The organism is Cupriavidus neocaledonicus, from assembly GCF_000372525.1.
GTDB lineage: Bacteria > Pseudomonadota > Gammaproteobacteria > Burkholderiales > Burkholderiaceae > Cupriavidus > Cupriavidus neocaledonicus.
The window spans coordinates 53,554-109,452 of sequence record NZ_AQUR01000100.1 but is presented as its reverse complement, the minus strand read 5'-3'; the positions used below and the strand labels follow the sequence as shown (position 1 = coordinate 109,452).

51 protein-coding genes and 1 tRNA gene (2 of these 52 cut by a window edge) are annotated in these 55,899 nt (G+C 68.8%); 30 read left to right on the top strand and 22 right to left on the bottom strand.

The features are described 5' to 3' along the window. Both A3AG_RS34570 and A3AG_RS0118555 read right to left on the bottom strand, forming a co-directional pair. Positions 1-205: the 5' portion of a hypothetical protein gene (locus A3AG_RS34570; protein ID WP_012352476.1), read on the bottom strand. It extends 38 nt beyond the left edge of the window; only the first 205 of its 243 coding nucleotides appear in the window; its start codon is at positions 203-205; the stop codon falls past the left edge of the window. A 198-nt stretch (positions 206-403) separates the two neighbouring features. Then, positions 404-1,609: a cupin domain-containing protein gene (locus tag A3AG_RS0118555; RefSeq protein WP_026164300.1), complete on the bottom strand. Its 1,206-nt coding sequence runs from the start codon at positions 1,607-1,609 to the stop codon at positions 404-406. 11 nt (positions 1,610-1,620) lie between these two features. Between A3AG_RS0118555 and A3AG_RS0118550 the strand changes: the two genes are divergently transcribed. Further along, complete coding sequence (locus A3AG_RS0118550; RefSeq protein WP_025582242.1) at positions 1,621-2,148, top strand: FKBP-type peptidyl-prolyl cis-trans isomerase; 528 nt, start codon at positions 1,621-1,623, stop codon at positions 2,146-2,148. 66 nt (positions 2,149-2,214) lie between these two features. Here the strand turns inward: A3AG_RS0118550 and A3AG_RS0118545 are convergent, their stop codons facing one another. The 6 genes from A3AG_RS0118545 to A3AG_RS0118520 form a co-directional block, all read right to left on the bottom strand. Next, positions 2,215-3,255, bottom strand: coding sequence for a hypothetical protein (locus A3AG_RS0118545; RefSeq protein WP_018006869.1), 1,041 nt, complete (start codon positions 3,253-3,255; stop codon positions 2,215-2,217). Further along, the gene (gene mutS / locus A3AG_RS0118540) at positions 3,252-5,876 is read right to left on the bottom strand and encodes a DNA mismatch repair protein MutS (protein WP_018006868.1); all 2,625 of its coding nucleotides are present in this window, start codon (positions 5,874-5,876) and stop codon (positions 3,252-3,254) included. Before mutS ends, A3AG_RS0118545 begins: the two co-directional genes overlap by 4 nt. 286 nt (positions 5,877-6,162) lie before the next feature. Continuing rightward, positions 6,163-6,597: a universal stress protein gene (locus A3AG_RS0118535; protein ID WP_018006867.1), complete on the bottom strand. Its 435-nt coding sequence runs from the start codon at positions 6,595-6,597 to the stop codon at positions 6,163-6,165. 69 nt (positions 6,598-6,666) lie between these two features. Beyond that, positions 6,667-7,776 (bottom strand): polyphosphate kinase 2, encoded by a 1,110-nt coding sequence (gene ppk2, locus A3AG_RS0118530; RefSeq protein ID WP_018006866.1) that lies wholly within the window; start codon positions 7,774-7,776, stop codon positions 6,667-6,669. 14 nt (positions 7,777-7,790) lie between these two features. Beyond that, positions 7,791-8,006 (bottom strand): HP1242/YdcH family protein, encoded by a 216-nt coding sequence (locus A3AG_RS0118525; RefSeq protein ID WP_018006865.1) that lies wholly within the window; start codon positions 8,004-8,006, stop codon positions 7,791-7,793. Between the two features lie 220 nt (positions 8,007-8,226). Continuing rightward, complete coding sequence (locus A3AG_RS0118520) at positions 8,227-9,048, bottom strand: inositol monophosphatase family protein (protein WP_018006864.1); 822 nt, start codon at positions 9,046-9,048, stop codon at positions 8,227-8,229. A gap of 212 nt (positions 9,049-9,260) precedes the next feature. Here A3AG_RS0118520 and A3AG_RS0118515 point away from each other — a divergent pair, with 212 nt between their 5' ends. Both A3AG_RS0118515 and cysE read left to right on the top strand, forming a co-directional pair. After that, entirely contained in the window at positions 9,261-10,079 is an 819-nt protein-coding gene (locus A3AG_RS0118515; RefSeq protein ID WP_026164298.1) for an RNA methyltransferase, read from the top strand. A gap of 303 nt (positions 10,080-10,382) precedes the next feature. After that, positions 10,383-11,126, top strand: a complete 744-nt coding sequence (gene cysE / locus A3AG_RS0118510; RefSeq protein ID WP_026164297.1) for a serine O-acetyltransferase — start codon at positions 10,383-10,385, stop codon at positions 11,124-11,126. Between the two features lie 26 nt (positions 11,127-11,152). On the opposite strand, the gene A3AG_RS0118505 is transcribed toward cysE, so the two are convergent. From A3AG_RS0118505 to A3AG_RS0118490, 4 genes are all read right to left on the bottom strand, one after another. Beyond that, entirely contained in the window at positions 11,153-11,950 is a 798-nt protein-coding gene (locus tag A3AG_RS0118505) for a UDP-2,3-diacylglucosamine diphosphatase (RefSeq protein WP_018006861.1), read from the bottom strand. 78 nt (positions 11,951-12,028) lie between these two features. Beyond that, positions 12,029-12,529, bottom strand: a complete 501-nt coding sequence (locus A3AG_RS0118500) for a peptidylprolyl isomerase (protein WP_012352488.1) — start codon at positions 12,527-12,529, stop codon at positions 12,029-12,031. Between the two features lie 22 nt (positions 12,530-12,551). Beyond that, positions 12,552-13,136, bottom strand: a complete 585-nt coding sequence (locus A3AG_RS0118495; RefSeq protein WP_018006860.1) for a peptidylprolyl isomerase — start codon at positions 13,134-13,136, stop codon at positions 12,552-12,554. Between the two features lie 70 nt (positions 13,137-13,206). Beyond that, on the bottom strand, positions 13,207-13,932 hold the full coding sequence (locus tag A3AG_RS0118490) for a tetratricopeptide repeat protein (protein ID WP_018006859.1): 726 nt from the start codon (positions 13,930-13,932) through the stop codon (positions 13,207-13,209). Positions 13,933-14,189: 257 nt separating this feature from the next. Between A3AG_RS0118490 and cysS the strand changes: the two genes are divergently transcribed. The 10 genes from cysS to A3AG_RS0118440 all read left to right on the top strand — a co-directional run bounded on the left by cysS (position 14,190) and on the right by A3AG_RS0118440 (position 27,341). Further along, positions 14,190-15,581 carry a cysteine--tRNA ligase gene (gene cysS, locus A3AG_RS0118485; protein ID WP_018006858.1) on the top strand — a complete coding sequence of 464 codons (1,392 nt, stop codon included), beginning with the start codon at positions 14,190-14,192 and terminating at the stop codon, positions 15,579-15,581. After that, positions 15,578-16,426 (top strand): DNA-3-methyladenine glycosylase family protein, encoded by an 849-nt coding sequence (locus tag A3AG_RS0118480; protein WP_018006857.1) that lies wholly within the window; start codon positions 15,578-15,580, stop codon positions 16,424-16,426. Before cysS ends, A3AG_RS0118480 begins: the two co-directional genes overlap by 4 nt. Before the next feature lie 115 nt (positions 16,427-16,541). Next, positions 16,542-17,513, top strand: a complete 972-nt coding sequence (locus A3AG_RS0118475; RefSeq protein ID WP_018006856.1) for an acetyl-CoA carboxylase carboxyltransferase subunit alpha — start codon at positions 16,542-16,544, stop codon at positions 17,511-17,513. After that, entirely contained in the window at positions 17,479-18,927 is a 1,449-nt protein-coding gene (tilS, locus tag A3AG_RS0118470) for a tRNA lysidine(34) synthetase TilS (RefSeq protein WP_370866947.1), read from the top strand. Before A3AG_RS0118475 ends, tilS begins: the two co-directional genes overlap by 35 nt. A 153-nt stretch (positions 18,928-19,080) precedes the next feature. Further along, positions 19,081-20,334: an aspartate kinase gene (locus tag A3AG_RS0118465; RefSeq protein WP_018006854.1), complete on the top strand. Its 1,254-nt coding sequence runs from the start codon at positions 19,081-19,083 to the stop codon at positions 20,332-20,334. 129 nt (positions 20,335-20,463) lie between these two features. Continuing rightward, positions 20,464-20,557, top strand: a tRNA-Ser gene (locus tag A3AG_RS0118460). Between the two features lie 280 nt (positions 20,558-20,837). Continuing rightward, positions 20,838-21,767, top strand: coding sequence for an adenylate/guanylate cyclase domain-containing protein (locus A3AG_RS0118455; protein ID WP_018006853.1), 930 nt, complete (start codon positions 20,838-20,840; stop codon positions 21,765-21,767). Between the two features lie 217 nt (positions 21,768-21,984). Further along, positions 21,985-25,488 carry a pyruvate carboxylase gene (locus tag A3AG_RS0118450; RefSeq protein ID WP_018006852.1) on the top strand — a complete coding sequence of 1,168 codons (3,504 nt, stop codon included), beginning with the start codon at positions 21,985-21,987 and terminating at the stop codon, positions 25,486-25,488. Between the two features lie 268 nt (positions 25,489-25,756). After that, positions 25,757-26,332, top strand: a complete 576-nt coding sequence (locus tag A3AG_RS0118445) for an acyloxyacyl hydrolase (protein ID WP_026164295.1) — start codon at positions 25,757-25,759, stop codon at positions 26,330-26,332. Positions 26,333-26,465: 133 nt separating this feature from the next. Further along, positions 26,466-27,341, top strand: a complete 876-nt coding sequence (locus A3AG_RS0118440; protein WP_018006850.1) for a pirin family protein — start codon at positions 26,466-26,468, stop codon at positions 27,339-27,341. An 18-nt stretch (positions 27,342-27,359) separates the two neighbouring features. Here A3AG_RS0118440 and A3AG_RS0118435 read toward each other — a convergent pair whose 3' ends face one another. Then, positions 27,360-27,758: a Zn-ribbon domain-containing OB-fold protein gene (locus A3AG_RS0118435; RefSeq protein ID WP_018006849.1), complete on the bottom strand. Its 399-nt coding sequence runs from the start codon at positions 27,756-27,758 to the stop codon at positions 27,360-27,362. 17 nt (positions 27,759-27,775) lie between these two features. Next, the gene (locus tag A3AG_RS0118430; protein WP_018006848.1) at positions 27,776-28,942 is read right to left on the bottom strand and encodes a thiolase domain-containing protein; all 1,167 of its coding nucleotides are present in this window, start codon (positions 28,940-28,942) and stop codon (positions 27,776-27,778) included. A gap of 240 nt (positions 28,943-29,182) precedes the next feature. On the opposite strand from A3AG_RS0118430, the gene A3AG_RS0118425 reads away from it, so the two are divergent. The 8 genes from A3AG_RS0118425 (at position 29,183) to A3AG_RS0118390 (ending at position 37,797) form a co-directional block, all read left to right on the top strand. Beyond that, positions 29,183-29,941: an IclR family transcriptional regulator gene (locus tag A3AG_RS0118425; RefSeq protein WP_018006847.1), complete on the top strand. Its 759-nt coding sequence runs from the start codon at positions 29,183-29,185 to the stop codon at positions 29,939-29,941. 182 nt (positions 29,942-30,123) lie between these two features. Beyond that, positions 30,124-31,752: an ABC transporter substrate-binding protein gene (locus A3AG_RS0118420; protein WP_020384469.1), complete on the top strand. Its 1,629-nt coding sequence runs from the start codon at positions 30,124-30,126 to the stop codon at positions 31,750-31,752. 39 nt (positions 31,753-31,791) lie between these two features. Further along, complete coding sequence (locus A3AG_RS0118415; protein ID WP_018006845.1) at positions 31,792-32,763, top strand: ABC transporter permease; 972 nt, start codon at positions 31,792-31,794, stop codon at positions 32,761-32,763. 65 nt (positions 32,764-32,828) lie between these two features. Then, on the top strand, positions 32,829-33,776 hold the full coding sequence (locus A3AG_RS0118410; RefSeq protein ID WP_018006844.1) for an ABC transporter permease: 948 nt from the start codon (positions 32,829-32,831) through the stop codon (positions 33,774-33,776). 10 nt (positions 33,777-33,786) lie between these two features. Beyond that, entirely contained in the window at positions 33,787-34,749 is a 963-nt protein-coding gene (locus A3AG_RS0118405) for an ABC transporter ATP-binding protein (RefSeq protein ID WP_026164294.1), read from the top strand. Then, the gene (locus A3AG_RS0118400) at positions 34,746-35,705 is read left to right on the top strand and encodes an ABC transporter ATP-binding protein (RefSeq protein WP_035849173.1); all 960 of its coding nucleotides are present in this window, start codon (positions 34,746-34,748) and stop codon (positions 35,703-35,705) included. Before A3AG_RS0118405 ends, A3AG_RS0118400 begins: the two co-directional genes overlap by 4 nt. A 173-nt stretch (positions 35,706-35,878) precedes the next feature. Continuing rightward, complete coding sequence (locus tag A3AG_RS0118395) at positions 35,879-36,916, top strand: porin (protein ID WP_018006843.1); 1,038 nt, start codon at positions 35,879-35,881, stop codon at positions 36,914-36,916. Between the two features lie 2 nt (positions 36,917-36,918). Next, a complete protein-coding gene (locus A3AG_RS0118390; protein WP_018006842.1) occupies positions 36,919-37,797 on the top strand; it encodes an N-formylglutamate amidohydrolase in 879 nt (292 codons plus the stop codon). A 12-nt stretch (positions 37,798-37,809) separates the two neighbouring features. On the opposite strand, the gene A3AG_RS0118385 is transcribed toward A3AG_RS0118390, so the two are convergent. Genes A3AG_RS0118385 through wrbA form a run of 3 tightly spaced genes read right to left on the bottom strand, consistent with a single transcriptional unit; the run spans position 37,810 to position 40,254 of the window. Further along, positions 37,810-39,228: an FAD-binding oxidoreductase gene (locus A3AG_RS0118385; protein WP_018006841.1), complete on the bottom strand. Its 1,419-nt coding sequence runs from the start codon at positions 39,226-39,228 to the stop codon at positions 37,810-37,812. Between the two features lie 19 nt (positions 39,229-39,247). Then, complete coding sequence (locus A3AG_RS0118380) at positions 39,248-39,655, bottom strand: DUF2069 domain-containing protein (protein ID WP_018006840.1); 408 nt, start codon at positions 39,653-39,655, stop codon at positions 39,248-39,250. After that, positions 39,652-40,254: an NAD(P)H:quinone oxidoreductase gene (gene wrbA, locus A3AG_RS0118375; RefSeq protein WP_018006839.1), complete on the bottom strand. Its 603-nt coding sequence runs from the start codon at positions 40,252-40,254 to the stop codon at positions 39,652-39,654. The genes A3AG_RS0118380 and wrbA overlap by 4 nt, the downstream gene beginning before the upstream one ends. Positions 40,255-40,439: 185 nt before the next feature. Here wrbA and A3AG_RS0118370 point away from each other — a divergent pair, with 185 nt between their 5' ends. Continuing rightward, the gene (locus A3AG_RS0118370; protein WP_018006838.1) at positions 40,440-41,786 is read left to right on the top strand and encodes a YihY family inner membrane protein; all 1,347 of its coding nucleotides are present in this window, start codon (positions 40,440-40,442) and stop codon (positions 41,784-41,786) included. 910 nt (positions 41,787-42,696) lie between these two features. On the opposite strand, the gene A3AG_RS0118365 is transcribed toward A3AG_RS0118370, so the two are convergent. The 3 genes from A3AG_RS0118365 to A3AG_RS0118355 form a co-directional block, all read right to left on the bottom strand. Beyond that, a complete protein-coding gene (locus A3AG_RS0118365; protein ID WP_018006837.1) occupies positions 42,697-43,014 on the bottom strand; it encodes an Mpo1-like protein in 318 nt (105 codons plus the stop codon). 98 nt (positions 43,015-43,112) lie between these two features. Further along, positions 43,113-43,937 (bottom strand): alpha/beta fold hydrolase, encoded by an 825-nt coding sequence (locus tag A3AG_RS0118360; protein ID WP_018006836.1) that lies wholly within the window; start codon positions 43,935-43,937, stop codon positions 43,113-43,115. Then, positions 43,937-45,253: an O-acetylhomoserine aminocarboxypropyltransferase gene (locus A3AG_RS0118355; RefSeq protein WP_018006835.1), complete on the bottom strand. Its 1,317-nt coding sequence runs from the start codon at positions 45,251-45,253 to the stop codon at positions 43,937-43,939. Before A3AG_RS0118355 ends, A3AG_RS0118360 begins: the two co-directional genes overlap by 1 nt. Before the next feature lie 253 nt (positions 45,254-45,506). Between A3AG_RS0118355 and A3AG_RS0118350 the strand changes: the two genes are divergently transcribed. From A3AG_RS0118350 to A3AG_RS0118330, 5 genes are all read left to right on the top strand, one after another. Continuing rightward, positions 45,507-45,953, top strand: coding sequence for a CBS domain-containing protein (locus A3AG_RS0118350; RefSeq protein WP_018006834.1), 447 nt, complete (start codon positions 45,507-45,509; stop codon positions 45,951-45,953). 189 nt (positions 45,954-46,142) lie between these two features. Further along, on the top strand, positions 46,143-48,041 hold the full coding sequence (locus A3AG_RS0118345; RefSeq protein ID WP_018006833.1) for an MFS transporter: 1,899 nt from the start codon (positions 46,143-46,145) through the stop codon (positions 48,039-48,041). 21 nt (positions 48,042-48,062) lie between these two features. After that, entirely contained in the window at positions 48,063-48,797 is a 735-nt protein-coding gene (locus A3AG_RS0118340; protein WP_018006832.1) for a glutathione S-transferase C-terminal domain-containing protein, read from the top strand. Positions 48,798-48,879: 82 nt separating this feature from the next. Then, positions 48,880-49,989 carry a chorismate synthase gene (aroC, locus tag A3AG_RS0118335; protein WP_026164292.1) on the top strand — a complete coding sequence of 370 codons (1,110 nt, stop codon included), beginning with the start codon at positions 48,880-48,882 and terminating at the stop codon, positions 49,987-49,989. 1 nt (position 49,990) lies between these two features. Further along, positions 49,991-51,262, top strand: coding sequence for an MFS transporter (locus A3AG_RS0118330; protein WP_018006830.1), 1,272 nt, complete (start codon positions 49,991-49,993; stop codon positions 51,260-51,262). Here the strand turns inward: A3AG_RS0118330 and A3AG_RS0118325 are convergent. Then, positions 51,184-52,290, bottom strand: a complete 1,107-nt coding sequence (locus A3AG_RS0118325) for an NAD(P)/FAD-dependent oxidoreductase (protein ID WP_026164291.1) — start codon at positions 52,288-52,290, stop codon at positions 51,184-51,186. The genes A3AG_RS0118330 and A3AG_RS0118325 overlap by 79 nt on opposite strands. Positions 52,291-52,327: 37 nt before the next feature. Then, positions 52,328-53,044, bottom strand: coding sequence for a FadR/GntR family transcriptional regulator (locus tag A3AG_RS0118320; protein WP_018006828.1), 717 nt, complete (start codon positions 53,042-53,044; stop codon positions 52,328-52,330). 244 nt (positions 53,045-53,288) lie between these two features. Here A3AG_RS0118320 and A3AG_RS0118315 point away from each other — a divergent pair, with 244 nt between their 5' ends. The 3 genes from A3AG_RS0118315 to A3AG_RS0118305 form a co-directional block, all read left to right on the top strand. Continuing rightward, a complete protein-coding gene (locus A3AG_RS0118315) occupies positions 53,289-54,176 on the top strand; it encodes a flagellar brake protein (protein WP_026164290.1) in 888 nt (295 codons plus the stop codon). A gap of 89 nt (positions 54,177-54,265) precedes the next feature. Continuing rightward, complete coding sequence (locus A3AG_RS0118310) at positions 54,266-55,387, top strand: esterase/lipase family protein (protein WP_018006826.1); 1,122 nt, start codon at positions 54,266-54,268, stop codon at positions 55,385-55,387. Next, positions 55,374-55,899: the start of a lipase secretion chaperone gene (locus A3AG_RS0118305; RefSeq protein WP_081610754.1), read on the top strand. Its footprint extends 530 nt past the window's final position; the window shows 526 of its 1,056 coding nt (coding positions 1-526); it begins with the start codon at positions 55,374-55,376; its stop codon lies beyond the right edge, outside the window. The genes A3AG_RS0118310 and A3AG_RS0118305 overlap by 14 nt, the downstream gene beginning before the upstream one ends.

Here is a 55,899-nt window from a genome sequence, read left to right as displayed (position 1 = left end):
GAGCCGAGGCGTCAGCAGCCGGGGCCGAAGCGTCAGCAGCCGGAGCGGCCGGAGCTTCAGCAGCCGGAGCCGAAGCTTCAGCGGCGGGAGCGGTAGCAGCCGGAGCAGCCGTGTCAGCAGCCGGGGCGGCAGCTTCTTCCTTCTTGCCGCAAGCAGCGAGAGCAACAGCGGCCAGCAGCGATGCGATCAGGAGAGACTTCTTCATTGTTCGTCCTTTAACTTGTAATAACGAAAAACAGGCGATGAATAATTACCGGTAATTATCGCTCTTGAACTGCAAAATTAGGCCCTCCCGGGTGCCGACATATGCAGTGGTCCACAGTACTAGCCAGCCAACGATTATATCCGCGTTTTCCCGGCTTGTGTAGCGCCGAAATTTGCTGATTCGCAATGTTACGCATTATTACAGCCGCGGCCCCAATTGCAGCCACCCTTCCAGGGTCCAGTGATGGAATGTTTCCATCAGATCGGGCAGTTCGGCACAGGTCCCAACCTCCTGCGCGCTGAGTTGCCGATTATCGGCCAGCTTCTTCAGCCACGGCATCAATTCGGCCGGCGGCTCGTAGGCTTCTCCATTCAGGAAGAAATTGGCCCGGTCGTAAAGCGCAATCGATGCCGGCGCCAGCACCACCCCATGCCGGGACGCCAGTGTCGCATAACGGCGCAACGGCATGTCACCGACCTCTGCAAATTCAACGCCAGGCTTGGGCTCGGACAGATGGCTGCCGAGGAATTCCGACACCATCTGGCTGTTCCATTGCAGTGACTTAAGCCGTTCCGCCACCGCCCTGGCCATGCCCGCCGGCAATTGCGCGGGACGCGTCGCGGCGCGCTCCCCGGCATCGGCATAACGGCCGCCCAGGTCCTCGTTGTCTTCCACCGTTTCCGACAGCCAGGCCAGGAAGTGCCCGGCCAATTCGCGATAGGCGGGCGCGCGGAAACCGATCGAGCAGGTCATGCATTCGCCCTCGGCAATACCATCGTGCGCATATTGCGGCGGCAGGTACAGCATGTCGCCCGGTTCCAGCACCCATTCCTGTTCCGCGCTGAAGTCGGCAAGGATCTTCAGCGGCATGTCGGGGATCAGCTCGAGACTGGTCTGTGACGAAATGCGCCAGCGGCGCCGGCCCGAGACTTGCAGCAGGAATACGTCATAGGAATCGAAATGCGGGCCCACGCCGCCGCCGTCGGTGGCGTAGCTGATCATCACGTCGTCGAGGCGGGCGTCGGGCACGAAGCGGAAGCGGCCCATCAGTTCCGCCGCGGCGGCATCGTGCAGGTTGACGCCTTGCACCAGCAGGGTCCACTGGCGGGTCTTGACGCCGGGCAGGTTTTCGCGCGCAAATGGACCATGCGCGAGCTTCCAGCGGTTGCGGAAGTGCGTCACCAGGCGCGATTCGACATCGTCGCGATCGGCGAGATCGAAAAGCGCATCGCGCGACACCGGCGGCACAATTCCCGGCACCGCCTGTCGAATGAGCAAGGGCTTGCGATGCCAGACATCCCGCATGAATGCAGCAGGCGTCATGCCACCAAGCAGGTCGAGCGGAGTGTCTGGGTCGACGGGGCCAGGGGGCAGGGCCTGCGCGTATAATGCGGAATCGTTCATGGAGTCAAGAATTGAAAATCGCTAAGAACACGGTGGTGTCCGTGATGTACAAGCTATCGGACGCGCAAGGCAATCTGATCGAGGAGTCAGATGAAGCCATGGTCTATTTGCACGGCGGCTATGATGGCACGTTCCCCAAGATCGAGGAAGCGCTCGACGGCCATGACACCGGCTTCGAGACCCAGCTGCAGCTGGAGCCGGAAGACGCGTTCGGCGACTACGATGCCGACCTGGTCAAGGTCGAGCCGCGCAACCGCTTCCCCGAGCCGCTCGAAGTCGGCATGCAGTTCGAGGGCATGCCCGAAGACGGCGACGAAGAAGACTCCGTCATCTACACCGTGACCGACGTGGCCGAGGACAAGGTCGTGCTGGACGGCAACCATCCGCTGGCCGGCATGGCGCTGCGCTTCTGGCTGAAGGTTTCGGAAGTGCGCGAAGCCACCGCCGAGGAAGTCGAGCATGGCCACGCCCACGGCGCCTCGGGCGTTGAAGTGGTGGATGAAGACGAGGACGACGACACCCCGCGCACGCTGCACTGAGCGTTCGCTTGCAGTGCTGTCATCGGGAAGCCGGCTGTTGCCGGCTTCTTTGCTTTGGCGCGCGCGTCAGTTCGGCGCCGGGGCATCCTTCAGTACCACCGCGAACGGCGACGCCGCGGCGGGCGTGATCACCAGCTCGGCCCATTGCGAGATCGAGCTGGCCGGCAGCGACACGCGCGTGAAATTCTGCAGCACCTTGCCGGCCGTATCGCGCAGCGGCTTGTCGATGCCGAAACCGCTGTCGGCGCCGCTGCCGGCGGCGTGCACCAGCAACACCTTGCCGTTGAAGCGCGCGCTCAGGTCGCGCAGCTGCCGCTTGAATTCCAGGTAGCCGTCGCGCGTGCGATGGCGCATGAAGCCGTCGAGCAGCGTGGGCCGTCCCTTCTTCTCCCAGCCGTTGGCGAAATGCGGATCGGCGTGGGCCACCACGACAATGCCATTGAGGTCGCGCTGGCGCGCCAGCGAGAACGCCCGGGCCAGCCACTGCCGGTTGGCTTCGCGCCGGTCCTCGAACTCGCTGTTGCGGCCGCCTTCGTCGCGGTAGTGGTTGTTGTCGCCCGGCACATTGAGGCCGACGATCAGCACGTCGCCGACACTGATGCGCATGTTCTCGCGGAAACTGCGGAACAGCGCCTGGTCCGATTGCCGCACGAGCGGCCGCGTCTGCCGTCCGAGCGTGGCATCTTCCGGGAAGAACAGTTCGCGCAGCCGGCTCAGGCGCTCGACCGGGTCGAAGCCGCCGTTGACCGGCAGCCTGCATTCGGACCAGTCGGTTTCGCCCGGCACATAGATCAGCGGCAGCGGCGACTGGTTCAGCAGCTGCTGGCGGCTGCCGAGCACCGCGTCGCTGCACGACTCGGTATCGCCCTTGATACCGCCGGCATGGATCACGAGGTTCAGCTTGCGCTCGGCGAAGTGGTCGAGCAGGGCCGACAGATTGGCTTCCGCGGCGGGCCATTGCGGCACGTCGGCGATCAGCGCGACGCGCACCACCTGCGGCTTGGCCGGTGCCCGCGCCGCCAGCGCATGCGGCGCGGCAGCCGCCATGGCGGCCTGGCACAGCCATGGCAGCAGCAGGGTCGGCAGGGCCCGGCGCAGCGCCTTCATGCCGTATCGACCGCCTCGCCCGCCAGTGCCTTGAGCCGGTACAGCGCCTCCAGCGCCGCGCGCGGCGTCAGCGTGTCCGGATCCAGGTCGGCCAGCGCGTCGATCACGGCTGCCTGCTCGGGCGCCAGCGCGGGCGCGCAGGCAGCCATGGCGGCATCGTCGTCGTCCCAGGCCTCGTCGCCGGCGGGTGTCGGCGGGGCGGCGAACAGGTCGAGCTGCGGCGTGGGCGTGGCGTCGGCGGATTGCTGTTCCAGCCAGGCCAGGTGCTTGCGCGCGGCGCGGATCACCGGCTGCGGCACGCCCGCCAGTTGCGCCACCTGCAGGCCGTAGCTCTGGCTGGCCGGGCCGTCCTGCACCGCGTGCAGGAACACGATGCCGTCACCATGCTCGACCGCCGACAGGTGCACGTTGGCAGCTTGCGGGAACTCCTGCGGCAGCTGCGTCAGTTCGAAGTAATGCGTGGCGAACAAGGTATGGCTGCGGTTGTGCGACAGCAGGTGGCGCGCGATCGCCCACGCCAGCGCCAGGCCGTCGAAGGTCGACGTGCCGCGGCCGATCTCGTCCATCAGCACCAGCGATGCCGGCGTGGCGTGATGCAGGATGCCGGCGGCCTCGGTCATTTCGACCATAAAGGTCGAGCGCCCGCCGGCCAGGTCATCGGCCGCGCCGATGCGGGTAAAGATGCGATCGATCGGCCCGATCACCGCGCGCCGCGCCGGCACATAGGCGCCGACGCAGGCCAGCAGCACGATCAGCGCGGTCTGGCGCATGAAGGTCGATTTACCGCCCATGTTCGGGCCGGTGATCAACAACAGCTTGCGCGCCTCGTTGAGCTGGCAGTCGTTGGCGATGAACGCCACCGACTCCGCCGCGAGCTGGCCCTCGACCACCGGATGGCGGCCCTGCACGATATCGACCACGTTCTCGGCGACGCGCTCCGGCGCCGACCAGTCCAGCGTCTGCGCGCGCTCGGCCAGTGCCGCCAGCACGTCCAGTCGCGCCAGCGCCGCGGCCACGCGCTGCAGCTCGCCGATATGCGGCAGCAGTGCCTGCAGCAGGCCATCGTAGAGTTGCTTCTCGCGCGCCAGCGCGCGGTCCTGCGCCGACAGCGCCTTGTCCTCGAAGGCCTTCAGTTCGGGCGTGATGTAGCGCTCGGCGTTCTTCAGGGTCTGGCGGCGGCGGTAGTCGTCGGGCACCTTGTCGGCCTGGCCGTTGGTGACCTCGATATAGAAGCCGTGCACGCGGTTGAACTCGACGCGCAGGTTGGCAATGCCGGTGCGCGCGCGCTCGCGCGCTTCCAGGTCGATCAGGAACTGGCCGCAGTTTTCGGAGATATCGCGCAGCTCGTCGAGCTCGGCATCGAAGCCGCGCGCGATCACGCCGCCGTCGCGCACCACCGTAGCCGGCTCTTCGGCCACCGCGCGCACCAGCAGGTCCAGGCAGTCGTGCGGCACGGCCAGGTCCTGCACGGTCTGCGCCAGCAGCAGGCTGCCCTGGTCGTCGCGCAGGCAGGCCTGCACCTCCGGCAGCGCGCGCAGCGTGTCGCGCAGCGACGACAGGTCGCGCGGACGGGCATTGAGCAGCGCCAGGCGCGAGGTGATGCGCTCGACGTCGGCGAGCCGGCGCAGCGCTCCGCGCAGCGCGTCGGTACCCTGGTCGATCAGCACGCCGATGGCCTGCTGGCGTGCCTGCGGCACCGCCGGGTCGCGCAGCGGGTGGTGCAGCCAGTGGCGCAGCGCGCGGCTGCCCATGGCGGTGCAGCAGGTGTCCAGCAGCGAGAACAGCGTCGGCGACTCGCCGCCGCGCAGGGTTTCGGTCAGTTCCAGGTTGCGCCGCGTGGCGGAATCCAGCCCGACGTATTCCGATTCGCGCTCGACCTTCACGCCCTGCACATGGCGCAGCGACTGGCCCTGCGTGGTAGCGGCGTAGTTCAGCAGCGCGCCGGCCGCGCCGAGCGCGGCGCCCAGCCCGGCACAGCCGAACGGGTCGAGGCTGGCCACGCCAAGCTGCTCGCGCAGCCGGCGCGTGCCGGCATCCTGGTCGAAATGCCATTCCGGCAGGCGCGTGCGTGCGCACGCCAGCGCCGGCAGTTCGATGCCGTCGGCATACAGCAGCTCGGCCGGGCGGATGCGCTCCAGTTCTCGGCCCAGCAGCGCCGCTTCGCATTCCATCAGGCGCAGCTCGCCGCTGGCCAGGTTCAGCCACGCCAGGCCGGTCTTGCTGACGCCGCGGCGCGTGGTCTGCTGGTGCACGGCCATCAGGAAGGTATCGGCCTTGTCTGGCAGCAGCGCGGCGTCGGTCAGCGTGCCGGGGGTGACGATGCGCACCACCTTGCGCTCCACCGGTCCCTTGCTGGTGGCGGGGTCGCCGATCTGCTCGCAGATCGCGACCGATTCGCCCAGCTTCACCAGCCGCGCCAGGTACTGGTCCGCCGAATGAAAGGGGATCCCGGCCATGCGGATCGGCACGCCATTCGACGCGCCGCGCGCGGTCAGCGTGATGTCGAGCAGGCGCGCGGCCTTCTCGGCATCGTCATGAAAGAGTTCATAGAAGTCACCCATGCGGTAGAACAGCAGGGTGTCGGGGTGGTCCGCCTTGATGCGCAGGTACTGCTGCATCATGGGCGTGTGGCGGCTGCCTGCGGCGTCTGCCTGTGTCTGTTCAGGGTCGGTTTTCTTCTGCAATCCCATTGCCATTTAGCCTGTCTGGCGGTGGGCCTGCGTCGTGCCGCCCGATCCGCGCCGAGCGCACCTTGCGTGCCGAGGAAAAGCGCCCCCCGCGGGGCGGGCCGGGCGCTGCTCCGGCGGCCTGTGGCCGCGGCACGAAGGGGCGTTTTCGAATATGGGCGATATGGTACAGCACGGTGCTGCCGCAGACGGGGCCCCAGACCGCTGCGCCGGCCCCGGATCAGCGGAACACCAGCACCGGGATGTCGCTGTGGGTCAGCACTTTCTGCGTTTCGCTGCCCAGCAGCAGCCCGCTGAGCCCCCGCCGGCCATGCGAGGCCATGAAGATGACATCGCAGCCCAGGTCCCGGGCGGCATGGATGATGCCCTGGTACGGTGCCGAAGCGCTGGAGACGTGGCCGGTGCAAGGTACCCCGGCCAGCGCTGCCGCGGATTCGACCCTGGCCAGTTCCTGGCGCGCCCCGGCTTCGACGCGCTGCTGGTAGGCGTCGCGCTTTTCGTGCGAGCTGTCGCTGGTCAGGACATAGGGATAGCTTTCCACGCACATGTACGGCGTGAGCCGCGCCCCTGCGGTGCGGGCGAACTGGATGCCGGCGGAGACGGCCTGGTGCGACAGCTCCGAACCGTCGACGGGGAGCAGGATGTGCTTGAACATGGGTTCCTTTTCTGTGGTGGGAGGCAATGGCGCGAAGCGGAACGAGCGACCTGCGCCTGGGTACCGCGCTTAGTTGGCCAGCGCGCGCCCGACGATCAGCGGATCCGGCTGGCCGATGGCGGTGGTGTCGCGGTTGGCATAGGGAAAGCGCGACAGGATGTAGCGCAGCGCATTGAGCCGCGCGCGTTTCTTGCAATCGGAGCGGATCACGGTCCAGGGTGCATCGGCGGTATCGGTATGCGCGAACATCGCCTCCTTGGCGCGGGTGTACTCGTCCCATTTGTCGAGCGAGGCGACGTCGACCGGGCTGAGCTTCCATTGCTTGAGCGGATGGATCTCGCGCTCGCGGAAGCGCCGGCGCTGCTCCTTCTGGCTGACCGAGAACCAGAACTTGAACAGGTGGATGCCGCTGCGCACCAGGTGCCGCTCGAAGTCCGGCGCCTGCTGCAGGAAGTCCTGGTATTCGCGCGTCGAGCAAAAGCCCATCACGTGCTCGACGCCGGCGCGGTTGTACCAGGAGCGGTCGAACAGCACGATCTCGCCCGCGGAGGGCAGGTGCTGCACGTAGCGCTGGAAATACCATTGCCCGCGCTCGGCTTCGGTGGGCTTTTCCAGCGCGACCACGCGCGCGCCGCGCGGGTTCATGTGTTCCATGAAGCGTTTGATGGTGCCGCCCTTGCCGGCGGCGTCGCGGCCTTCGAACAGGATCACCACGCGCTGACCGGTCTCGCGCACCCAGGCCTGGAACTTGAGCAGCTCCACCTGCAGGCGGTACTTCTGCTTCTCGTAATTGCGGCGCGACATCAGATTCTGGTACGGGTACGCGCCTTCGCGCCAGCCGGCGGACAGCTCATCGTCCGGGTGGCGCTGGCGGCCGGCGTGCCAGGCGGCGGGGTCGCCTTCGAGGATCAGGCTGCGCAGCTGTGCGGCCTCGTCCGGCGCCAGGCCGTCGAGCAGGGTGCGGATGGCGCCCAGCATGCCGGTGCCATCGCCGGCCTGACCGGCGAGGATGTCATGGATTCCGCTTGCCGCCAGTTGCATCGCGGCTTCGACGGCGCTGTCGACTTCATTGCGCTGCGCCGACAGCGCCGAAGCGGTGGGCAGCACATCGCCCCTGGCGGTGGCGCGAGGCCGTGTGGCGGTGGGGATGCGGGTGGGGAGGGTGTCGCGATCGGTCATCTGCACGCCTCCGGTCAGGCGGTGGCGCGGCGCAGGATCTGGTAGAGCTGGTCCTTGAGCAGCAGCTTCTCTTTTTTCAGCCGCTCGATCTCGAAGGTGGATGCAGGCACCAGGCCCGCCTCCATGTTGTGGATTTCCTGGTCGAGCGTATTGTGGCGGTGGAACAGCCGCGCAAAGCGGGCGTCCTGCGTCTTCAGGGCGGTGATCTGGTCGCGGTACTCGGGAAACATGCTGGCTCTCCTGTGGCTGGATCCGCGCGCACATGGCGTGGCGCATGGATTCATTCTGGTGAGCGCAGGGCGGCGCGGCCTTGACCAGGATCATGGCTCGCCGGGGAATGAGACCAGGCCGCAAGGCGGAATGCACGGGTGTGCGGCCCCGTAAAAACAAACGCCCGCCGGATGCGGCGGGCGTGCTTGCCTGCATGGCCGCGCGGGCCATCTGCCAGCGTCAGGCGGCGCCGGGCTTGGTGTTGTCCAGCGAATACGGCGACAGCAGGCGCACCATCTGGGCGAAGGCCTTGGGGTTGCCGGCCAGCACTTCGCCTTGTTCCAGCTGGCGCGGCTCGCCGGCGTAGTTGCCGACCAGGCCGCCCGACTCGGTGATCAGCAGCATGCCGGCGGCCATGTCCCAGGGCTGCAGGCCGCGCTCGAAGAAGCCGTCGAGGCGGCCGCAGGCGACGTAGGCCAGGTCCAGCGCGGCGGCCCCCGGACGGCGCAGGCCGGCGCAGCTGCGCGTCATCAGCGCGAAGATCTCGAGGTACTCTTCCACGCCTTCCAGGTCGCGGAAGGGGAAGCCGGTGCCGATCAGGCAGTCGGCCAGCTTGTCGCGGCGCGTGACGCGGATGCGGCGGTTGTTGAGGAAGGCACCGGCGCCCTTGGTGGCGGTGAACAGCTCGTCGCGGGTCGGGTCGTAGACCACCGCCTGCACCGGCGTGCCGCGGTGCAGCTGGGCGATCGAAACCGCGTATTGGGGGAAGCCGTGGATGAAGTTGGTGGTGCCGTCGAGCGGGTCGATCACCCAGGTGTACTCGTGGGTGGCTTCTTCTTCGGTCCAGGACTGGCCGGACTCTTCCGCTAGAATGCCGTGTTCCGGGTAGGCCGTGCGCAGGACCTCGATGATCGCGGCTTCGGCGGCGCGGTCCACCTCGGTAACGAAATCGTTGTGTTGCTTGCGCGAGACGCGCACCAGATCGACGTCGAGCGACGCGCGGTTGATGATGGATCCCGCCTTGCGGGCCGCCTTGATGGCGATATTGAGCATCGGATGCATGAATCTCTCCAGGCCGGCCACGACCGCGCGGCGGGGCGCCAAAGCGCCGCACGCCCGCTCATGGGCAGCTGACAACACAACGGATTGTAGAAGAACGTGGGACGTCGCCTGGCTGAGTGGTCTTGCTGCAAGATACTTCGCAAATGTGTAGCGAACGTCTCGCGGACATGCATAAACCTGGCGCCGCGCCAAAGAAGAACCCCGAATTGTATATGAACCCGGCAATTGATACGAGCCAGCCCGCCACCTCCACGTCCGCAGGCGATGCCTTCGGCCGCGTCCGCTTCGTACTGGTGGAAACCAGCCATCCCGGCAACGTCGGCTCGGTGGCGCGGGCGATCAAGACCATGGGCTTCGGCAGCCTGGTGCTGGTCTCGCCGCGCGAACCGGAGGTGCTGCGGCATCCCGATGCCGTCGCCATGGCCAGCGGCGCCGACGACGTGCTGGCCGCCGCCGTGATCGTCGACCACGTCGACGCCGCCCTGGCCGGGGCCGCGCTGACCGTGGCCATGACCGCGCGCCAGCGCGAGTTCGGGCCACCGCGGCTGCTGCCGCGCGCCGCGGCAGCGCGTGCGCGCCAGACGCTGTCCGGCAGCGGCGACGTGGCGTTCGTGTTCGGCAACGAGCGCTATGGGCTGCCCAACGAGGTGGTGGAACGCTGCAACGCCGTGACCCATATCCCCGCCAATCCCGCCTATGCCTCGCTGAACCTGGCGCAGGCGGTGCAACTGGTCGCCTACGAGATGCGGTTGACGCTGCTGGAGGCCGCGCCGGACGCGGGCGCCAATATCGGCTATGCTGGCGAGCCGGCCACGGCCGAACAGGTCGAGGCCATGTTCGGCCACCTGCAGACCGGACTGGAAGCGATCGGCTTTCTCGATCCGTCCAATCCGCGCAAGCTGATGACCCGGCTGCGCCGCTTGCTGGCGCGCAGCGGCCTCGAGCGCGAGGAAGTGAACATCCTGCGCGGCATCGCCAAGCACATGCTGATCGCCGCGCAGAACCAGTCTGGCCCGCAGGCCGGCCGGTGACAGGAGCAAAGGACTGTGGCAACAACCCGTAGCGATGTGATGTGGGACCGGAACGGTGCATGCCGAGGCGGCGTGGCCGGGTGTCCCGCCGCCGCGGGTGGGCACAGGCCCGGTCGATGTTGATCGCAGCATCGCAACAATGTCCCTGGCGGATCAGGGGCCAAACGCCGGCGCCGCAAGGCGGGCCGGCAAATCCCTTACACTCCTGATCCTCTTCACCGGCCCCCGACCGCGCCGGCGACCCCGCCCCGGGCCCTGGCCCGCGTGTCGTGGCGCACGGCGCGGCACCACGACACGACCAAGATGTTCTCTCGCCTGAAGGAAGATATCGACACCATCATGCTGCGCGATCCCGCCGCGCGCAGCCGCCTGGAAGTCCTGACCTGCTATCCGGGCCTGCACGCGGTGCTGCTGCACCGGCTGGCGCATGCGTGCTGGCGCGCGGGCTGGCACTGGCTGGGCCGCTGGATTTCGCACTGGTCGCGCTTTTTCACCGGCATCGAAATCCATCCGGCGGCGACGCTGGGCCGGCGCGTGTTCATCGACCACGGCATGGGCGTGGTCATCGGCGAGACCGCGCAAGTCGGCGACGACTGCACCATCTACCAGGGCGTGACGCTGGGCGGCACGTCGCTGTACAAGGGCCAGAAGCGGCATCCGACCCTCGGCGTCGGCGTGGTGGTCAGCGCGGGCGCGAAGGTGCTGGGCGGATTCGAGGTGGGCGACGGCGCGCGCGTCGGCTCCAACGCGGTGGTGCTCAAGCCGGTGCCGCCGGGCGCGACCGCGGTCGGCATTCCGGCCCGCATCATCCTGCCCGATGCGCCGTCGGTGCAGCAGGGTGCGAAGCAGGAGTTCTCGGCCTACGGCATCACGCCCAACGCGGACGACCCGGTGTCGCTGGCGCTCAAGAGCCTGATCGACAATGCCGCGATCCAGCATGACCGCATCGAGGCCGTGCTGGCCGCGCTCGACCGGCTCGGCGAACACCTGGAAAACACGCCGAACGATCCGTTCGATGCCAGCGAGCTGCGCAAGCTGATGAAGTAACGGCGCGCGGCGAGGGCTGGCGCCGCTCAGTCGGTCTGCGGCAGCAGCCGGAAACCGTCGCGGTCCAGCTGCAGCACCGCGGCGCGCGGATGCGCGCCATCCAGGTCCCAGTCGGTCAGCACCCAGCGCACGCCTGCACGCTCTTCATGGCGGGCCGGGCGATGGGTGTGGCCATGGACCAGCAGCGACGCGCCGGCGGCGCCGAGCAACTCGGCCGCCGCCTCGGGCGCCACATCGCCATAGACCACCGGTGCCGCGGCACCAGCCTTACCTTGCCTGGCGCGGTTGCCTTCGCTGTCCGCGCGCAGTTTGCGCGCCACCGCCAGGCGCGCGCGCAGCGGCAGCGCCAGGAACACGCGCTGCACCCAGCGCTTGCGGGTCCAGCGGCGAAACCGGTTGTAGCGTTCGTCGTCGATGCACAGCATGTCGCCGTGGCTCAGCACCACGCGCTGGCCGGCGCAATCGATCACGGAGGGGTCGGGCAGCAGCGTGGCGCCGGCGGCGCCGGCGAAGCGCCGTCCCAGCAGGAAGTCGCGGTTGCCGTGCATCAGGTACACCGCCACGCCGCGCGCCGCCAGCGCGCGCAGCGCCAGCGCCACGCGTTGCGCGAACGGCGCCTCGGTTTCTTCGTCGCCGACCCAGAATTCGAAGAAGTCGCCCAGGATGAACAGTGTGCGCGCGTGCGTGGCGGCGCGCTCGAGCGTGCGCTCGAAGGCCGCCAGCGTGCGCGGCATGCCGGGCGTCAGATGCAGGTCTGAAATGAACCACGCCGGCGCCTGTACCTCGAGGGGACCGGCCACCGGCGTGTGGGGGATTGCGGTCATGCGTGGTGTCGGGAGAAAAAGGCCGGCTCGCAGGCCGGCACGCGCGCGCGCACGGTACCGCAATCGGCGGGCATCGGCTTATTCGACGACGACGGCCTTCTCGATCACGACGTCTTCCAGCGGCACGTCCTGGTGGAAGCCCGAGCTGCCGGTGCGCACGCCCTTGATCTGCTCGACCACGTCGGTGCCGTCGACGACCTTGCCGAACACGGCATAGCCGAAGCCCTGCGGGGTGGGCGACGAGAAGTTGAGGAAGTCGTTGTCGACCACGTTGATGAAGAACTGCGCGGTGGCCGAGTGCGGCGCATTGGTGCGCGCCATCGCCACGGTGTAGCGGTCATTCTTCAGGCCGTTGCCGGCTTCGTTCTCGATCGGGGCGTCGGTGTCCTTCTGCTTCATGCCGGGCTCGAAGCCGCCGCCCTGGATCATGAAGTTCTTGATCACGCGGTGGAAGATGGTGTTGTCGTAGTGGCCCTTGCGGACATACGACAGGAAGTTCTCGACCGTTTTCGGCGCCTTCTCGGCATCGAGTTCCAGGGTGATCACACCCTTGTTGGTCTGCAGCTGTACCTTGGACATGGCGGTTTCCTCTGTTCGGTAATTATTTGACGACGGTGGCCGACTCGATCACGATCGGCGCGGCCGGCACGTTGCGCATCGGGCCGTAGGCGGTGGTCGGCACGGACTTGATCTTGTCGATCGTTTCCATGCCTTCCACCACCTTGCCGAAGACGGCATAGCCATTGCCGTCCGGCTGCGGGTAGTCGAGATTCGGATTATCCACCACATTGACGAAGAACTGCGCGGTGGCCGAATCCGGGTTGCTGGTGCGCGCCATGGCAACCGTGCCGGCCTTGTTCTTCAGGCCGTTGCGGGCTTCCAGCGGGATCGGCGCGCGCGTGGGCTTTTCCTTCATGTCGCGGTCGAAGCCGCCGCCCTGCACCATGAAGCCGTTGATCACGCGGTGGAAGATGGTGCCACTGTAGTGGCCGCTTTTCACATATTCCAGGAAGTTCGCGACGGTCTTGGGAGCGGCCTCGGGATAGAGCTCGACCGTGAACTTGCCGGCGCTGGTGACGAACTGGACGCGCTCGGCGGCCTTCTGCTGGGCCAGCGCGCTGAACGAAGACAGCGCCAGCGCGCCTGCGGCCAGGCCGGCAATGACGATGCGACGGGAACGGATCATGAAGGGAACTCCGGTAAGTCGGGATGGACACGGCCCGGGCGTGCCGCGCCGGGCCTGCGGATGAATGCGGTCAGTTGGGCGCGGGGGCGCTGGCCGGCGACTGGCGCCCGCCCGGCGCCGCCTTGCGGCCGGTGGCCGCCGGTGCGGCCGGCTTCGGTGGCGCTGCCACGGCGGACGCCGGCGCCAGCTGGCGCAGGCCGGCACTGGCGCGGGCATCGCCCGGGTTGCGGCGCAGCGCTTCGGTGTAGGCCTGCTCGGCCAGGCGGCGGTAGACGTCGCCCAGGTTGGTGTAGCCAACCGCGAAGGCGGGCTTGACCTCGGTGGCCAGCAGCAATTCGGCTTCGGCGCGCTTCAGGTCGCCGCGCTTGGCGTAAAGCAGCGCCAGGTTGTTGTGCGGCTCGGGCAGTTCGGGAAAGTCCTGCGCCATTTCGCTGAAGGCCTGGATCGCTTCGTCCTCGCGGCCCGCCTGGGCCAGCGCCCAGGCGCGCTGGAAGCGGGCCTGCGCATTGCGCGGGTTGGCGGCCAGCACGCGGTCGAAGCCCTTGATCGCGTCCTCGTAGCGGCGCGCGTTGGCGGCTTGCTGGGCCTCGCCCATGCCCGGGTCGGTCGACTGGATGCCGCCGACCGGCGAGGTCGGCACCGCCAGCGACAGCGGGCCGTTCTGCGCGGACGCCGGGCCTGCCAGCGCCGCCGCCAGGGCCAGCAACGGCAGGACGGTGCGGGATCCGCGCCGGCGCTTGCGCGCGGCGCAGACGGCGTGGACAGCGGAAAACGGGGAGGGCAGCGGCAGGCTCATTGAGGACGGGTCCGTTATACTCCGCGGCATTCTAGCAAAGCGGCAAGTGCGGCACGAAGGCGATGCACGCGGCGGCCCGGTGGGCGGTGTCCATGCGCGGCGTCCGGCCGCGCTGCGTCGCCGACTCGCGCACCGCCTTCCGGTAAGATATGGGGCGCGACGGCATTGCGCCAGTGGCGGCGTGCGCGCCGGCGGCTACGGCCCGCGTTGCCTGCCGTGCGAACCCGGCAGACTCCTCTCACCACTCACTTCGTTTCATGCAGCCCCTGAACATCTACAACACGCTCGCGCGTGAGAAGCAGCCATTCGTGCCAATCGAACCCGGCAAGGTCCGCATGTATGTGTGCGGCATGACCGTGTACGACTACTGCCACGTCGGCCACGCGCGCGTGATGGTGGTGTTCGACATGGTGCACCGGTGGCTGCGCGCCGCCGGCTACGAGGTGACGTATGTGCAGAACATCACCGACATCGACGACAAGATCATCCGCCGCGCGGTCGAGAACGGCGAGACCATCGGCGAGCTGACCACGCGCTTCATCCAGTACATGCACGAGGACGCCGCCGCGCTGGGCGTGATCCGTCCCGACCACGAGCCGCGCGCCACCGACTACGTGCCGCAGATGCTCGACATGATCGGCAAGCTCGAGGCCAGGGGCCTGGCCTACCAGGCCAGCGACGGCGACGTGAATTACTCGGTGCGCAAGTTCGACGGCTACGGCAAGCTCTCCGGCAAGTCGCTGGAAGACCTGCGCGCCGGCGAGCGCGTCAGCGCCAACGATGCCAAGCAGGACCCGCTCGACTTCGTGCTGTGGAAATCCGCCAAGGCCAGCGAGCCGCCCGAGAGCAAGTGGGACTCGAAATGGGGCGCCGGCCGACCAGGCTGGCACATTGAATGCTCTGCGATGAGCTGCGCGCTGCTGGGCGAGCATTTCGACATCCATGGCGGCGGGGCCGACCTGCAGTTCCCGCACCACGAGAACGAGATCGCGCAGTCCGAAGGTGCCAGCGGCAAGCCCTTCGTCAACCTGTGGATGCACAACGGCTTCGTGCGCATCAACGACGAGAAAATGTCCAAGTCGCTTGGCAATTTTTTCACCATCCGCGAGGTGCTGAAGGCGTACGACGCCGAGGTCGTGCGCTTCTTCATCCTGCGCGCGCACTACCGCAGCCCGCTGAACTACAGCGACGCGCACCTCGACGATGCGCGCCACGCGCTGACGCGCCTGTACACGGCGCTCAAGGACAGCCAGCCGGGCGGCTGCGCGGTGGACTGGGACGAGCCGCACGCGAAGCGCTTCGCCGAAGCCATGGGCGACGACTTCAACACGCCGATCGCGATGTCGGTGCTGTTCGACCTGGCCAGCGAAATCAACCGCACCGGCTCGAGCGCGGCCGCGCGCCAGCTCAAGGGGCTGGCCGGCACGCTGGGCCTGCTCGAGCGAGACCCGCACACCTTCCTGCAGGGCGGTGGCAAGACCGACGCCGGCCCGGCGCCGGACGAGATCGAGAAGCTGATCGCGGCGCGCAAGGCCGCCAAGGCCGAGCGCAACTTCGCCGAGGCGGACCGCATCCGCGCCCAGCTGCTGGAAGCGGGCATCGTGCTGGAAGACAAGCCCGGCGGTGCCACCGAGTGGAGGCGTGCTTGAACGCTGCCGCGCGCAAGCCCGCCACCGCCACGCCCCCCGCAGCCACGGGCCGGGCGAAGGCGGCCGGCCCGCGCCCGGCCAAGGCCGGTGCCAGGGAGGCGCCGCTGCCCGACGGCAAGGACACCAGCAAGGACGCCCGGCCCGCGGCCAAGGCCACGCGCAACGCCAAAGCCGTGCTGCCCGAGGCGCAGGCGGTGCCGCTGCCGGTCGAGACCGTGGCCGACACGGTGCGCCCCGCCTACTGGGACGAGGCCTGCGCGGACCTGATGAAGCGCGACCGCATCCTGCGCAAGATGATCCCGACCTACGGCCCGGCGCACCTGGTCTCGCGCGGCGACCCGTTCGTTACGCTGGCGCGCGCGGTAGTGGGCCAGCAGATCTCGGTCAAGGCGGCGCAGTCGGTGTGGGAACGGCTGCACGCGGTGTGCCCGCGGCTGGCGCCGGCGCAGTTCCTGCGGGCCGGTCCCGAGAAACTGGCGGGCTGCGGCGTATCCAAGCGCAAGGCCGAATACCTGATCGACCTGGCCGGGCACTTCAAGGCCGGCACCGTGCACGTCGCGCAGTGGGCGCAGATGGACGACGAGGCCGTGATCGCCGAGCTGACGCAGATCCGCGGCATCGGCCGCTGGACCGCCGAGATGTTCCTGATGTTCAACCTGATGCGGCCCAATGTGCTGCCGCTCGACGACGTCGGCCTGATCAATGCCATTTCCACCAACTATTTCAGCGGTGAACCGGTAACCCGCAGCGAGGCCCGCGAGGTGGCGGCCAACTGGGAACCGTGGCGCACCGTGGCGACGTGGTATATGTGGCGCAGCCTCGACCCGCTGCCAGTGACGTATTAGGCATCACGGCAATAAAAATTAACTTCAGGTGCATTGCAGGCTATCCGGCAGGCGCTAAGATAGCGGCCAATTTCCGGTAGAATGCGCCCCTTCACAGACAGGTACGTGTGATTTTATGAAAACCACCTTCCTGGATTTTGAGCAGCCCATTGCCGAACTCGAGGCAAAGATCGAAGAACTGCGCTTCGTGCAGGACGATTCGGCTGTCGATATTTCCGAAGAGATTTCGCGGCTGGCCGGCAAGAGCCAGCAGCTGACCAAAGACATCTATGCCAACCTGACCCCGTGGCAGGTTGCGCAAATCGCCCGCCATCCCCAGCGCCCCTACACGCTGGACTACGTGCGCGAGATCTTTACCGATTTCCACGAACTGCACGGCGACCGCACCTTCGCCGACGACCTGTCGATCATCGGCGGGCTGGCGCGCTTCAATGGCCAGTCGTGCATGGTGATCGGGCACCAGAAGGGCCGCGACACGAAAGAGCGCGCCATGCGCAATTTCGGCATGCCCAAGCCCGAGGGCTACCGCAAGGCCAAGCGCCTGATGGAGCTGGCCGACAAGTTCGGGCTGCCGATCTTCACCTTCGTCGACACCCCGGGCGCGTTCCCCGGCATCGACGCCGAAGAGCGTGGCCAGTCCGAGGCCATCGGCCACAACCTGTATGTGATGGCTGGCCTGAAGGTGCCGCTGATCGCCACCATCATCGGCGAGGGCGGTTCGGGCGGCGCGCTGGCGATTGCCGTGGGCGACGTGGTGCAGATGCTGCAGTTCGCCACCTACGCGGTGATCTCGCCGGAAGGTTGCGCCTCGATCCTGTGGAAGACCGCCGCGAAGGCCCCCGAGGCCGCGGAGGCGCTGGGCCTTACCGCGCACCGGCTCAAGGCGCTGGGCCTGATCGACAAGATCGTGAGCGAGCCGCTGGGCGGCGCGCACCGCGACTACAAGGCCATGGCGGCGCTGCTCAAGCGCTCGCTGGCCGAGTCGCTGCGCCAGTTCCAGGGCATGAGCGTGAAGGAGTTGCAGGCACGCCGCTACGAGCGCCTGCTGGCCTATGGCAAGTTCAAGGAAACTGGCGCCCAGGACTGACCCGTCCGCCCGGCTGACCGACAAGGTCGCACAGGCCCTGCAGGCCGGTGCGGCCTTTGTTGTTTCTGGCGCTGCCACGGCGGCGGCGCCGACGGTCGCGGTGGCGCTGTCGGGCGGGCGCGACTCGGTCGCGCTGCTGCACGCCGCGCGCGCGGCGGTGGCGCAGGCGGGCGATGGCGCGCGCGTGGTGGCGCTGCATGTCCACCACGGCCTGCAGGCCGAGGCCGACGAATGGGACCGCTTCTGCGCCGCGCTGTGCGCGCAGTGGCAGGTGGGCTATTTCGTGCGGCGCGTGCCGGTGCGGCCGGCGGCGTGCGAGGGCGTCGAGGCCGCCGCGCGCCGCGCGCGCTATGCCGCGCTGGCGGCGATGTGCGCCGACAGCGGCGCGCGCCTGCTGCTGTTTGCCCACCACCAGGACGACCAGGTCGAGACCGTGCTGCTGCGGCTGTTCCGCGGCGCCGGCGTGGCCGGCATGGCGGGCATGCCGGCGATGCGCCCGCTGGCTGAGGGCAGTGGCGTGATGCTGCTGCGTCCCTGGCTGGACGTGCCGCGCGCCGGCATCGAGGCCTACTGCGCCGCCAACACGCTGCAGTGGGTCGACGATCCCTCCAATGCCGACGGCCGCTACGCGCGCAACGCCTTGCGCCAGCAACTGCCGGCGCTGCAGGCGGCGTTTCCGGCGCTGGCGCTCAACGTGGTGCAGGCGGCCGCGCATTTTGCCCAGGTCGGCGCGCTGATCGACCAGCTGGCCGCCACCACACTGGCGACGCTGGCGCGTGCCGGCCGCGACCCCGACACATTGTCCGAGCTCGACCTGCCCGGCCTGCGCGCGCTGCCCGCGGCGCAGGCCGATGCCGTGCTGCGCCTGTGGCTGCGCGACCTCGGCGTGCGCGCCCCGTCCACCGCGCGGCTGGCGGCGATGCGGGAACAGCTGATCGCGCACGCGGGCGGCGAGCCGGCCATCGCGCATGAAGGCCTGGTGCTGCGCCGCTTCCGCGAGCGCGTGCTGGCCTGCGTGCCGCCGCCGGCCGTGGCGCCGGCACCGGTGCTGCTGGACTGGCGTGGAGAAGCCCGCATCGTCGTGCCGGCCTGGCGCGGCGAGCTCCATTTCATCCGCGACGACACCTTCGGCGCGCCCGAAGCGGTGCTGCGCCAGCCCTTGCGCCTGGCCGCGCGCGCCGGCGGCGAGCGTATCGTGCTGCGCCCCGGCGGCCCCGCGCGCGCGCTGAAGCAGGCCTGCCAGGAAGCCGGCATCCCGGCCTGGCGCCGCGCCTGGCTGCCGCTGCTGTGGGCCGGCGACACCCTGGTGCTGGCCGCCGGGCTGGGCATGCATCGCCGCTGGCCCGACGCCGCGCCCGCGCCGCGCTGGCGCGTGGCCTGGCAGCCGGAGGCACCGGCGATGCCGCCGCGCTGACCTCGCCGAAGGGCGGTCAGCCGCCGTCCCTGCCGTTCGATAGCCGCCGGCATCACATCCGGTCTGACGCCCATCGTCCCCGTGCGCCTTGCCTGACCGGGCCGCTTCGTGTATTTTCAAGGGCTTTGCACAATCGCTGGCGTCGACAAGAAGATGGCTCTCATCGTTCACAAATACGGCGGCACTTCGATGGGTTCCACGGAACGCATCAAGAATGTCGCCAAGCGCGTGGCCAAGTGGCACCGCGCCGGTCACCGCGTAGTCGTGGTGCCTTCGGCCATGTCGGGCGAGACCAATCGCCTGCTGGGACTCGCCAAGGAAATTTCGCCCCAGCCCAATCCGCGTGAACTGGACATGCTCGCCTCCACCGGCGAACAGGCCAGCGTGGCGCTGCTGGCGATCGCGCTGCACGGCGAGGACATCGACGCCGTCAGCTACACCGGCTGGCAGGTCCCGGTGAAGACCGATTCGTCCTATACCAAGGCCCGCATCGAATCGATCGACGACGAGCGCATCCTGGCCGACCTCGACGCCGGCCGCGTGGTGGTGATCACCGGCTTCCAGGGCATCGACGACGACGGCAACATCACCACGCTGGGCCGCGGCGGCTCGGACACCTCGGCCGTGGCCATCGCCGCCGCGATCGAGGCCGACGAGTGCCTGATCTACACCGACGTCGACGGCGTCTACACCACCGACCCGCGCGTGGTCGAGGACGCCCGCCGCCTGGACCAGATCACCTTCGAGGAAATGCTGGAAATGGCCAGCCTGGGCTCCAAGGTGCTGCAGATCCGCTCGGTGGAGTTTGCCGGCAAGTACCGCGTCAAGACCCGCGTGCTGTCGTCGCTGACCGACCCGCTTATGCCGCTCGAGCAGGAAATGCACTCGGGCACGCTGATCACTTTTGAGGAAGAAGAGTCCACCATGGAAGCCGCTGTCATCTCCGGCATCGCCTTTGCCCGCGACGAAGCCAAGATCACCGTCCTGGGCGTGCCCGACAAGCCCGGCATCGCCTACCAGATCCTGGGCCCGGTCGCCGACGCCAATATCGACGTCGACATGATCATCCAGAACCAGTCCGTCGACGGCAAGACCGACTTCACCTTCACCGTGCCGCGCGGCGAGTACCAGCGCGCGCTGGCCATCCTCAACGATGGCGTCAAGGCGCACATCGGCGCCGGCAGCGTGTCGGGCGACCCCAAGGTGTCGAAGGTGTCGGTGGTGGGCGTGGGCATGCGCTCGCACGTCGGCATCGCCAGCAAGATGTTCCGCACGCTGTCGGAAGAGGGCATCAACATCCAGATGATCTCCACCTCGGAAATCAAGATTTCGGTGCTGATCGACGAGAAGTACATGGAACTGGCCGTGCGCGCGCTGCACAAGGCCTTCGAACTGGAACAGGCGTGATCCGTTCGCAAGCTTTTCTGGCGAGACCGCAAAAATTGTGTTGAGTCATCGATTTTTCATTGACCAACCCCGGCGGCATCGCTAGAATACGCGCTTCGTTGTGTGGCTCCCTCACACAACGCAAGTTTGGGAGACGTGGCCGAGAGGTCGAAGGCACTCCCCTGCTAAGGGAGCATCCGGGCCAAAACCTGGATCGAGGGTTCGAATCCCTCCGTCTCCGCCAATGACAACCGTCCTTGGCGGCGGAACCCCGGAAGATCGCGGTCTTCCGGGGTTTTGTTTTTTGGGCGCCCGCCAGGGCGCATCCAACCCCATCGGCAATCCGTTCGCGTTGCCTTGCGCCGCTCTCCTGATGCGTGCGCCGACTCTCCTTTACTTCCTCGTCCGGCGCGCTCCAGATTCATATTGAGGATCGGCGTTGCCGGTGCCAGAATTCCCTGCATGCGGGGCGTGGCGCCGGCTGCTGTCCGGGTCGCCGCGCGGCGATGGCGGGACGGATCGGGATGCACATGGACCGGGAACTGCTGCACCAGGCGTCGGAGGGCTCGGTACTGTTCGCGGATGTCAGCGGCAGTACGCGGCTCTATGAAAGGGCGGGCAATGCCGCCGCCCTGGCCGCGGTCGGCCGTTGCATCGCTGCGATGAAGTCCTGTTCCGAGGCCTCGCAGGGCCGACTGGTCAAGACCATCGGCGACGAGGTCATGGTGCTGTTTCCCAGCGCCGAGCAGGCCTTGCAGGCGGCCTTGGACATCCAGCGAGCGGTTGCCGAGCTGCCGCCGGTGGCCGGCTTCACCATGTCGTCGCACATCGGCTTCCACCATGGCCCGATCCTGTACGACGCGTCGGGCGATGTCTTCGGCGATGCCGTGAACCTTGCCGCCCGGCTGTCAGGACTCGCCGCGCGCGGACAGATCATCACCAGCAAGGATGCGGTGGCCGACCTGCCCGCGCCGCTGCGCCAGATGACGCGCTACCTGTACCCGATCCACGTGCGCGGCAGGGCGCAGCCGGTGGAGTTGTACGAGGCGATCTGGCAGCAGGCCACCGACCTGACCCTGATCGCGGGCTTCAAGGAGCCGCTGTCGCATGCCGCCTTCCTCACGTTGCGCTACCGGGACACCGTGGTCGAGATGAACGCAGTCTCGGCGCCGGTCACCATCGGGCGTGACGCCGGCATGACCATCGTGGTGTCGGACCGCCTCGCGTCGCGCTTCCAGGCGATGGCCGAGCCGCGCGCCGGCAGGTATGTACTGATCGACCGCAGCGCGAACGGCACCCATGTCAGCATGGACGGCGCCGAGCCATTCATTTTGCGCCGCGACGAGGTCACGCTGAGGGGGCACGGCTGGATCGGGTTTGGCCAGTGGACGGGGCCGAGCGCCGAGTGCATCGAATTCGCCCTGCAGGTGGACAAGACCGGTACGGGGCGATAGCGGGAATGCGCATGAAAACGGCAGGGGAATTTCAGTTTTGAATTCCATGTGGGCCTGGCGGCGTTGAAAATCCGCTTGTAAATCAACAAGAAGGTCGGTGGCTCGTTTCTTGCGCCCATGGGGGTACAGGCGCATGCTGGTTCACGCCTGTGATCCGCCATTCCCCATCACCCGACTTTCCGTGGCACCGCGCACGGAGGGCTATTTTCTTGCCGCCATGGACTACCGCCCGATCCAATCCCTGCTGATTGCCAACCGCTCCGAGATCGCGATCCGCGTGATGCGCGCGGCTGCCGAAATGAATGTGCGCACCGTGGCGATCTATTCGAAGGAAGACCGCCTCGCGCTGCATCGCTTCAAGGCCGACGAAAGTTACCTGGTCGGCGAAGGCAGGAAGCCGCTGGCGGCTTATCTCGATATCGACGACATCCTGCGCATTGCGCGGCAGGCCGGGGTCGACGCAATCCATCCGGGCTATGGCTTCCTGTCGGAGAACCCGGAGTTCGCACAGGCCGTGATCGATGCCGGTATCCGCTGGATCGGCCCGCTGCCCGAGGTGATGCGCAAGCTTGGCAACAAGATCGCCGCGCGCAACGCGGCGATCGCCGCGGGCGTGCCGGTGATGCCGGCCACCGAGCCGTTGCCGCATGACCTGGAGGCGTGCAAGCGCCTCGCCGCCGGCATCGGCTATCCGCTGATGCTGAAGGCGAGCTGGGGCGGCGGCGGGCGCGGCATGCGCGTGCTGGAGAGCGAGCAGGACCTGGAAGGCGCGCTGGCCGCGGCGCGGCGCGAGGCGCTGGCGGCGTTCGGCAACGACGAGGTCTATGTCGAGAAGCTGGTGCGCAATGCGCGCCACGTCGAAGTGCAGGTGCTGGGCGACACCCACGGCAACCTGGTGCACCTGTACGAGCGCGACTGCACGGTGCAGCGGCGCAACCAGAAGGTGGTCGAGCGCGCGCCGGCGCCGTACCTCGACGCTGCCGGCCGCAGCGCGCTGTGCGAGTCGGCGCTGCGGCTGATGCGCGCGGTCGGCTACACCCATGCCGGCACGGTCGAGTTCCTGATGGATGCCGACTCGGGCCAGTTTTACTTCATCGAAGTCAACCCGCGCATCCAGGTCGAGCACACCGTCACCGAGATGGTCACCGGCATCGATATCGTCAAGGCGCAGATCCGCATCACCGAGGGCGGCCATATCGGCATGACCGAGAATACGCGCGACGCCGACGGCAGGATCGTGGTGCGCGCGGCGGGCGTGCCGGTGCAGCAGGACATCGCCCTGAACGGCCATGCGCTGCAGTGCCGGATCACCACCGAGGACCCGGAAAACGGTTTCCTGCCGGACTACGGCCGCCTCACTGCATATCGCAGCGCTGCCGGCTTCGGCGTGCGGCTCGATGCGGGCACCGCCTATGGCGGCGCGGTGATCACGCCGTACTACGATTCGCTGCTGGTCAAGGTCACCACCTGGGCGCCGACCGCACCGGAATCGATGCGGCGCATGGACCGGGCGCTGCGCGAGTTCCGCATCCGCGGGGTCGCGTCCAACCTGCAGTTCCTCGAGAACGTCATCAACCATCCCGCGTTCCGTTCGGGCGACGTCACCACGCGCTTTATCGACAAGACCCCGGAACTGCTGGCTTTTGCCAAACGCCAGGACCGCGCCACCAAGCTGCTGCGCTACCTGGGCGAAGTCAGCGTCAACGGGCACCCGGAGCTGAGGGGGCGTGCGCTGCCGTCGCTGCCGCTGCCCGCGCCGGTGCTGCCGGCGATCGACACCAGCGCCGCGCTGCCGTACGGCACGCGCGACCGCCTGCGCGAGCTTGGCGCAGAAAAGTTCTCGCGCTGGATGCTGGAGCAGAAACAGGTGCTGCTGACCGACACCACCATGCGCGACGCGCACCAGTCGCTGTTCGCCACGCGCATGCGCACCGCCGACATGCTGCCGATCGCGCCGTTCTATGCGCGCGAGCTGTCGCAGCTGTTCTCGCTGGAGTGCTGGGGCGGCGCCACCTTCGACGTGGCGCTGCGCTTTCTCAAGGAAGATCCGTGGCAGCGCCTGGAGCAGTTGCGCGAGCGCGTGCCCAACGTGCTGTTCCAGATGCTGCTGCGCGGCTCCAACGCGGTCGGCTACACCAACTATGCCGACAACGTAGTGCGCTTCTTCGTGCGCCAGGCGGCCAGCGCCGGCGTGGACGTGTTCCGGGTGTTCGATTCGCTCAACTGGGTGCGCAATATGCGCGTGGCGATCGATGCCGTCGGAGAAAGCGGCGCGCTGTGCGAGGGCGCGATCTGCTATACCGGCGACCTGTTCGACCCGAAGCGTTCCAAGTACGACCTGAAGTACTACGTCGGCATCGCACGCGAGCTGCAGCAGGCCGGTGTGCACGTGCTGGGCATCAAGGACATGGCGGGCATCTGCCGGCCGCAGGCGGCCGCCGCGCTGGTCAGGGCGCTCAAGGAGGAGACCGGCCTGCCGGTGCATTTCCACACGCACGATACCAGCGGCATCTCGGCCGCCTCGGCGCTGGCCGCGATCGAGGCCGGCTGCGATGCGGTCGACGGCGCGCTCGATGCGATGAGCGGGCTGACCTCGCAGCCCAACCTGTCGAGCATCGCCGCGGCGCTGGCCGGCAGCGAGCGCGATCCGGGCCTGAGCCTGGAGCGCCTGCACGAGGCGTCGATGTACTGGGAGGGGGTGCGCCGCTACTACGCACCGTTCGAATCCGAGATCCGCGCGGGCACCGCCGACGTCTACCGCCACGAGATGCCGGGCGGCCAGTACACCAACCTGCGCGAGCAGGCGCGCTCGCTCGGCATCGAGCATCGCTGGACCGAGGTCTCGCGCGCGTACGCCGAGGTCAATCGGATGTTCGGCGATATCGTCAAGGTGACGCCGACCTCCAAGGTGGTCGGCGACCTGGCGCTGATGATGGTGGCCAACGACCTGAGCGCGGCCGACGTCTGCGACCCGGGCAAGGAGATCGCCTTCCCGGAGTCGGTGGTGTCGCTGTTCCGGGGCGAGCTGGGGTTCCCGCCCGACGGCTTCCCGGCGGCGCTGTCGCGCAAGGTGCTGCGCGGCGAGCCGCCGGCGCCGTACCGGCCCGGCGACCAGATCGCGCCGGTCGACCTCGACGCGGCCCGTGCCGCGGGCGCGGCGGCGTGCGAACAGCCGCTCGACGACCGCCAGCTGGCCTCGTACCTGATGTATCCCAAGCAGGCCGCGGAGTACCACGCGCATGTGCGCCAGTACAGCGATACTTCGGTGGTGCCGACGCCGGCCTACCTGTACGGCCTGCAGCCGCAGGAAGAGGTGGCCATCGACATCGAGCCCGGCAAGACCTTGCTGGTGTCGCTGCAGGGCACCCATCCCGATGCCGACGACGGCAAGATCAAGGTCCAGTTCGAGCTGAACGGGCAGTCGCGCACCACGCTGGTCGAACAGCGCAGCACCGCGCAGGCCGCGGCCGCGCGCCCGGGCCGGCCGGTGGCCGAGCCGGACAATGCGCTGCATGTCGCCGCGCCGATGCCGGGCTCGATCGTGACCGTGGCGGTGCAGCCCGGCCAGCGCGTGGCCGCGGGCACCACACTGCTGGCGCTGGAGGCGATGAAGATGGAGACCCATATCGCCGCGGACCGGGACTGCGAGATCGCGGCGGTGCATGTGAATGCAGGCGATCGGGTGGCGGCGAAGGACCTGCTGGTGGAACTGAAGGACTGACAGCTGGCGTGGCCCGCCGCGCGTGTGCGGGCCATCGATGGAACCCCGGAAGACCTCGGTCTTGCCGGGGTTTTTTGTCTGGATGACGCTGCAGCCGGGCGGCCATGCCTCGTCTTCGGGGCGCGTCTCGCCACATTGTTCCGGCTTTGGAACACTGTGTTTGCCCGAAACGGGCTTCTGCAATCTCGAAGCGCTGCTATCGTGTCGAGCCGTGATCAAAACAAAGTGGTGGCGTGCCAATCTGGCAGGCGCTGCCCGACATAGACGGATGTCAGTGAAGAAAAGCACATTGTCAGGGGGGCTGCCGCGCGTGGCCGTGGTGTCGTTGGCGGCTTGCCTGCTGGCGCTGCCGTCCGCCGCCGGCGCGGCGGCATTCTCGATGCAGGCGGGCTATGGGCGTGACAACCGGCACGGCGTGGAGAAATACGAAGTGTCGGCGCGCTGGGACGAGATCGTGCAGTGGCAGCTGTCGAGCCGGCTGGCGCTGGCGCTGGACGGCGAGGTCAACGTGGCCAACTGGCGCGCGCTGTCGTCGCGGCCGTCGAGCCAGTTGATGGAGTTCGGCGTGTCGCCGATCTTCCGGCTCAGCTATGCGGGTGAGTACGCCACGCCGTTCGTCGAAGCCTCGGTGGGCCTGCGCGTGCTGAGCCACACCGAGATCGCCGGCGGCCACCGCATGGGCTCGGCGTTCCAGTTCTCCGACATGATCGGCGTGGGCGTCGCCTTCGGCAAGGCGCAGCGGCTGACGATCGGCTATCGCTTCCAGCACCTGTCCAACGGCGGCATCCAGGAGCCCAATCCCGGTACCAACTTCAGCATGGGCTACGTGCGCTACCGCTTCTGACCGCTGGCGGCATCGTTCCAGCCGCAGGACGCTGCATCGCAATCGCGCGGCCTACCGCGCGCCGGCCGCGGCACCTATCATCGCTTCATGGATCATTGCCTGCTCAGCGTGGCCGGCATTCTCGGAGATCGACATGAAGCGCATTCTGGGCGTCTACAGCGCACCGCGTCCGCACTGGGTCGGGGATGGTTTCCCGGTGCGCTCGATGTTTTCGTACGCCAGCCACGGCAAGCAACTCAGCCCCTTCCTGCTGCTGGACTACGCCGGCCCCGCCGACTTCACGCCGACGCAGCGACCGCGCGGGGTGGGCCAGCATCCGCACCGTGGCTTCGAGACCGTGACCATCGTCTACAAGGGCGAGGTCGCGCATCGCGACTCGACCGGGCAGGGCGGGGTCATCGGTCCGGGCGACGTGCAATGGATGACGGCGGGCGCCGGCATCCTGCATGAAGAGTTCCATTCGCCCGCCTTTACGCAAAGCGGCGGCGCGCTGGAGATGGTGCAGCTGTGGGTCAACCTGCCGGCGCGCGACAAGATGGCCGCGCCGGGCTACCAGGCCATCGTCGACCGCGATATCCCGGCGGTGCCGATGCCCGACGGCGCTGGCTCGGTACGCGTGATCGCCGGCGAGTACGCAGGCAAGCGCGGCCCGGCGCGCACCTTTACGCCGATGCATGTGTGGGACATGCGCCTGAACCAGGGCGCCAGCCCGCGCCTGGCGCTGCCCGAGGGCTGGCATACCGCGCTGGTGGTGCTGCGCGGCAAGGTCACGGTCAACGCCGAGGCCACCGTGCGCGATGCCGAGATGGTAGTGCTGGATGGCGCCGGCGATGCGGTCAGCATCGAGGCCGGCACCGATGCGGTGGTGCTGCTGCTCAGCGGCGAGCCGATCGACGAGCCCATCGTCGGCCATGGCCCGTTCGTGATGAACACCGAGGCCGAGATTGCCGAGGCGTTCCGCGACTTCAGCAGCGGCCGCTTCGGCAGCATGGCGGCGGGCCGGCAGTAGCCAACCTGCCGCGACGGCTCAGGCGAGCGTGAAGGTCGGCACCGGTGCGCCGCCCTCGCTGGGCGAGAACTTGACCTGCACCTTCTGGCCGATCCGCACCGTGTCGAGATCGCAGTCGACGATATGGGTCATCATGGTCACGCCTTCGTCCAGCTTCACGTAGGCGATGCAGAACGGGTTGGGGCCGGCGCGGCGCGTCACGCTGTAGCTGTAGATGGTGCCGCGGCCGCTGGCCGGCTGCCACGAGGTGGTGCCCATGCAGAACGGACACAGCACGCGCGGATACCAGTGCGGCTTGCCGCAGTCGTCGCAGACCTTGACCAGCAGCTGGCCCTCGCGCGCGGCCTGCCAGAACGGCAGGTTGTCGGGCTGTTCGTCGGGCGCCTTGTAGACGGTGGGGATGTGGGGGGTCGTCATGTCAGTGCTCCCGCGCTTTATTCACGTTCGAGGATCAGGGTGGCGCTGCCGTGGCGCGAGCCCAGGTAGCCGCCGGTGCCCTGCGCCAGCGCGAGGTCGCAATTGGCGACCTGCACCGCGGGGTGGGCCTCGCCGCGCAGCTGGCGCACGGCTTCGATGACCTTGGTGATGCCGCCGCGGTTGGCCGGGTGGTTGTTGCACAGGCCGCCGCCATCGGTATTGAACGGGAGCTTGCCGACGCCCGAAATCAGGTTGCCGTCGGCGACGAACCTGCCGCCTTCGCCCTTGTTGCAGAAGCCCAGGTCCTCCAGCTGCATCAGCACGGTGATGGTGAAGCTGTCGTAGATCGACGCGTACTTGATGTCGGCCGGGGTCACGCCCGCTTCGGCAAACGCCGTCGCGCCCGAGAAGCGCGCGCCCGACCAGCTCAGGTCGACTTCGCCGCCAAGCTGGCCCTTGATGTATTCGCCGGCGCCACGGATCTTCACCTTCGGCCGCCGCAGCGTGGCGGCGATCTCCGGTCGCGCCACCACCAGCGCGCCGCCGCCGTCAGAGACTACGCAGCAGTCCAGCTTGTGCAGCGGATCCGAGATCATCGGCGAGTTCAGCACGTCTTCGACCGTGACCACGTCGCGCAGCATCGCGTGGGGGTTGTGCTGGGCGTGGTGCGACGCCGCCACCTTGACCCAGGCGAGCTGCTCGGCGGTGGTGCCGTACTCGTGCATATGGCGCATTGCCGCCATCGCGTACAGGTTGACCGTGACCGGGCTGAACGGGCTTTCGAACGGCAGGTCGGGCAGGTTGGCACCCCAGTTGCGCGCCTGCGTGCCGGTGGAGCCTTCCGAGCGCGGGCGGCCCGCCAGTGTGATCAGCGCGACGTTGCACTTGCCGGCGGCAATCGCCTGCGCGGCGTGCGAGACATGTACCAGGTAGGCCGAACCGCCGGTATCGGTGGAATCGACATGGCGCACCTTCAGGCCGAGGTAGTCGACCATGTTGACCGCGCCCAGCCCGGGGGCGTCGCCGGCGCAGAAATAGCCGTCGACGTCGGCCAGCGTCAGGCCGGCGTCCTGCAGCGCGCCCTTGGCGCTCTCGGCATGCAGTTGCGCCACGGTCTTGTCGGGTGCCTTGCGGGTCGGGTGCTCGTAGGCCCCGACGATGTAGGCCTTGCCGTTGATGCTCATCTGTTCTCCTTCGGTGCGTCAGGTGGTGCCAGCGCGAGGGCGGGGCGATGCTGGCACGGCGATCCCGAGAGTATTGCGTAGCTTGCCCGCTGCGTTGTATTCGGAAGTGCCGAAGGGTGTATTCGGTGCGGGGCGGGGATGCTGCCGTCCAGGCCAGGCGCTAGGCACTTGCAGCGCGAACGATTGCGGCCACCGCTACAATCTGCGCTGGATATTCCTGAATCTGGACGAAAAGGATCGATGACCTACATCGTTGAAGCGGTGGACGAGGCCCTGGGCCTGCTGATGCTGGTGGCCGAACACCCATCGCTGGGCGTGACCGAGCTGGCACGGCGCGCCGGACTGACCAAGGCGCGCGCGTTCCGGCTGCTGACCACGCTCGAACACCGCGGCCTGATCGCGCGCGAGTCGCCGGCGGCGGTTTACAAGCTCAGCTACAACGCGCTGCTGGTGGGCAACGCCGCGCGTGAACAGTTCGACCTGGTCAAGCTGGTGGGTCCGCGGCTGGCGGCGATCGGCGCGGCCTGCGGCGAAAACGTGATCGTGCGCGTGCGCGACGGGCTCGAGTCGGTCTGCGTGGCGCGGCATGAGTCGACGCAGTCGGTGCGCGTGCATACCGAGATCGGCAACCGGCGGCCGCTGCATGTGGGGGCCTCCGGCAAGCTGCTGCTGGCCTTCGCCGCACCCGAGGTGCTGGAGGCCGTGCTGGCGCAGCAGCTGGAACGCTTCACCGCCAAGACCATCATCGAGCCACAGGCGCTGCGCGACGAACTGGCGGCGATCCGAGCCGCCGGCTATGCGGTCTCGGTGGGCGAGCGCGATGCCGACGCGGTCTCGGCCGCCGCGCCGCTGCGCGACCACAGCGGCGCGGCGGTGGCATCGCTGAGCATTGCCAGCCCGGCCAGCCGCACCTCGCAGCAGGCGCTGGACAGCCATGTGGCGATGGTGGTGGCGGAGGCCGCCAGCCTGTCGCGGGCACTCGGCTACGCGGGCAGCTGAGCCGGTACCGCGCGGCCACGTCCCGCGCACTTCCCGTCCCAAACGGCGCTTCGGCGCCGTTTTTTTGCCTGAAGGGCGTCTCGGGGGTAAACCCTGCTTATCGGGAACGGCCTCGATGTCTTATCCTTCGATACACGGTATCACTGAATGAAACAATGTATCGGGAAGCGAACCACCCCACCATGCCCAGACCCGTCGTCAACCTGGCGTCGCGCCTTGCCGCCGCTGCCTTGGCCAGCGCGGCGCTGCTTGCCGGCGCGAGCACCGCTCACGCAGCCGACCTGCGCATCGGCTACAAGGCCGAGATCAGCGCCGCCGATCCCCATGTGCTCGACGCCGCCGGACGCAACCTGTGGGGCCATGTCTACGAAACCCTGGTCGGCCTGGACAACGCGCTGCGCCCCGTGCCGCTGCTGGCCACCGGCTGGCGCCAGCTGGACGACCGCACCTGGGAGTTCCAGCTGCGTCCCGGCGTGCGCTTCAGCAATGGCGAGCCGTTTACCGCCGAGGATGCGCGCTACTCGATCGAGCGCGCGCTGAAGCTGCCGGGCGCGCGCACCTTCCGCACCTACCTGAAGTCGGTGGCGGCGGTCGAGGTCACCGGGCCGCTGACGCTGCGTGTGCGCACGCGCTCGCCCAACCCGGTGCTGCCGCAGAACCTGGGCATGGTGGCGATGCTGCCGCGCTCGCTGGGCGCGGGCGTGCGCGAGGCCGATTTCGCCCATGGCAGCGCCGCCATCGGCACCGGCCCGTACCGGCTGGTGGCGTGGGAGCATGGCCAGCAGCTGACGCTGTCGCGCAATCCGGGCTACTGGGGCGGGCCGCAGCCGTGGCAGCGGGTGGTGTTCCAGTTCATCCCGAAGGAGCCGGCGCGGGCCTCGGCGCTGCTGTCCGGACTGGTCGACGTGATCGACGCCTCGTCGGCGAGCATTGCCGAGGCCTTTGCGCGTACCAACGGCCGCATCCGCGTCGTCTCCGCGACCTCGTACATGCTGAACTACCTGCAGCTGGACCAGGCCCGCGCGGTCTCGCCCTATGTGCAGGACCATGCGGGCCAGCCGCTGGCGGCCAATCCGTTGCGCGACGTGCGGGTGCGGCAGGCGATCAGCCTGGCGATCGACCGCGACCTGATCGCGGCGCGCGTGACCAAGGGCGATTCCGTGCCGGCCGGGCAGATGGTGCCGCAGGGCTTTTTCGGCTTCGCCCCGGCGGTGCCGGCGCCGCGCGCCGACGTCGAGCGGGCGCGCTGGCTGCTGGCGCAGGCCGGCTATCCGCAGGGCTTCCGCCTGACGCTGCATTGCCCCAACGACCGCTACCTGAACGACGCCAAGACCTGCGAGGCGGTCGGCCAGATGCTGACCCGCGCCGGCATCCGCACCGAGGTGCGCACGCTGCCGTATTCGGTCTATATCACCCGCGCCACCTCGGGCGGCGCCGGCGGCAAGCCCGAGTTCAGCGCCTTCCTGCTCGGCATCGGCGCGGTCAGCGGCGATTCGCTCGAGCCGCTGGTGGCGGTGGCGCATGCGCAGGACAAGGCCGCCGGCCTGGGCGCCAACAACCGCAGCGGCTATGCCAACGCGGCCGTCGACGCGCTGATCGGGCAGGCCATGCGCACCATGGCGCCGGCCCCGCGCGAACTGGCGCAGCAGGGCGCGGCGGAACGGCTGGCGGCCGACGCCGGCATCGTCCCGCTGCATCACCTGCGTGCCGCCTGGGCCTATCGCGACGGCCTCGTGGTGCAGCCGCGCAGCGACGGTTTCACCTATGCCGGCAACATCCGCCCGGCGCCGCCGGCCGCGCCGCGACGCTGACCGCGCCAACCCGTATCCGCTTCCCACCGGCTTCCTACCATGCTTGAAACCCTACTGAAACGGCTGCTGCAGAGCATCGCGGTGCTCTGGATCATGTCGGTGCTGACGTTCTGCGCGGTCAACCTGATCGGCGATCCGGTGCACCTGCTGGTCAGCCCGACCGCCACCGAGCAGGAGATCAGCGAGGCGCGCCACGCGCTCGGCCTGGACCTGCCCGTGCCGCAGCAGTACCTGCGCTTTCTCGCGGGCGCGCTGCGCGGCGACCTCGGCGACTCCTTCGTCTACAACCGGCCCGCGATCGAGCTGATCGTCAGCCGCGTGCCGGCCACGCTGGAACTGGCGGTGACGGCGCTGCTGCTGTCGCTCGGCATCGGCATCCCGATGGGCGTCTATGCCGGCCTGAAGCCGCACAGCCGGCTGGCGCGGCTGCTGATGGCGGCCTCGCTCGGCGGCGTGATCATGCCCACTTTCTGGATCGGCATGATCGGCATCCTGGTGTTCTCGGTGAACCTGGGCTGGCTGCCGTCGGGCGGTCGCGGGCCGGTCAGCACGGTGCTGGGCGTGCCGCTGTCGGTGACCAGCTGGGACGGCATCCGCTTCCTGCTGCTGCCGGCACTGACCTTGTCGCTGTTCAAGATCTCGCTGGTGGCGCGGCTGACCGAGGCCGGCACGCGCGAGGTGGCGGGGCAGGAGTACATCAAGTTTGCGCGCGCCAAGGGCGTGGGCGGCGCGCGGCTGGTGCTGCGCCACGTGGTGCCCAATGTGCTGATCCCGATCGTGACCGTGGTCGGGCTGGAGTTCGGCCACCTGATCGCCTTCTCGGTGGTGACCGAGTCGGTGTTCTCGTGGCCCGGCATGGGCAAGCTGATCATCGATTCCGTGCTGGCGCTGGACCGCCCGGTGGTGGTGGCGTACCTGCTGGTCACGCTGCTGCTGTTCGTGGTGCTGAACCTGGTGGTCGACCTGCTGTACGTGGTGCTCGACCCGCGCCTGCGGCACAAGGCGGCCTAGTCCGCCGCCCGCCGCGTCCATTCCGCGCCATCGAAGACCGAATAACGAAGACCGAGACCCAACCGATGTCCCTGCCTCTATCCGAAAACGATGAAGCCGTGCCCGCGCTCCCCTCGCTCGCGCCGGCGCCAGCCGCCGCGCCGCCGGCGCGGCCTGCGCTGCTGCGGCGCTTCTGCGCCAATCGCGTCGCCGCCGCCGCGCTGGCATTGTTGCTGGTGCTGCTGCTGGTGGCCGTGCTGGCCCATGCGCTCAGCCCGCAGAACCCCTATGACCTTGCCACGGTGTCGGTGATCGATTCCGAGCTGCCGCCCGGCAGCACCGGCTATGAAGGCCAGGCGCACTACTGGCTCGGCACCGACGGCGCCGGGCGCGACCTGCTCAGCGCCATCTTCTACGGCATCCGCATCAGCGTGGGCGTGGGCGTGATCAGCGCGGTGGTGGCGCTGGTGGCGGGCAGCGCGGTGGGGCTGGCCGCGGCCTACTTCGGCGGGGTGGTCGATGCGGCCATCATGCGCGTGGTCGACCTGCAGCTGAGCCTGCCGGCGGTGCTGGTGGCGCTGATCCTGTTGGCGGTGCTGGGGCAGGGTGTCGACAAGACCCTGCTGGCGCTGGTGATCGTGCAATGGGCTTACTTTGCCCGCACCGTGCGCGGCGCGGCGCAGGTGGAGCGGCGCAAGGAGTATGTCGAGGCCGCGCTGGGACAGGGGCTGCCGGCGCTGCGCGTGATGTTCCGCCATATCCTGCCAAACTGCATGGCGCCGCTGGTGGTGACCGGCACGCTGCAGATCGCGCATGCGATCACGCTCGAGGCCACCATGAGCTTCCTCGGCATCGGCCTGCCGCGCACGCAGCCGTCGCTGGGCATGCTGATCGCCAACGGCTTCGAATACATGCTGTCGAACAAGTACTGGATCAGCGTGTTCCCGGGCGTGGCGCTGGTGCTGCTGATCGGCTCGATCAACCTGGTGGGCGACCGCCTGCGCCGCGTGCTCAACCCGCGGCTGGAAGCATAAGGAGCCCGGCATGGCACTACTGGAAGTTTCCGGCCTGAGCACCAGCTTCGCGTTCGCGCACGGCGCGGTGAAGGCGGTCGACGGCGTGTCGTTCTCACTGGAGCCGGGCGAGATCCTGGGGATCGTGGGCGAGTCCGGCTCGGGCAAGTCGGTGACGGCGTTCTCGCTGATGAACCTGCTGGACCCGCCCGGGCGCGTCACCGGCGGCTCGGTGCGCTTCAAGGGGCAGGAGCTGCTGGCGTGCTCGCCGCGCCAGTGGCAGGCGCTGCGCGGCGACCGCGTCGCGATGGTGTTCCAGGACCCGATGATGTCGCTGAACCCCGTGATGCGCGTGGGCGACCAGCTTGCCGAGACCGTGCTGGTGCACCACCGCCGCACCCGCGCACAGGCGCATGCGCAGGCGGTCGATGCGCTGGCGCGGGTCGGCATCCCGGCGCCGCGGGAGCGCATGCGCGCCTATCCGCACGAGCTGTCCGGCGGCATGCGCCAGCGCGTGGCGATCGCCAATGCGCTGATCAACCGGCCCGACCTGATCATCGCCGACGAGCCCACCACCGCGCTCGACGTCACCATCCAGGCGCAGATCCTCTACGAGATGAAGCAACTGGTGCGCGAGACCGGCGCCGCCGCGATCTGGATCAGCCACGACCTTGCCGTGGTCAAGGACCTGGTCGACCGGGTCTGCGTGATGTACGCGGGCCGGGTGGTGGAGCAGGGTCCCGTTGCAGAACTGATCAGCCGGCCGCTGCATCCGTACACGCGCGGCCTGCTCGATTCGCTGCCAACGCCCGCAATGCGCGGCGCCACGCTGCGCGCGATTCCGGGCGCGACTCCCGCGCTGGCCGCGCTGCCGCCGGGCTGCGCCTTCGCGCCGCGCTGTCCGCGCGCGCGTCCCGCGTGCGCCCAGGTCCCTGTCGAAACCACTGTGCGCGGCCGCACGCTGCGCTGCTTTTATCCCCTGGAGGCGGCATGACGGTCATGCTCGAAGCGCACAACCTGCAGAAACGCTTTCTGCTCAAGCCCGGCCTGCTCGCGCGCATGGCCGGCAAGCCGGCGCAGGCGGTGCATGCCGTCAACGATGTCTCGCTGCAGGTGCGCCAGGGCGAGGTGCTGGGCGTGGTGGGCGAGTCGGGCTGCGGCAAGTCCACGCTGGGGCGCATACTGGCCGGCCTGCTGCCGCAGACGGGCGGCGAGATCGCGTGGCAAGGCCAGCGCACCGACCTCGCTTCGGCCGCCTATCACCGGGCGGTGCAGATGGTGTTCCAGAATCCCTATGCGTCGCTGAACCCGCGCCTGCGCATCGGCCAGGCCATTACCGAGGGCGCGGTCTACCACGGGCTGGTCAAGCGCTCGCGTGCCGCCGCGGCCGCCGGCGAGCTGCTCCAGCAAGTGGGGCTCGATCGCGGCTATGCCGAGCGCTATCCGCACGAGTTCTCCGGCGGCCAGCGCCAGCGCGTGGCGATCGCGCGCGCGCTGGCGCTGCGCCCGCGCCTGCTGATCTGCGACGAGGCCGTGTCGGCGCTCGATGTCTCGGTGCAGGCGCAGATCATCAACCTGTTCATGCAGCTGCGGCGCGAGCACGCGCTGACCTATGTCTTCATCAGCCACAACCTGGCGGTGGTGGAGCATATGTCGGACCGCGTGGTGATCATGTACCTGGGCCGCATTGTCGAAAGCGGCCCCGCGCGCGAGGTGTTCGCCGCGCCCAACCATCCCTATACCCGCGCGTTGCTGGCCGACGCGCCGCGCCTGGGCGCCAGTCCGCCCGCGCACCAACCCATCCGCGGCGAACTGCCCAGCCCGCTGGCGCCGCCCGGTGGCTGCGCCTTCCATCCGCGCTGCCCGCACGCGAGCGCGCGCTGCATGACGCAGGTGCCGCTGCTGCGCGATATCGGTGGACGCCTGTCCGCCTGCCACCTGAATGACTAGCTAGCCGCCGCCCGGCGCGGCCCGCTCACGCTCCCGATCGAACCCGATCGAAGGTTCCATCCCGCCCGCGCGGGATGGGCGGGTGCGTGCGCGCTGCGCGGGCAGACCACGCGGCAGTCGGACCACAGAGGGGGGATTTCTTGCATGACAGACCACGACAGGAGAGCAACAGCATGAACGGTATCCACACCCGGCGCCCGCTCGCACGCGCCTGCCTCGGCGGCGCGCTGGCGCTGCTGTCGGCCGCGGCCGACGCCACGGTGACGCTGTACGGCCGCATCGACACCGACATCGAATACCAGAAGGGGCCCGATGGCGGGGGCACGCAGATGACGGACAACGCCTCGCGCTGGGGCCTGCGCGGCAGCGAAGAGCTGGGCGGCGGCCTGCGCGCGGCATTCGGCCTGGAGCAGGGCTTCGGCGCCGACAACGGCGTCGCCACCAACCCGCAGTTCCGCAATGCCTTCGTCGGCCTGCAGGGCGGCTTCGGCGCGATCGCGCTGGGCCGGCTGGATTCGGCCACGATCGTGGGCTCGCCGATCTATTCGCAGGTGACGCAGAACATCGACTTCGCCATCCACGATGCGGGCGCCACCGCGATCGGCACCCGGGTGCTGAACGCGCGCAATCGCGTGTCGAATGCGCTCGGCTACATGACGCCGAGCTTCGGCGGCTTCTCGGTGCGGGCGCGCATGAACCTGGCGGGGCCGGACCCGGCCACGCCGAACGCCAGATCGCCGGTGCAGGCCGAGGATGATTTCCGCCAGTTCGACCTGGGCCTGAACTACGCCGCCGGCAAGTTCGCCGCAGGCCTGGGCTATTCGCGCGATGCCAAGAGCGGCGGCCTGGTGGCCAACGATTTCCGCGACAAGGTGCAGGCGCTGGCTTCGTATGACTTCACCGTAGTCAACCTCTACGGCATCGTCGGGCGCGACCGCTACGCCGGCACTGCGACCACGCGCACCGACGTGCCGTACTGGCTGGTCGGCTTCTCGGTGCCGTACGGCGCGCACAAGCTCACCGTCAACTACATGCAGCGCGCGGTGCAACGCGACCCGCAGGGCCGGCTCAGCAAGGTGCAGGCCGGCTACGGCTACAGCCTGAGCAAGCGCACCATGCCCTACGTCTTCTTCGATCGCGAGGATCCCAACTCGCACAAGTCCGGCGACACCGTGACCACGGTGGGCGTCGGCATCCAGCACAAATTCTGACCATGACGCTTCCGTTTTCGCTGACCGAACCGGCCGGGGTGGCGCTGCCGCTGGTGGTGGATTCCCCGCACAGCGGCCTGCTGCATGCCGAGACCCTGCCGCTGGCGGCGCCCCCCGAGGCCTTGCTGTCGGGCTGGGACGCCTATGTCGACCAGCTGTTCGCGCATGCGCCGCGGGTGGGCGGCACCTTGCTGTGCGCCGACTTCCCGCGCTGGCTGGTCGACGTCAACCGCGCCCGCGACGATATCGATCCCGACCTGATCGATGGCGCCATGCCCTACACCGTGCGCCCCAGCGACAAGTCCGGTCGCGGCATGGGCGTGCTGCGCCGGCTGGCGCTGCCGGGCGTGCCGGTCTATGCCGCGACCCTGTCGCCGCACATGGCGGAATACCTGCTCAAGACCTACTACGACCCGTACCACGCCGCGCTGTGCGGGCTGCTGGCGCAGCACCATGCGCGCTGCGGCGCGGTGTGGCATCTCGACTGCCATTCGATGAAGTCGCGCGGCAATGCGATGAACGTCGACAACGGCGCCGCGCGCCCGGATTTCGTGGTCAGCAACGGCGACGGCTCGACCTGCTCGGCGGGGTTCATCGAACTGGTGGCCGAGTGCCTGCGCAGCCTCGGTTACCGGGTGGCCATCAACTGGCCGTACAAGGGTGCGCAGCTGATCCGCGCGTATGCGGATCCGGCGCAGCGGCGCCACAGCCTGCAGATCGAGATCAACCGGGCGCTGTACATGGACGAGACCACGCTGGCGCAGCATGCGGGCTTCGTCGTGCTGCGCGGCCATCTCGACGAGCTGCTCGAGCACGTCGCGGCCTTTATCCAGACCGAACTGCGCCAGACCGAACTGCGCCACACCGAACTGCGCCGCTGAGCGCGGGCGCGCTCACACCACCTTGCCGGGATTCATCAGACCGAGCGGATCGAGCGCGCCCTTGATCGCCTTCATCATGGCGAGCTCGACCTCGCTCTTGTAGTGCCGGTTTTCCTCGCGCTTGAGCTGGCCCAGGCCGTGCTCGGCCGAGATCGAGCCGTTGTGCGAGCGCACGCTGTCGTGCACGATGCGGTTGACCTGGTCCTGGTGCGCCAGGAAATCATCGTGGTCGACACCTTCGGGCGGCGCCACGTTGTAGTGCAGGTTGCCGTCGCCGAGATGGCCGAAGGTGACCATGCGCGCCCCCGGAAAGGCGTTTTGCAGCAGCGCGTCGGTGCACTCGATAAAGTCCGCGACGCGGGATACCGGCACGGCGATATCGTGCTTGATGTTCTTGCCGTCTTCCACCTGCGCCAGCGGAATATGCTCGCGCAGGTTCCAGAAGTCGCGCGACTGCTGCACCGACTCGGCCACCACCGCGTCGGCGACCACGCCGGCGTCGAAGGCGGCCGACATCATGGTCTCGAAGATGCCGCGCGCATGGGCTTCGCTCTCGCTGTCGGACAGCTCCAGCAGCACCAGCTGCGGATGGATGTCGGCGAACGGATAGCGCAGCTGCGGGAAGTGCCGAGTCACCAGCGTCATGCTCAGCGCCGACATCAGCTCGAAGCCGGTCAGCATGGCGCCGGCGTGCGACTGGGCGATGGCCAGCAGCGCCAGCGCGGCGCGCGGGCTCTGCACCGCGGCCAGCGCCGTGACCGACGCGCGCGGCAGCGGGAACAGCTTCATCACCGCGGCGGTGATGATGCCCAGCGTGCCTTCGGCACCGATGAACAGGTCGCGCAGGTCGTAGCCGGTGTTGTCCTTGCGCAGGCCGCGCAGCCCGTGCCAGGTTTCGCCGGAGGGCGTCACCACTTCCAGCCCCAGGCACAGTTCGCGCGTGTTGCCGTAGCGCAGCACCGCGGTGCCGCCGGCATTGGTCGACAGGTTGCCGCCGATGGTGCAGCTGCCCTCGGCCGCCAGGCTCAGCGGAAAGAGCCGGCCGTGCTCGCGCGCTACCTCCTGCAGATGCTGGAGCACCACGCCGGCCTCGACCGTGATGGTGTTGTTGAGCGGATCGACCTGGCGGATGCGGTTCAGCCGTTGCAGCGAGATCACCACCTGCTGCGCCCCCGCCACCGGCGTGGCGCCGCCGCACAGGCCGGTGTTGCCGCCCTGCGGCACCACGGCGATCCGGTGCGCGTGGCAGGCATGGACCACCGCGGCGACTTCCGCGGTGGTGCCGGGGCGCAGCACCGCCAGCGCCTCGCCGCGATAGCGCTGGCGCCAGTCGGTCAGATACGGCGCCTGGTCGGCCGCATCGGTCAGCACGTGCTGCGGGCCCAGCGCGGCGCGGCACAATGCCAGGAAGGAGTCTTGAGGCGAGGTCATGGCGATGGGTGGACGCGGTTCAGGACTTGGGCGCGGCGGCCTTGGCGGCGGCGCGGGCGCGGCGCTTGTACGGGCGCAGGTAGAGGATGGTGCTGGTGAAGAACACCAGCGTCAGCGCCACCTCGACCCACGCCAGCGTGGACGAGGGCGCGCGGTCGCTGGTGGCGCGCACGATGCCTTCAGTGAAAAACAGCAGGATCAGCATCGACGACCACTGCATGGTGTAGCGGTTGCGCGAAAGCACGCCGCGCAGCGGCAGCAGCAGCGGCAGGAACTTGAGGATCAGCCACGAGCCGCCCGGCCGCAGCGGCGCGAGCCACCATTCCCAGGCAATGCACAGCGCCAGCAGCGCCAGCAGGCTGCCCACGCTGAGCCGGTACAGCCACGGGCTGTGGAGGGCCTGGTCGCTGTCCGCGGCGGGCGTCATGCCTGCGCTCCGGCCAGGCGCAGCGCGGTCTGCGCCAGCCGGCGGCCCATGGCCATGGCCAGCGTCGCTTCATCTTCGGTGACGGGGCCGCGGTTGTCGCCGTGGGCATGGTGGCTGGGGCCGTAGGGCGTGCCGCCCGAGGCCGTCGTCATCAGGCCCTTCTCGGAATAGGGCAGGCCCAGGATCAGCATGCCGTGGTGCAGCAGCGGCAGCATCATCGACAGGAGGGTGGTCTCCTGCCCGCCGTGCAGGCTGCCGGTGGCGGTGAACACGCAGGCGGGCTTGCCGGCGAGCGCGCCCGATAGCCACTGGGCCACGGTGCCGTCGAGGAAGTACTTCACCGGCGCGGCCATGTTGCCGAAGCGGGTGGGGCTGCCCAGCGCCAGCCCGGCGCATTCCTCCAGGTCGCGCAGTTCGGCATAGGGCGGGCCGTCGGCGGGGATGTCCGGCGCGGTGGCTTCGCACACGGTGGAAACCGGCGGCACCGTGCGCAGGCGGGCCTGCGCGCCGGCGACGCTGTCGATGCCGGTGGCGATCAGTTCGGCGAGCTTGCGGGTGCTGCCGTGGCGGCTGTAGTACAGGACGAGGATCTCGGTCATGGAGCGGGACGGCCGGCGGTGAAGGGGCAGCGAAAGGGTGATGCGGGAGGATGCCGGCAACAATGCGCGTATTATAGATGCGCCCCCCGCGCCCTCTGCCGATGTCCACGCGCCGCACGCGCAACGGGGCCATCCTTGAATTCGACAGACGATCCGACCAACCCGATCCAGGAGCTTGCTTGCGCATGATTGGAGCCCGCGTCGCCCGCCTGCGCCGGGAATGGAACCTGCAAAAGGTGCGTGCCCTGGCGCGCTATGCGCTGCGCCGCGCCGCCGAAGACCGCCTGCCGCAGGTCTCGGCCAGCCTGACCTTCACCACCGTGCTGGCGGTGGTGCCGGTGCTGACCGTGGCCTTCGCGCTGCTCGCCGCGTTCCCGGTGTTCCGCGACTTCCGCAATGCCATCGAGGCATTCCTGTTCCAGAACCTGATTCCCGGCAACGTCAGCGAATCGATCCAGCGCTATCTCGGCATGTTCGCCAAGAGCGCGCGCGGGCTGACCGCGATGGGCCTGGGCGGGCTGATGGTGACCTCGGTGCTGACCATGCTGACGGTGGAAGACGCGCTCAACGCGATCTGGCGCGTCAAGCAGCGCCGCCCGCTGGCGCAGCGGGTGCTGGTGTTCTGGGCGGTGCTGACCTTCGGCCCGGTGCTGATCGGCGCCAGCCTGTCGATCAGTTCCTACCTGATCTCGATCTCGGCCGGCTATGTCGGCACCATGCCGGTGGGGCTGGGCCTGCTGGTGGGCGCGGCGCCGGTGCTGCTGTCGGCGCTGGCCTTTGCCTTCCTGTACACGGCGGTGCCCAACGCCTATGTCGAGTGGCGCGACGCCATCGTCGCCGGGGTGGTCGCGGCGGTGGCGTTCGAGTTCGCCAAGCGCGGCTTCGGCTATTTCATCACCGAGATCCCGGCCTACACCGCGGTCTACGGCACCTTCGCCGCGCTGCCGCTGTTCCTGCTGTGGATCTACCTGAGCTGGCTGGTGACGCTGCTGGGCGCGACCATCGCCGCCAACCTGCCGGTGATCCGGCAGGGCTACTGGCGCCGCCGCAGCTTTGCCGGCAGCGAGTTCTTCGACGCGCTGGGGGTGCTGCTGCTGCTCTACCGCGCCCGCGACGAAGTGCCGCGCAGCGTCGGCGAACTGGACCTGAGCCGCAAGCTGCGGGTCGAGGCCGACTACCTGTCCGGCCTGCTGGACAAGCTCAAGGCCATGCACCTGGTCGGCCGCCTGCAGCAGGAGCGCGGCCAGGCCCACTGGGCGCTGCTGTGCGACCCGTCGCAGGTGACGCTGCGCACGCTGCACGACCGGCTGGTACTGAACCTGCCGCGGCTGCCGCGCACGGCGCTGGCGCAGCATCTGCGCGGGGCGGAGGCGCTCAAGTCGATCCTGGACAATCCGCAACTGGATCAGACGCTGGAGGCGGTGTTCCGGCAGCAGCCGGCGGATTTGCCGCCGACGGCCGGCGATGGCGACGGGCAGCGCCGGCGGCGTGCGCTGGAGGTGGTGCCGCCGGGGTGGCATGGGCAGGTTTGATTATTGGTTGGCTGGAGCTTGAGTGGGCGGGATTCGTTCTTGACCGGCGTGGGCTGTTTCGCTGTCGTAGCCGGCGACTTACTTCTCGTTCGAGGTTGGTGCTGTTTAGGGTGTTCGCTGTTGGTGACGTGCTGTCGGCTTTTGGGCCGCATGGTTCCGCCCTGCTGGGCGGGTCACTTTTTGGCCGAGCGCCAAAAAGTAACCAAAAAGCGCGTTGGCTGCCCTGCGGGCGGCATGTCTTATCGTAGGGGGCGCTGGGTTTTCGTACGGGGCTTTGCTTCCTCACATAGCCGGACTGCCTGCCGCGGTGGTGCACGACGGTGGTAGGGGCGTTGGAATGATGGTTGAACGAGCCCAGAGCGCGGAGTGGCCCCTGCTGCTGGCCGTGTCGTAGGAACGCCTTCGGCTGCGCTGCGCGCCGGCCCTATCGCGGGGTGTGGGCTCTGGCGCGGTACGCATCGCTGCGCTCGCTTGGCGCTGTCGGCTTTTTACTCTGGTGGAATCGCACAATGCCTTTGGCTCGCTAAGCGCAAGACGCTCCACGCGCGAGAGCGCAATCGAGCCTGCGCAGCAGCCGCAGGCGTGCCTGCGATATGGCCGGCAGCAGGCGGCCTACACTCTCATTGGGATTGTTCAACAGTGGGTGATCGCAGGCACTATCCCGGACTCACATGGCGTAGCAGGGTCGAACGGGCAACCACGCCCAAACGGAAAGCACCGCCGCCCGAACCACCAACACCGTGGAATTGATTGCCAGCCGCATAGGCTGTACGGAGCAACCACATGGGTAACAAACGAGTTCACTCACATGGGTAACACGTTGAGACTCAGATAGCGCTTGCGGTTGTGGCGTTCGGCCAAAGGTCACAAACAGCGACTACTCCCAATAGGCGCCAAGACCCGTCCCCCCTCAAAACGGAATCCTCCCCCTGCAGATATCGAAATACATCACCCAATCCCCCATCAGGCTATAGACGGGATGCCGGAACGTAGCCGGCCGGTTCTTCTCGAAGCCGAAGTGCCCGACCCAGGCGAACGCATAGCCCGCCACCACCGCGGCGAGCAGCCACCAGGCAGTGCCGGTCACGACCAGCGCCACCAGGCACAGCAGCGCCACCGTCGACCCGGCAAAATGCAGCCGCCTGCAGGTACGGTTCTGGTGTTCGCTCAGGTAGTAGGGATAGAAGGCCGCGAAATTCTCGAACTCGCGCGTGCGGGCGTGGGCCATGGCTGTCTCCGGCAGGTCTTGTTTGCTGCAGTGTAGACCTTCCGCCGGGACGTGGCGGGACGGCCGCCGGCGTGGCAGGCCGTCCGGGCGGGGCGGCGTCAGCCCGCCGCCACCACCTTGCGCGCGAATGCCGCCAGCGCATCCAGCACTTCATCCGGACGCTCGCCCATCAGCGCATGGCCGCACGGAACCGCCACCACGCTGGCGCTGCGCATCTTGCCGGCCAGTGCCTGGGCCGCCTTGGGCGAGGTCATCATGTCCTTGCTGCCGGTGATGAACAGCGCCGGGCACGCCGCCGCCGCGGCGGCTTCTTCGCCATGGGCGTAGGCGTTGCACGCCGAGAAATCGTTATGGAACACATGCGCCTGCGGGTTGTTGCGCGACACCCGTTCCATCAGCCGCTGGCTGCCGCCATGCATCCAGGCGCCCGGGCCGGGCGACGACGGCTTGTTGGCGAGGCTGGAATGCGACCAGGTGTTGACCATGGCGATGGCGTCGCCCTCGCGGTTGAGCGAGGCGTCCAGCAGCGCGTCCGAGACCTTCATCGGATAGGCCGTGGCCAGCAGGCCGATGCCGCGCACCGCCTGCGGATGCCGCGCCGCGCATTCCAGCGCGATCAGCGAGCCCATGCTGTGGCCGAACACGAAGGCCGGCGCGGTGACGCCGGCGGCGGCCACCAGCGCCATGACCCAGTCCGCCATGGCCTCGATCGTGGCCAGCGGCGCGCCCTTGCTGCGGTTGTGCCCGGGCAGGTCCACCGCCAGCACCGAGAAGCCATGGTTGGCAAACCAGCGCGTCTGCAGCGCCCAGACGCTATGGTCGTTCTGCGCGCCGTGGACGAAGACGGCGCAGGGCAGGGCGGGATCGAACGGTTTGCCGCCGGTATAGGCGTAGGCCGGCTGGCCGGCAAGGTTCAGTTCCATCAGGCTTGCCCTCCCTTGTTGCCGGCGCCCATGGCCTTCTCGGCCGCCTTCAGGCCCCGCTTGAGATCGTCGATCAGGTCGTCGGCATCTTCCAGGCCGACCGACAGCCGGATCGTCCCTTCGGTGATGCCCGCCGACTGCAGCGCGGCCGCGTCCATGCGGAAGTGCGTGGTCGACGCCGGGTGGATCACCAGCGAGCGCGCGTCGCCGACATTGGCCAGGTGCGAGAACAGCGACAGGCTTTCGATAAAGCGCTGGCCGGCCAGCCGGTTGCCCTTCAAATTGAAGCTGAACACCGCGCCGCAGCCGCGCGGCAGCAGGCGCTTGGCCAGTTCGTAGTCGGGGTGCGATTCCAGCTCCGGGTACGACACCGACTCGACCATCGGATGCGATACCAGGAACTGCACCACCTTGCGGGTGTTGTCGACATGGCGGCTCATGCGCAGCGGCAGCGTCTCCACGCCCTGCAGCAGCTGCCACGCCGCCATCGGGTTCATGCAGGCGCCGAAATCGCGCAGGCCTTCGCGGCGCGCGCGCAGCAGGAACGGCGCCACCGTGCTTTCCTCGGTGAACACCATGTTGTGGAAGCCCTCGTAGGGCTCGGACAGCTCCGGGAAGCGCCCCGAGGCCTCGAAATCGAAGGTGCCGCCCTCGACCAGCACGCCGCCGATGGTGGTGCCGTGGCCGCCCAGGAACTTCGTCGCCGAGTGGTAGAGCAGGCCGGCGCCATGGTCGAACGGGCGCAGCAGGTAGGGCGTGGTGAAGGTGGAATCCACCAGCAGCGGGATGCCGTGGTCCTGGCCCAGTTGCGCCAGGGTCGGGATGTCGAGCACGTCCAGCCCGGGGTTGCCTAGCGTCTCGCCGAACAGCAGCCGGGTATTGGGCCGGATCGCGGCGCGCCAGGCGTCGAGGTCGCGCGCCTTGACGAAGGTGGTCTCGATGCCGAAGCGGCGCAGCGTGTAGTGCAGCAGGTTGTGCGAGCCGCCGTACAGCGCCGACGACGCCACGATATGCGAGCCCGCGCCCATCAGCGTGGCCACCGCCAGGTGCAGCGCGGCCTGGCCCGAGGCCGTGGCGATGGCGCCGGCGCCGTTCTCGAGCGCGGCGATGCGCTCCTCGAGCACGGCCACGGTGGGATTGGAAATGCGGGAGTAGACGTGCCCCGCGCGCTCCATGTTGAACAGCGACGCGGCGTGCTCGCTGTCGCGGAACACGAAGGACGTGGTCAGGTGGATGGGGGTGGCGCGGGCCCCGGTGGCGGGGTCGGGCGCGGCGCCTGCGTGCAGCGCCAGCGTGTCGAAGCGGGTTCCGGACATGGTCGGTGGGCCTTGAGTTGTCTCCGGCCAGCATCGTAGCATCGTGCGCCGGCCCACGCGCGCTCACCCTCCCGCCCGCCCGCAAACCGGCCTCCCGCTTTACTTTGGCGGCGGGTTTGGGCTAGCATCGGCCAACGGGCCAGGCGCCCGCACACCCTTATACAGACAACAATGTGACCGGCATCGTCGCGCCCTCGGCGGCGGCGATGCCTTCAGTTCCAGCTCGGACCGAGCGCAGGCAGCGGAGACCACCATGAAAGTCAGCGACATCCTCCAGATCAAGGGCAATACGCTCTACACCGTGACGCCTGACACCTCCTTGCTGGTTGCCGTGCACACCATGGCCGAGCACGACATCGGCTCGCTGGTGGTGATGGAATACGGCGACCTGGTCGGCATGCTGACCTTCCGCGAGATCATCGAGACCCTGGCCCGCAACAACGGCAACATCGGCACCAGCAGCATCCGCAAGGTGATGGACGATGCGCCGCTGACCTGCACCATGGAAACCGACGTCAACGAGGTTCGCCGGATGATGCTGGAGCGTCACACCCGCTACCTGCCGGTGCTCGACAACCGCACGCTGATGGGCGTGATCTCGTTCTATGACGTCGCCAAGGCCGTGGTCGAGGACCAGAGCTTCGAGAACAAGATGCTCAAGGCCTATATCCGCGACTGGCCGGAAGAGCGCGCCGAGTGATGGCGCCGGGCCGCGCCGGCTGAAGGCACCCCCGGTCCACCCTAGCCGCCGGGCGCCGCCTGCGGAAATACCCCCGGCTGGCACCACCCGGCCGGGGCAAGGTGGCGGCAAGGTGGCGGCAAGGCCGCGGCTGCGGCACACTAGCCGGCGTTCCCACTCCGTTGGCGGTCGCTCCCGACCGGCCCCTCCATGAGCCAACACAGCCAGTTCCGACTGCTCGGCCTGCGCCGTTTCGCGCCGTTCTTCTGGACCCAGTTCCTGGGGGCGATGAACGACAACGTGTTCAAGGTCGCCTTCACCTCGCTGGTGACCTACCACACGGCGCTGTTCGAGGGCGTCGACGCGCGCAGCGCGGCGTTCCTGATCTCGGCCATCTTTATCGCGCCGTTCGTGCTGTTTTCGGCCACCAGCGGGCAGATCTCCGACAAGCTGGAGAAGTCGCGCCTGATCCGGCTGGTCAAGTCGCTGGAGATCGCCATCATGGTGCTGGGCCTGGCCGGCTTTGCCTGGCACAGCGCGCCGCTGCTGTATGCCGGCACTTTCCTGATGGGACTGCATTCCACGCTGTTCGGGCCGGTCAAGTTTGCCTATCTGCCGCAGCACCTGGACGAGAGCGAACTGGTCGGCGGCAACGGGCTGGTCGAGATGGGCACCTTCGTCGCGATCCTGATCGGCACGCTGATCGGCGGCGAGCTGGCCGGGCTGCAGCAGGGCGGCGCCATGGTCGGGCCGCTGTACGTGGGCGCGGCCTGCGTGATCATCGCCGTGGCCGGGCGCCTGGTGGCGGGCCGGATCCCGGCGTCGCCGGCGCCGCAGCCGGACCTGCGCATCAACTGGAACCCGTTTTCCGAGACCTGGCGCAATCTGGTGCTGGCGCGCGGCAACCGCACCGTGTTCCTGAGCCTGCTCGGCATTTCGTGGCTGTGGTTCCTCGGCGCCACCTTCCTGACCTCGTTCTTCAGCTACGCCAAGGACGTGCTGGGCGGCGACCAGAACGTGGTGACGCTGCTGCTGGCGGTGTTCTCGCTGGGCATCGGCACCGGTTCGCTGCTGTGCGAGCGCCTGTCCGGGCGCCATGTCGAGATCGGCCTGGTGCCGTTCGGCTCGATCGGCATGACCGTGTTCGCGGTCGACCTGTACTTTGCCAGCCAGGGGCAGGCGCCGGCCGCGTTGAGCGGCATCGGCGCCTTCCTGGCCGCGCCGCACCACTGGCGCGTGCTGGCCGACCTGTTCCTGCTGGCGATGTTCGGCGGCTTCTACAGCGTGCCGCTGTACGCGCTGATCCAGAGCCGCAGCGCGCCCACGCACCGCGCCCGCATCATCGCCGCCAACAACATCCTGAACAGCTTCTTCATGATCGCGGCCTCGCTGCTGGGCGTGGCGCTGACCCAGGCCGGCTACACCATCCCGCAGCTGTTCCTGGTGGTGGGGCTGCTCAATGCGGTGGTGGCGGTCTACATCTATTCGCTGGTGCCGGAATTCCTGCTGCGCTTCATCGCCTGGATCCTGGTCCATACCCTCTATCGCCTGCGCCGCATCAACGCCGAGCGCATCCCTGCCGAGGGGCCGGCGGTGCTGGTGTGCAACCACGTCAGCTTTGCCGATGCGGTGGTGCTGATGGCGTGCAGCCCGCGCCCGGTGCGCTTCCTGATGGACCACAACATCTTCAAGGTGCCGCTGCTGTCGTGGTTCTTCCGCCAGGCGCGCGCGATCCCGATCGCGCCGGCGCACCAGGACCCCGAGATGCTCAGGCGCGCCTACGACAGCGTGGCCCAGGCACTGGACGACGGCGACCTGGTCTGCATCTTCCCCGAAGGCAAGATCACCGCCACCGGCGACATCAATCCGTTCAAGCAGGGCGTGCAGCAGATCATCCGGCGCACGCCGGTGCCGGTGGTGCCGATGGCGCTGCGCGGGCTGTGGGGCAGCTTCTTCTCGCGCAAGGGCGCGCCGGCGATGTCGCGGCCGTTCCGGCGCGGCATCCTGAACCGGCTCGAGCTGGTGGTGGGCGAGCCGGTGCCGCCCGAGTCGGCGACCCCGGAAGGGCTGCAGCAGATGGTGCAGGCCCTGCGCGGCGACTGGCGCTAGCTGACGCAAAGGCGATCCCCGATGATTACCCTCTACACCTTCGGCCCCGCCTTCGGGCTGCCCGATGCCAGCCCCTTCGTCACCAAGGCCGAGATGCTGCTCAAGCTGGCCGGCCTGCCGTACCACGCGCGCCGCGGCAGCCTGCGGCGCGCGCCCAAGGGCAAGCTGCCGTACCTGGACGACATGGGCCGGATCGTGGCCGATTCCACCATGATCCGCTGGCATATCGAGAAGACTTACCACATCGATTTCGACGCGGGCCTGAGCCCGGCCGAGCGCGGCATTGCCTGGGCGGCCGAGAAGCTGATGGAGGACCATCTCTACTGGGCGGTGGCGCGGGTGCGCTGGCTCGACCAGGCCAATTTCGACAAGGGGCCGGCGCAGTTCTTCCGCAGCGTGCCGGCGCCGGTGCGCGGGCTGGCCGAGCGGCTGGTGCGCTACAAGGTGCGCAAGACGCTGTGGGGGCAGGGCCTGGGCCGGCATAGCGAGGACGAGCTGGTGGCGCTGGCCAGCAAGGGCGTGACCTCGATTGCCGACATCCTGGGCGACAAGCGCTACCTGATGGGCGACCAGCCGTGCGGGGCCGATGCCACGCTGTTCGCCTTTGCCGGTAGCCTGCTGTGCCCCGTATTCGACACCCCGATCCGCACCGCGGCCGAGGGGCATGCCAACCTGGTGGCCTATATGGCGCGGATGCGCGCCGAGTTCTATCCGGAGCTGGCCGCGGCGCCGGTGCCCCAGGGCGCCGCCGCCTGACGCTGGGGCCGCCGGGGCCCGCCCGAGCCCGGCCATTGGCTTTACAATGGAGGCCGTCCCCAATTCCTGTGCGGTTTCCATCATGTCCGGCAACACCCTTGGCCTGCTTTTCACTGTTACCACCTTCGGCGAATCGCACGGGCCGGCCATCGGCGCGGTGGTGGACGGCTGCCCGCCGGGCCTGGCGCTGACCGAGGCCGATATCCAGGGCGACCTGGACCGCCGCAAGCCCGGCACCTCGCGCCACGTCACCCAGCGCAAGGAACCGGACCAGGTCGAGATCCTGTCGGGCGTGTTCGAGGGCAAGACCACCGGCACCCCGATCTGCCTGCTGATCCGCAACACCGACCAGCGCAGCAAGGACTACGGCAATATCGTCGAGACCTTCCGTCCCGGCCATGCCGACTACACCTACTGGCAGAAATACGGCATCCGCGACCATCGCGGCGGCGGCCGCTCGTCGGCGCGCCTGACCGCGCCGGTGGTGGCGGCGGGCGCGGTGGCCAAGAAATGGCTGCGCGAGCAGTACGGCACCGAGATCCGGGGCTATATGTCGCAGCTGGGCGAGATCGCGGTGCCGTTCACCGACTGGTCGCATGTGCCGGAGAACCCGTTCTTCGCCGCCAATGCCGACATCATCCCCGAGCTGGAAACCTATATGGACGCGCTGCGCCGCGACGGCGACTCGGTCGGCGCGCGCATCGAGGTGGTGGCCAGCAACGTGCCCGTGGGCCTGGGCGAGCCGCTGTTCGACAAGCTCGATGCCGACATCGCGCACGCGATGATGGGCATCAACGCGGTCAAGGGCGTAGAGATCGGCGCCGGCTTCGACAGCGTCGCGCAGCGCGGCAGCGTCCATGGCGACGAGCTGACCGCCGCCGGCTTCCGCACCAACAACGCCGGCGGCGTGCTGGGCGGCATCTCCACCGGGCAGGACGTTACCGTGTCGCTGGCGATCAAGCCGACGTCGTCGATCCGCACCCCGCGCGAATCGATCGACAAGGCCGGCAACGCCGCCACCGTCGAGACCTTCGGCCGCCACGATCCGTGCGTGGGCATCCGCGCCACGCCGATCGCCGAGGCCATGCTGGCGCTGGTGCTGATCGACCACGCGCTGCGCCACCGCGCCCAGTGCGGCGACGTCCGCGTCGAAACGCCGCGCATCCCCGCGCAGGCCGGCCAGACGCGCTGACTTGTCGCCGCTCCGTGGGGAAGGCGCCGGCGCCGCCGGCGCCCCCGACCACGCCCGCTTCGGGCTCTTTTACCTGGGCTACTACGGCTACGTCGGCCTGATCTCGCCCTACGTCAGCCTGTACTTCGCCGACCGCGGCTTCGACCCGGTACAGATCGGCGTGCTGATGGCCAGCTTCCAGGTCAGCCGCATCGCCGGGCCTTACCTGTGGGGCTGGCTCTCCGACGTGATGCACACGCGCGTGCGCCTGCTGCGCGTGAGCGCGTTCACTTCGCTGCTGGCGTTCCTGCTGCTGCCGGGCGTCGGCAGCTACGGCGGCATGATGGCGATGATGCTGACGCTGAGCCTGCTGACCAGCGCGATGTCGCCGCTGGGCGATGCCCTGACCATTTCCACGCTGCGCCGTTACGGCGCCTTCGACCACAGCTACGGCCGCATCCGCATGTTCGGCTCGCTCGGCTTTATCGGCGCGGTGCTGGCCGGCGGAGCGCTGTTCGAGGCGGTCGGCATGCGCGCGTTCCCGTGGGTGGCGAGCGCGGTGCTGGCGATCCTGGCCGGGGTGGTGATGACCATGCGCGACGCCGCCGACGAGGGCCCGCGCACGACGCCGCCGCGCGCCTTGCCGCTGCTGCGCCGTCCGGACGTGGCCTGGTTCCTGGCGTCGGCCTTCCTGATGATGTTCGCGCACGCGGCGCTCTACGTGTTCTACTCGCTGTGGCTCGAGACGCTGGGCTACGGCAAGTTCGCCATCGGCATGATGTGGACCATCGGCGTGGTGGCCGAGATCGTCTTCTTTTACTACCAGGGGCTGCTGTTCGCGCGGCTGGCGTTGCGCACCATCCTGACGGGCACCTTCGTGCTGGCGGCGCTGCGCTTCGGGCTCACCGGCTATTTCGCGCAGTTGGCGTGGCTGATGGCGCTGGTGCAGGTGCTGCACGCCGCGACCTTCGCCGCGCACCACAGCGCCAGCCTGAAGCGCCTGCAGGCATGGTTTGCCGGGCCGCTGCAGGGGCGCGGGCAGGCGCTGTACACCGGCATCTCCTACGGCGTCGGCGGCACGCTGGGCGGGCTGGCGATGGGGTGGACCTGGAATGCGCTGGCGCCGGCGCACACCTTCGGACTCGCCGCCGTGGCCGCGGCGGCGGGGGCCTTTTGCGCCGCGATGAGCTTTCGCGCGGAAGGCGACGGCGCGCTTCAGTCCAGCACCGCGCAGACCCGCTCGGCAATCGCCAGCGACGAGGTCAGCCCCGGCGATTCGATGCCGAACAGGTGAACCAGCCCCGCCACGCCGTGCACGGCGGGGCCGTCGATGCGGAAGTCAGCCGCGGCTTCGTGCGGGCCGCTGATCTTGGGGCGGATGCCGGCGTAGCCGGGCTGCAGCGCGCCGTCGGCCAGTGCGGGCCAGTAGCGGCGCACCTCGTCATAGAAGGCGTCGGCGTCGGCCGCGTCGACGCCGTATTCGATCTCGTCGATCCAGCGCACATTGGGGCCGAAGCGCGCCTGGCCACCCAGGTCGATGGTCAGGTGCACGCCCAGGCCGGCGGCCTCGGGCACGGGATAGATCAGCCGTGAGAACGGCGCGCGGCCGGCCAGCGTGAAATAGCAGCCCTTGGCGTAGTACTGCGGCGGGATGTGGGCTTCCGGCATGCCGTCGATGCGGCGCGCCAGTTCCGGTGCCGTGAGCCCCGCCGAATTGACCACCGTGCGCGCCAGCAGCGTGGTGGTGCTGCCGTCTTCCGCGCCGATCTCCAGGCGGATGCCGTCCGCCGTGACCGCGCCGCCCAGCACCGGCGACTGCACCGCCAGCACCGCGCCGGCGTTTTCCGCATCGCCCAGCAGCGCCGTCATCAGGCCATGGCTGTCGACGATGCCGGTCGACGGCGACAGCAGCGCCGCGTGGCACTGCAGCTGCGGCTCCAGCGCCTGCGCTTCGGCGCCGTCGATCAGGCGCAGGTCGTCCACGCCATTGGCGGCCGCCTTGGCACGGATGCCTTCCAGCGTGGCCACCTGGGCCGCGCTGGTGGCGACGATCAGCTTGCCGCAGCGCTGGTGCGCGACGTGGTGGCTGGCGCAGTAGTCGTACAGCATGGCCTTGCCGCGCACGCACAGCTGCGCCTTGAGCGAGCCGGCCGGATAGTAGATGCCGGCATGGATGACCTCGCTGTTGCGCGCGCTGGTGACGGTGCCGAAGGCGTTCTCGGCCTCCAGGATGATCACTTCACGGCCTTGCAGCGCCAGCGCGCGCGCGACCGCCAGTCCCACCACGCCGGCGCCGATCACGACGCAATCCACTGTTTCCATGATTGTTCCTTGCTTCAGGGTCTCGATAGATCGGGCTTCAGGCGGGCAGGCCCAGGCGCGCGGCGGCGGCCGCCAGGTGCTGCTGCGCGGCGTTGCGCGCGGCCGCAGCGTCGCCGGCGGCAATGGCTTCGGCCAGGGCCGCATGTTCCTGGTCGGCGGCGCGCGGCGCGCCGGTGGCGGTGCTCAGCCGCGCGGTGTTCTCCCACGCGCGCTGGCGCGCCGCCAGCATCTGCTGGCTGACGAAATCGGTCAGCCCGGTAAAGCAGGGGTTGTGCGCGGCTTCGGCAATGGCGTGGTGGAACGCCATGTCGGCGGCGGCGGCGCTGGCCATGTCGCCGTGCCCGTCGGCCTGCGCCTGCATCGCCGCCAGCGCGGCGCGGATGGCGTCGATGTCGGCGGCGGTGCGCCGCTGCGCCGCCATTTCGGCGCAGGCGGTTTCCACCACGCGGCGCAGCTCGAATAACTGCGCCAGCGTCGGGCCGCCGTCGGGCGCGCTGGCCACGCGCCAGGCCTGGCCGCCCGGGGTGTCGGACACATAGGCGCCGGAGCCCTTGCGCGTCACCAGCACGCCGTCGGCCTTCAGCTGCGCGATGGCCTCGCGCACGATCGGGCGGCTCACGCCGAAGGCCTCGGCCAGCGCGGCCTCGGCCGGCAGGCGCGCGCCCGCGCCATGGCGGCCGGCAAGGATGTCGTCATGCAGGGTTTGCGCGATGCGGGTGGCCAGCGAAGCCGGGCGGGGCAGGTGCGTGTTCATGGTGCTCGATATGTCAGGCTGTCTGACAGCTTTTCGAGATTCTGGCCCCAACTTTGCCGCGCGTCAAGCTTGCCGCAGGTAGCCGATGCTACACATGTCGCCTCGGTATTCCTTGCCCGGCACTAAATTTCGCCGCGCGGACGCCGATAGAAGCCCAATACAGGCCGCGGAGTCCGTGCGTCGGTTCCGCCCAAGGGCTCGTCGCGTCCCAGCACGCCCACGCCGGGGCCAACTGCAAACAGCCATGATCCAGCTCACCCCTAACGATCTTCCCGTCGGCCACCCGCTGCCCTGGTCATTGCTCGATGGCGACGGCAACCTGGTGCTCGGCAGCGGCAACATCATCCCCGATGCGCGCGACCTGGCACTGGTGTTCCGCCACGGCACGGTGTGCCGCGACGATGCCGGCGGCGAAACCGCCGACGAAATGCGCCCCGCCAGCGGGCCGCTCGGCCTGCAGGTCGGCACGTTGCTGCATGTCAAGCTGGACGGCGAGGCCGCGCGCCCGGCCGCGAGCCGGCTGATCGGTTTTATCGAGCAGGGCCTCTTTGTCACCTGGCCGCAACTGGGCGGGCGTGACCTGCCGCTGCAGGCCGGCGATGGCGTGGTGCTGCGCGGCTTTTCCGGGCAGGCCATCCACAGCTTCACCTCGACCATCACCGCCGTGTGCCGCAGCCCGTTCCGCTACCTGGTCCTGTCCGCGCCGGTGCAGCAGCATGCCACGCCGGTGCGCAAGGCGGCGCGCGTGCCGACCCGCCTGGCGGCGTACCTGACCGAACCGGGCGATGACGACGGCATCGACCGCAGTGTGGCGCGCCTGTCGCTGCTGTCCGACCTCAGCACCGGTGGCGCATTGGTGCAGACCACCGCACCGGCCCCCGCGCCGGGCAGCCGCGTGCGGCTGCGCTTCAACCTGCGTACCGCGTCGCTGGACAGCGAGGTGGTGATCGATGGCTGGGTCCGCATGGCACCAGCCGGCACAGCCGGCGACGATGCCGATTTCCCCGCGTTCGGCATTGCCTTCGACGTGCTGGCCGAGCGCGAACTGACGCTGCTGCAGTGCTACATCTACGAACAGCTGCTTTCCAGCACCCGCATGCCGGTACAGCCCGCCGCGGTAGCAGCTGTTTAGAGGGATTCCGCTAATGTTTTGATTGTCTCCACGGAGCGGGCCGTCTTTACTGCTTCCAACATAAAAAGACCCACCACCGAGGAGACCAGATGGAGCACGGCGAACACCACGCGTGCGGGCAACGCACGCCCGTAGCGCGCACGCAGCAGCAGTCCCGCAATGCCCGGCGCAGGCTGGCTGGCACCGCCGTGGCGCTGGCCGCCATCGCCATGCTGGCGCAGCCAGCCCCCGCCGCCGCGGTCATCGCCAATGGCGACTACGCGCAGACGCGCTACCCGATCGTGCTGGTCCACGGGCTGACCGGCGCGGCGAAGATGGCCGGCGTGCTCGACTACTGGTATGGCATCCCCGAAGTGCTGCGGGCGCATGGCGCGCAGGTCTATGTCGCCACGGTGCCGTCGTTCAACAGCGATGCCGAGCGCGCGCTGGCGCTGCAGGCCTATGTGCGCGCGGTCAAGCTGGAAAGCGGCGCCGACAAGGTCAACCTGATCGGCCACAGCCAGGGCGGGCCCACCGCGCGCGTGCTGGCGGCGATGTCGCCGCAGGACGTGGCCTCGGTCACCACCATCGGCAGCCCGCACCGCGGCAGCGAAGTGGCCGACACCGTGCTCGACCTGATCCGCGGCATCGGCACCATCCCGATTGCCGGTCCGGTGCTGGTCAGCCTGATCCGGGGCGTGTTCGATACGGTCGGCTGGTTCAACGGCATCAGCAACGGGCAGGCGCTGGACCAGGATGCGCTGGCCTCGCTCGAGAGCCTGACCACGCGCGGCGCCGCCGAGCAGAATGCGCGGCTCGACGCCACGCTGGTGCCGGGCACGAAATCGGCGCTGGGCGCGGACTGCGACAGCGCCGGCGCCGTGTCCGAACTGCGCCAGGCGCGCGACGCCGCGGGCAATCTCGTCACCCATACCCAGGCCGCGTATTCGTGGACCGGGCAGGGCGGGCCGCTCAGCCTGCTGCGCTCCAACCTGCTGGACCCGTCCACGGTGATGATGTCGACCTCGGCGGGGCTGATGGCGCTGAAGGGCGCGGGCGCCAATGACGGCCTGGTCTCGGTCTGCAGCAGCAAGTGGGGCCGGGTGCTGGCCACCGGCTATTACTGGAACCATCTCGACGAGGTCAACCAGATGGCGGGGCTGTACCAGGATGCCGATCCGCGCACGGTCATCCTTAACCACGCCAACCGGCTGCGCAATGACCAGCTCTGAGCGTGCGCCAAGGATCTCGCTGGCCTTGCTGCCGGCCGCCGTCGCGGCGGCAGCGGTGTACTGGCTGACCATGCCGCGGGCGCCGGCGCCCGGGCCGCAGCAGGCGGCGCTGGCGATCGCCGCGGGTCCGCTTGCGCCATCGGCGGATCCGGCGCCCGCGGGCGCCGCCACCTGGCCATCGCTCGCCGGCGTGGAGATGCCCGCGGGTCCCGAGGCCGATGCCGCGGGCAACCTGCGGCTGACGCGGGCGCTGCGCACCTATTTCGATTATTTCCTGAGTGCGCGCCACGATGCCGGCGGCATCGATGCGCTCGATGCGCTCGATGCGCTGGTGCATGACGATATCCGCCGCCATGTGCCGCAGCCCGCGGCCGGGCAGGCGTGGCAGCTGTGGCGCCGCTATGTGGCCTGCCTGGCCGAGATCCAGCCCGAGGCCGCGCACAAGCCGCTGGCGGATGCGGACGGCAGGCTGGATGCACAGCAGGTGCAGCGGCTGCGCGCGCTGCTGGCGC

What these genes read in the sequence shown, in the direction of transcription:
- A3AG_RS0118505 (WP_018006861.1), bottom strand. Translation starts at nt 11,950, where the DNA reads ATGACCGCAATCCCCCACACGCCGGTGGCCGGTCCCCTCGAGGTACAG.
- A3AG_RS0118370 (WP_018006838.1), top strand. Translation starts at nt 40,440, where the DNA reads ATGATTGGAGCCCGCGTCGCCCGCCTGCGCCGGGAATGGAACCTGCAA.
- A3AG_RS0118465 (WP_018006854.1), top strand. Translation starts at nt 19,081, where the DNA reads ATGGCTCTCATCGTTCACAAATACGGCGGCACTTCGATGGGTTCCACG.
- A3AG_RS0118340 (WP_018006832.1), top strand. Translation starts at nt 48,063, where the DNA reads ATGATTACCCTCTACACCTTCGGCCCCGCCTTCGGGCTGCCCGATGCC.
- A3AG_RS0118455 (WP_018006853.1), top strand. Translation starts at nt 20,838, where the DNA reads ATGCACATGGACCGGGAACTGCTGCACCAGGCGTCGGAGGGCTCGGTA.
- aroC (WP_026164292.1), top strand. Translation starts at nt 48,880, where the DNA reads ATGTCCGGCAACACCCTTGGCCTGCTTTTCACTGTTACCACCTTCGGC.
- A3AG_RS0118325 (WP_026164291.1), bottom strand. Translation starts at nt 52,290, where the DNA reads ATGGAAACAGTGGATTGCGTCGTGATCGGCGCCGGCGTGGTGGGACTG.
- A3AG_RS0118385 (WP_018006841.1), bottom strand. Translation starts at nt 39,228, where the DNA reads ATGACCTCGCCTCAAGACTCCTTCCTGGCATTGTGCCGCGCCGCGCTG.
- mutS (WP_018006868.1), bottom strand. Translation starts at nt 5,876, where the DNA reads ATGATGCAGCAGTACCTGCGCATCAAGGCGGACCACCCCGACACCCTG.
- A3AG_RS0118490 (WP_018006859.1), bottom strand. Translation starts at nt 13,932, where the DNA reads ATGAGCCTGCCGCTGCCCTCCCCGTTTTCCGCTGTCCACGCCGTCTGC.
- A3AG_RS0118390 (WP_018006842.1), top strand. Translation starts at nt 36,919, where the DNA reads ATGACGCTTCCGTTTTCGCTGACCGAACCGGCCGGGGTGGCGCTGCCG.
- A3AG_RS0118395 (WP_018006843.1), top strand. Translation starts at nt 35,879, where the DNA reads ATGAACGGTATCCACACCCGGCGCCCGCTCGCACGCGCCTGCCTCGGC.
- A3AG_RS0118315 (WP_026164290.1), top strand. Translation starts at nt 53,289, where the DNA reads ATGATCCAGCTCACCCCTAACGATCTTCCCGTCGGCCACCCGCTGCCC.
- wrbA (WP_018006839.1), bottom strand. Translation starts at nt 40,254, where the DNA reads ATGACCGAGATCCTCGTCCTGTACTACAGCCGCCACGGCAGCACCCGC.
- tilS (WP_370866947.1), top strand. Translation starts at nt 17,479, where the DNA reads ATGGCAAGTTCAAGGAAACTGGCGCCCAGGACTGACCCGTCCGCCCGG.
- A3AG_RS0118520 (WP_018006864.1), bottom strand. Translation starts at nt 9,048, where the DNA reads ATGCATCCGATGCTCAATATCGCCATCAAGGCGGCCCGCAAGGCGGGA.
- A3AG_RS0118500 (WP_012352488.1), bottom strand. Translation starts at nt 12,529, where the DNA reads ATGTCCAAGGTACAGCTGCAGACCAACAAGGGTGTGATCACCCTGGAA.
- A3AG_RS0118420 (WP_020384469.1), top strand. Translation starts at nt 30,124, where the DNA reads ATGCCCAGACCCGTCGTCAACCTGGCGTCGCGCCTTGCCGCCGCTGCC.
- A3AG_RS0118425 (WP_018006847.1), top strand. Translation starts at nt 29,183, where the DNA reads ATGACCTACATCGTTGAAGCGGTGGACGAGGCCCTGGGCCTGCTGATG.
- A3AG_RS0118405 (WP_026164294.1), top strand. Translation starts at nt 33,787, where the DNA reads ATGGCACTACTGGAAGTTTCCGGCCTGAGCACCAGCTTCGCGTTCGCG.
- A3AG_RS0118515 (WP_026164298.1), top strand. Translation starts at nt 9,261, where the DNA reads ATGAACCCGGCAATTGATACGAGCCAGCCCGCCACCTCCACGTCCGCA.
- A3AG_RS0118445 (WP_026164295.1), top strand. Translation starts at nt 25,757, where the DNA reads ATGTCAGTGAAGAAAAGCACATTGTCAGGGGGGCTGCCGCGCGTGGCC.
- A3AG_RS0118350 (WP_018006834.1), top strand. Translation starts at nt 45,507, where the DNA reads ATGAAAGTCAGCGACATCCTCCAGATCAAGGGCAATACGCTCTACACC.
- A3AG_RS0118355 (WP_018006835.1), bottom strand. Translation starts at nt 45,253, where the DNA reads ATGTCCGGAACCCGCTTCGACACGCTGGCGCTGCACGCAGGCGCCGCG.
- cysS (WP_018006858.1), top strand. Translation starts at nt 14,190, where the DNA reads ATGCAGCCCCTGAACATCTACAACACGCTCGCGCGTGAGAAGCAGCCA.
- A3AG_RS0118365 (WP_018006837.1), bottom strand. Translation starts at nt 43,014, where the DNA reads ATGGCCCACGCCCGCACGCGCGAGTTCGAGAATTTCGCGGCCTTCTAT.
- A3AG_RS0118360 (WP_018006836.1), bottom strand. Translation starts at nt 43,937, where the DNA reads ATGGAACTGAACCTTGCCGGCCAGCCGGCCTACGCCTATACCGGCGGC.
- A3AG_RS0118495 (WP_018006860.1), bottom strand. Translation starts at nt 13,136, where the DNA reads ATGATCCGTTCCCGTCGCATCGTCATTGCCGGCCTGGCCGCAGGCGCG.
- A3AG_RS0118380 (WP_018006840.1), bottom strand. Translation starts at nt 39,655, where the DNA reads ATGACGCCCGCCGCGGACAGCGACCAGGCCCTCCACAGCCCGTGGCTG.
- ppk2 (WP_018006866.1), bottom strand. Translation starts at nt 7,776, where the DNA reads ATGACCGATCGCGACACCCTCCCCACCCGCATCCCCACCGCCACACGG.
- A3AG_RS0118310 (WP_018006826.1), top strand. Translation starts at nt 54,266, where the DNA reads ATGGAGCACGGCGAACACCACGCGTGCGGGCAACGCACGCCCGTAGCG.
- A3AG_RS0118410 (WP_018006844.1), top strand. Translation starts at nt 32,829, where the DNA reads ATGTCCCTGCCTCTATCCGAAAACGATGAAGCCGTGCCCGCGCTCCCC.
- A3AG_RS0118545 (WP_018006869.1), bottom strand. Translation starts at nt 3,255, where the DNA reads ATGAAGGCGCTGCGCCGGGCCCTGCCGACCCTGCTGCTGCCATGGCTG.
- A3AG_RS0118435 (WP_018006849.1), bottom strand. Translation starts at nt 27,758, where the DNA reads ATGACGACCCCCCACATCCCCACCGTCTACAAGGCGCCCGACGAACAG.
- A3AG_RS0118440 (WP_018006850.1), top strand. Translation starts at nt 26,466, where the DNA reads ATGAAGCGCATTCTGGGCGTCTACAGCGCACCGCGTCCGCACTGGGTC.
- A3AG_RS0118475 (WP_018006856.1), top strand. Translation starts at nt 16,542, where the DNA reads ATGAAAACCACCTTCCTGGATTTTGAGCAGCCCATTGCCGAACTCGAG.
- A3AG_RS0118525 (WP_018006865.1), bottom strand. Translation starts at nt 8,006, where the DNA reads ATGTTTCCCGAGTACCGCGACCAGATCACCGCCCTGAAGACGCAGGAC.
- cysE (WP_026164297.1), top strand. Translation starts at nt 10,383, where the DNA reads ATGTTCTCTCGCCTGAAGGAAGATATCGACACCATCATGCTGCGCGAT.
- A3AG_RS0118430 (WP_018006848.1), bottom strand. Translation starts at nt 28,942, where the DNA reads ATGAGCATCAACGGCAAGGCCTACATCGTCGGGGCCTACGAGCACCCG.
- A3AG_RS0118400 (WP_035849173.1), top strand. Translation starts at nt 34,746, where the DNA reads ATGACGGTCATGCTCGAAGCGCACAACCTGCAGAAACGCTTTCTGCTC.
- A3AG_RS0118535 (WP_018006867.1), bottom strand. Translation starts at nt 6,597, where the DNA reads ATGTTCAAGCACATCCTGCTCCCCGTCGACGGTTCGGAGCTGTCGCAC.
- A3AG_RS0118345 (WP_018006833.1), top strand. Translation starts at nt 46,143, where the DNA reads ATGAGCCAACACAGCCAGTTCCGACTGCTCGGCCTGCGCCGTTTCGCG.
- A3AG_RS0118555 (WP_026164300.1), bottom strand. Translation starts at nt 1,609, where the DNA reads ATGAACGATTCCGCATTATACGCGCAGGCCCTGCCCCCTGGCCCCGTC.
- A3AG_RS0118450 (WP_018006852.1), top strand. Translation starts at nt 21,985, where the DNA reads ATGGACTACCGCCCGATCCAATCCCTGCTGATTGCCAACCGCTCCGAG.
- A3AG_RS0118320 (WP_018006828.1), bottom strand. Translation starts at nt 53,044, where the DNA reads ATGAACACGCACCTGCCCCGCCCGGCTTCGCTGGCCACCCGCATCGCG.
- A3AG_RS0118415 (WP_018006845.1), top strand. Translation starts at nt 31,792, where the DNA reads ATGCTTGAAACCCTACTGAAACGGCTGCTGCAGAGCATCGCGGTGCTC.